Annotated in this window: 51 protein-coding genes and 1 tRNA gene (1 of these 52 running past the window's edge); 18 read left to right on the forward strand and 34 right to left on the reverse strand. The window is 60.5% G+C overall.

All coding sequences use genetic code 11. From position 1 onward, the window contains the following. Positions 1-1,215: RHS repeat-associated core domain-containing protein (locus AB1S50_RS10050; protein ID WP_367150498.1), on the forward strand; the 1,215-nt coding region annotated here is incomplete at its 5' end. A 14-nt stretch (positions 1,216-1,229) separates the two neighbouring features. After that, positions 1,230-1,541: a hypothetical protein gene (locus AB1S50_RS10055; RefSeq protein WP_367150499.1), complete on the forward strand. Its 312-nt coding sequence runs from the start codon at positions 1,230-1,232 to the stop codon at positions 1,539-1,541. Positions 1,542-1,861: 320 nt separating this feature from the next. On the opposite strand, the gene rmuC is transcribed toward AB1S50_RS10055, so the two are convergent. After that, on the reverse strand, positions 1,862-3,700 hold the full coding sequence (gene rmuC, locus AB1S50_RS10060) for a DNA recombination protein RmuC (protein ID WP_367150500.1): 1,839 nt from the start codon (positions 3,698-3,700) through the stop codon (positions 1,862-1,864). A gap of 1,113 nt (positions 3,701-4,813) precedes the next feature. Here rmuC and AB1S50_RS10065 point away from each other — a divergent pair. After that, positions 4,814-5,737, forward strand: coding sequence for a hypothetical protein (locus tag AB1S50_RS10065; RefSeq protein ID WP_367150501.1), 924 nt, complete (start codon positions 4,814-4,816; stop codon positions 5,735-5,737). 80 nt (positions 5,738-5,817) lie between these two features. Here the strand turns inward: AB1S50_RS10065 and AB1S50_RS10070 are convergent. The 7 genes from AB1S50_RS10070 to rlmE all read right to left on the reverse strand — a co-directional run bounded on the left by AB1S50_RS10070 (position 5,818) and on the right by rlmE (position 12,246). Beyond that, a tRNA-Leu gene (locus AB1S50_RS10070) sits at positions 5,818-5,903 on the reverse strand. 10 nt (positions 5,904-5,913) lie between these two features. Next, positions 5,914-6,360: a preprotein translocase subunit SecG gene (secG, locus tag AB1S50_RS10075; protein WP_367150502.1), complete on the reverse strand. Its 447-nt coding sequence runs from the start codon at positions 6,358-6,360 to the stop codon at positions 5,914-5,916. A 72-nt stretch (positions 6,361-6,432) separates the two neighbouring features. Next, positions 6,433-7,161: a triose-phosphate isomerase gene (tpiA, locus tag AB1S50_RS10080; protein WP_367150503.1), complete on the reverse strand. Its 729-nt coding sequence runs from the start codon at positions 7,159-7,161 to the stop codon at positions 6,433-6,435. Between the two features lie 78 nt (positions 7,162-7,239). Beyond that, positions 7,240-8,592, reverse strand: a complete 1,353-nt coding sequence (gene glmM / locus AB1S50_RS10085) for a phosphoglucosamine mutase (RefSeq protein ID WP_367150504.1) — start codon at positions 8,590-8,592, stop codon at positions 7,240-7,242. A gap of 23 nt (positions 8,593-8,615) precedes the next feature. After that, complete coding sequence (folP, locus tag AB1S50_RS10090) at positions 8,616-9,449, reverse strand: dihydropteroate synthase (RefSeq protein ID WP_455363746.1); 834 nt, start codon at positions 9,447-9,449, stop codon at positions 8,616-8,618. An 86-nt stretch (positions 9,450-9,535) separates the two neighbouring features. Further along, positions 9,536-11,461 (reverse strand): ATP-dependent zinc metalloprotease FtsH, encoded by a 1,926-nt coding sequence (gene ftsH / locus AB1S50_RS10095; protein WP_367150507.1) that lies wholly within the window; start codon positions 11,459-11,461, stop codon positions 9,536-9,538. A 161-nt stretch (positions 11,462-11,622) separates the two neighbouring features. Beyond that, positions 11,623-12,246 (reverse strand): 23S rRNA (uridine(2552)-2'-O)-methyltransferase RlmE, encoded by a 624-nt coding sequence (gene rlmE, locus AB1S50_RS10100; RefSeq protein ID WP_367150508.1) that lies wholly within the window; start codon positions 12,244-12,246, stop codon positions 11,623-11,625. Between the two features lie 36 nt (positions 12,247-12,282). On the opposite strand from rlmE, the gene yhbY reads away from it, so the two are divergent. Continuing rightward, a complete protein-coding gene (yhbY, locus tag AB1S50_RS10105) occupies positions 12,283-12,585 on the forward strand; it encodes a ribosome assembly RNA-binding protein YhbY (protein WP_367150509.1) in 303 nt (100 codons plus the stop codon). Between the two features lie 30 nt (positions 12,586-12,615). On the opposite strand, the gene AB1S50_RS10110 is transcribed toward yhbY, so the two are convergent. The 5 genes from AB1S50_RS10110 to AB1S50_RS10130 all read right to left on the reverse strand — a co-directional run bounded on the left by AB1S50_RS10110 (position 12,616) and on the right by AB1S50_RS10130 (position 20,352). After that, on the reverse strand, positions 12,616-13,026 hold the full coding sequence (locus tag AB1S50_RS10110; protein ID WP_367150510.1) for a hypothetical protein: 411 nt from the start codon (positions 13,024-13,026) through the stop codon (positions 12,616-12,618). Positions 13,027-13,030: 4 nt separating this feature from the next. Beyond that, a complete protein-coding gene (locus AB1S50_RS10115; RefSeq protein WP_367150511.1) occupies positions 13,031-14,593 on the reverse strand; it encodes a S41 family peptidase in 1,563 nt (520 codons plus the stop codon). 279 nt (positions 14,594-14,872) lie between these two features. Next, positions 14,873-16,258, reverse strand: a complete 1,386-nt coding sequence (gene pntB / locus AB1S50_RS10120) for a Re/Si-specific NAD(P)(+) transhydrogenase subunit beta (RefSeq protein ID WP_367150512.1) — start codon at positions 16,256-16,258, stop codon at positions 14,873-14,875. A 10-nt stretch (positions 16,259-16,268) separates the two neighbouring features. Next, positions 16,269-17,816 (reverse strand): Re/Si-specific NAD(P)(+) transhydrogenase subunit alpha, encoded by a 1,548-nt coding sequence (locus tag AB1S50_RS10125; protein ID WP_367150513.1) that lies wholly within the window; start codon positions 17,814-17,816, stop codon positions 16,269-16,271. Between the two features lie 328 nt (positions 17,817-18,144). After that, a complete protein-coding gene (locus tag AB1S50_RS10130; protein WP_367150514.1) occupies positions 18,145-20,352 on the reverse strand; it encodes a S9 family peptidase in 2,208 nt (735 codons plus the stop codon). 336 nt (positions 20,353-20,688) lie between these two features. Between AB1S50_RS10130 and AB1S50_RS10135 the strand changes: the two genes are divergently transcribed. Beyond that, positions 20,689-21,042 (forward strand): hypothetical protein, encoded by a 354-nt coding sequence (locus tag AB1S50_RS10135; protein ID WP_367150515.1) that lies wholly within the window; start codon positions 20,689-20,691, stop codon positions 21,040-21,042. Between the two features lie 27 nt (positions 21,043-21,069). On the opposite strand, the gene fghA is transcribed toward AB1S50_RS10135, so the two are convergent. The 4 genes from fghA to AB1S50_RS10155 all read right to left on the reverse strand — a co-directional run bounded on the left by fghA (position 21,070) and on the right by AB1S50_RS10155 (position 24,275). Then, positions 21,070-21,921, reverse strand: coding sequence for an S-formylglutathione hydrolase (gene fghA / locus AB1S50_RS10140; RefSeq protein ID WP_367150516.1), 852 nt, complete (start codon positions 21,919-21,921; stop codon positions 21,070-21,072). A 72-nt stretch (positions 21,922-21,993) separates the two neighbouring features. Next, the gene (locus AB1S50_RS10145; protein ID WP_367150517.1) at positions 21,994-23,115 is read right to left on the reverse strand and encodes an S-(hydroxymethyl)glutathione dehydrogenase/class III alcohol dehydrogenase; all 1,122 of its coding nucleotides are present in this window, start codon (positions 23,113-23,115) and stop codon (positions 21,994-21,996) included. 206 nt (positions 23,116-23,321) lie between these two features. Then, the gene (locus AB1S50_RS10150; RefSeq protein ID WP_367150518.1) at positions 23,322-23,744 is read right to left on the reverse strand and encodes a CBS domain-containing protein; all 423 of its coding nucleotides are present in this window, start codon (positions 23,742-23,744) and stop codon (positions 23,322-23,324) included. 99 nt (positions 23,745-23,843) lie between these two features. Then, positions 23,844-24,275, reverse strand: coding sequence for an Hsp20/alpha crystallin family protein (locus tag AB1S50_RS10155; protein ID WP_367150519.1), 432 nt, complete (start codon positions 24,273-24,275; stop codon positions 23,844-23,846). Positions 24,276-24,848: 573 nt separating this feature from the next. On the opposite strand from AB1S50_RS10155, the gene AB1S50_RS10160 reads away from it, so the two are divergent. The 3 genes from AB1S50_RS10160 (at position 24,849) to AB1S50_RS10170 (ending at position 27,170) form a co-directional block, all read left to right on the forward strand. Further along, positions 24,849-25,286 (forward strand): host attachment protein, encoded by a 438-nt coding sequence (locus AB1S50_RS10160; protein ID WP_367150520.1) that lies wholly within the window; start codon positions 24,849-24,851, stop codon positions 25,284-25,286. 136 nt (positions 25,287-25,422) lie between these two features. Continuing rightward, positions 25,423-26,376 (forward strand): magnesium/cobalt transporter CorA, encoded by a 954-nt coding sequence (gene corA, locus AB1S50_RS10165; RefSeq protein ID WP_367150521.1) that lies wholly within the window; start codon positions 25,423-25,425, stop codon positions 26,374-26,376. 128 nt (positions 26,377-26,504) lie between these two features. Beyond that, a complete protein-coding gene (locus AB1S50_RS10170; RefSeq protein WP_367150522.1) occupies positions 26,505-27,170 on the forward strand; it encodes a hypothetical protein in 666 nt (221 codons plus the stop codon). A 54-nt stretch (positions 27,171-27,224) separates the two neighbouring features. On the opposite strand, the gene AB1S50_RS10175 is transcribed toward AB1S50_RS10170, so the two are convergent. Beyond that, complete coding sequence (locus AB1S50_RS10175; RefSeq protein WP_367150523.1) at positions 27,225-27,398, reverse strand: hypothetical protein; 174 nt, start codon at positions 27,396-27,398, stop codon at positions 27,225-27,227. A 479-nt stretch (positions 27,399-27,877) separates the two neighbouring features. Between AB1S50_RS10175 and AB1S50_RS10180 the strand changes: the two genes are divergently transcribed. From AB1S50_RS10180 to AB1S50_RS10195, 4 genes are all read left to right on the forward strand, one after another. Continuing rightward, a complete protein-coding gene (locus AB1S50_RS10180) occupies positions 27,878-28,507 on the forward strand; it encodes a cytochrome b (protein WP_367150524.1) in 630 nt (209 codons plus the stop codon). Further along, the gene (locus tag AB1S50_RS10185) at positions 28,504-29,070 is read left to right on the forward strand and encodes a YceI family protein (RefSeq protein WP_367150525.1); all 567 of its coding nucleotides are present in this window, start codon (positions 28,504-28,506) and stop codon (positions 29,068-29,070) included. Before AB1S50_RS10180 ends, AB1S50_RS10185 begins: the two co-directional genes overlap by 4 nt. A 510-nt stretch (positions 29,071-29,580) precedes the next feature. After that, the gene (locus AB1S50_RS10190) at positions 29,581-30,552 is read left to right on the forward strand and encodes an FHA domain-containing protein (RefSeq protein ID WP_367150526.1); all 972 of its coding nucleotides are present in this window, start codon (positions 29,581-29,583) and stop codon (positions 30,550-30,552) included. Positions 30,553-30,715: 163 nt separating this feature from the next. Next, entirely contained in the window at positions 30,716-33,259 is a 2,544-nt protein-coding gene (locus tag AB1S50_RS10195) for a protein kinase domain-containing protein (RefSeq protein WP_367150527.1), read from the forward strand. Here the strand turns inward: AB1S50_RS10195 and AB1S50_RS10200 are convergent, their stop codons facing one another. Further along, positions 33,260-33,745, reverse strand: a complete 486-nt coding sequence (locus tag AB1S50_RS10200) for a hypothetical protein (RefSeq protein ID WP_367150528.1) — start codon at positions 33,743-33,745, stop codon at positions 33,260-33,262. Between the two features lie 419 nt (positions 33,746-34,164). Between AB1S50_RS10200 and AB1S50_RS10205 the strand changes: the two genes are divergently transcribed. From AB1S50_RS10205 to AB1S50_RS10220, 4 genes are all read left to right on the forward strand, one after another. Continuing rightward, positions 34,165-35,361, forward strand: a complete 1,197-nt coding sequence (locus tag AB1S50_RS10205; protein WP_367150529.1) for an HlyD family secretion protein — start codon at positions 34,165-34,167, stop codon at positions 35,359-35,361. After that, positions 35,358-38,096: an ATP-binding cassette domain-containing protein gene (locus AB1S50_RS10210; protein WP_367150530.1), complete on the forward strand. Its 2,739-nt coding sequence runs from the start codon at positions 35,358-35,360 to the stop codon at positions 38,094-38,096. Before AB1S50_RS10205 ends, AB1S50_RS10210 begins: the two co-directional genes overlap by 4 nt. Next, entirely contained in the window at positions 38,086-40,203 is a 2,118-nt protein-coding gene (locus AB1S50_RS10215) for an ATP-binding cassette domain-containing protein (RefSeq protein WP_367150532.1), read from the forward strand. Before AB1S50_RS10210 ends, AB1S50_RS10215 begins: the two co-directional genes overlap by 11 nt. A 1,222-nt stretch (positions 40,204-41,425) precedes the next feature. Next, on the forward strand, positions 41,426-41,983 hold the full coding sequence (locus AB1S50_RS10220; protein ID WP_367150533.1) for an SRPBCC family protein: 558 nt from the start codon (positions 41,426-41,428) through the stop codon (positions 41,981-41,983). A gap of 267 nt (positions 41,984-42,250) precedes the next feature. Here AB1S50_RS10220 and AB1S50_RS10225 read toward each other — a convergent pair whose 3' ends face one another. Beyond that, a complete protein-coding gene (locus AB1S50_RS10225) occupies positions 42,251-43,957 on the reverse strand; it encodes a hypothetical protein (protein WP_367150535.1) in 1,707 nt (568 codons plus the stop codon). A 629-nt stretch (positions 43,958-44,586) separates the two neighbouring features. Between AB1S50_RS10225 and AB1S50_RS10230 the strand changes: the two genes are divergently transcribed. Beyond that, positions 44,587-44,955, forward strand: a complete 369-nt coding sequence (locus tag AB1S50_RS10230; RefSeq protein WP_367150536.1) for a YbaN family protein — start codon at positions 44,587-44,589, stop codon at positions 44,953-44,955. Positions 44,956-45,012: 57 nt separating this feature from the next. On the opposite strand, the gene AB1S50_RS10235 is transcribed toward AB1S50_RS10230, so the two are convergent. From AB1S50_RS10235 to AB1S50_RS10265, 7 genes are read right to left on the reverse strand one after another with little or no spacing between them, the layout of a single operon-like run. After that, positions 45,013-46,179, reverse strand: coding sequence for a glutathionylspermidine synthase family protein (locus AB1S50_RS10235; protein WP_367150537.1), 1,167 nt, complete (start codon positions 46,177-46,179; stop codon positions 45,013-45,015). A gap of 3 nt (positions 46,180-46,182) precedes the next feature. Then, positions 46,183-46,791 carry a DUF1190 domain-containing protein gene (locus AB1S50_RS10240; protein WP_367150539.1) on the reverse strand — a complete coding sequence of 203 codons (609 nt, stop codon included), beginning with the start codon at positions 46,789-46,791 and terminating at the stop codon, positions 46,183-46,185. Between the two features lie 13 nt (positions 46,792-46,804). Next, positions 46,805-47,221 (reverse strand): DUF350 domain-containing protein, encoded by a 417-nt coding sequence (locus AB1S50_RS10245; RefSeq protein ID WP_367150541.1) that lies wholly within the window; start codon positions 47,219-47,221, stop codon positions 46,805-46,807. A gap of 15 nt (positions 47,222-47,236) precedes the next feature. Then, positions 47,237-47,890 (reverse strand): YjfK family protein, encoded by a 654-nt coding sequence (locus AB1S50_RS10250; protein ID WP_367150542.1) that lies wholly within the window; start codon positions 47,888-47,890, stop codon positions 47,237-47,239. Further along, on the reverse strand, positions 47,875-48,933 hold the full coding sequence (locus AB1S50_RS10255; RefSeq protein ID WP_367150543.1) for a potassium channel family protein: 1,059 nt from the start codon (positions 48,931-48,933) through the stop codon (positions 47,875-47,877). The genes AB1S50_RS10250 and AB1S50_RS10255 overlap by 16 nt, the downstream gene beginning before the upstream one ends. Positions 48,934-48,949: 16 nt before the next feature. Further along, positions 48,950-49,645 carry a PspA/IM30 family protein gene (locus AB1S50_RS10260; RefSeq protein ID WP_367150544.1) on the reverse strand — a complete coding sequence of 232 codons (696 nt, stop codon included), beginning with the start codon at positions 49,643-49,645 and terminating at the stop codon, positions 48,950-48,952. Further along, the gene (locus AB1S50_RS10265) at positions 49,642-50,046 is read right to left on the reverse strand and encodes a DUF2170 family protein (protein ID WP_367150545.1); all 405 of its coding nucleotides are present in this window, start codon (positions 50,044-50,046) and stop codon (positions 49,642-49,644) included. The genes AB1S50_RS10260 and AB1S50_RS10265 overlap by 4 nt, the downstream gene beginning before the upstream one ends. A 149-nt stretch (positions 50,047-50,195) precedes the next feature. Between AB1S50_RS10265 and AB1S50_RS10270 the strand changes: the two genes are divergently transcribed. Beyond that, positions 50,196-50,510, forward strand: a complete 315-nt coding sequence (locus tag AB1S50_RS10270; protein ID WP_367150546.1) for a DUF6471 domain-containing protein — start codon at positions 50,196-50,198, stop codon at positions 50,508-50,510. 53 nt (positions 50,511-50,563) lie between these two features. On the opposite strand, the gene AB1S50_RS10275 is transcribed toward AB1S50_RS10270, so the two are convergent. The 7 genes from AB1S50_RS10275 to AB1S50_RS10305 all read right to left on the reverse strand — a co-directional run. After that, entirely contained in the window at positions 50,564-51,478 is a 915-nt protein-coding gene (locus tag AB1S50_RS10275) for a hypothetical protein (protein WP_367150547.1), read from the reverse strand. 82 nt (positions 51,479-51,560) lie between these two features. Continuing rightward, positions 51,561-52,748 carry an esterase/lipase family protein gene (locus tag AB1S50_RS10280; protein ID WP_367150548.1) on the reverse strand — a complete coding sequence of 396 codons (1,188 nt, stop codon included), beginning with the start codon at positions 52,746-52,748 and terminating at the stop codon, positions 51,561-51,563. Then, positions 52,745-55,096, reverse strand: coding sequence for a S8 family serine peptidase (locus AB1S50_RS10285; protein ID WP_367150549.1), 2,352 nt, complete (start codon positions 55,094-55,096; stop codon positions 52,745-52,747). The genes AB1S50_RS10280 and AB1S50_RS10285 overlap by 4 nt, the downstream gene beginning before the upstream one ends. Next, entirely contained in the window at positions 55,097-55,750 is a 654-nt protein-coding gene (locus AB1S50_RS10290; protein ID WP_367150550.1) for a hypothetical protein, read from the reverse strand. 88 nt (positions 55,751-55,838) lie between these two features. Then, entirely contained in the window at positions 55,839-56,447 is a 609-nt protein-coding gene (locus tag AB1S50_RS10295; RefSeq protein ID WP_367150551.1) for a hypothetical protein, read from the reverse strand. 105 nt (positions 56,448-56,552) lie between these two features. Further along, on the reverse strand, positions 56,553-57,068 hold the full coding sequence (locus AB1S50_RS10300) for a hypothetical protein (protein WP_367150552.1): 516 nt from the start codon (positions 57,066-57,068) through the stop codon (positions 56,553-56,555). Between the two features lie 28 nt (positions 57,069-57,096). Further along, positions 57,097-57,671 carry the 3' portion of a hypothetical protein gene (locus tag AB1S50_RS10305; protein WP_367150553.1) on the reverse strand. 280 nt of this gene lie beyond the right edge of the window, so 575 of the gene's 855 nt are visible here — the last part of the coding sequence; its start codon lies off the right edge, out of view; the stop codon is at positions 57,097-57,099.

A 57,671-nucleotide genomic window follows, 5' to 3' on the forward strand; every position in this document is an offset into this window, starting at 1 on the left:
GCCGCTGGCAACACCATCAGCGTCGACGGAGGACAGCAGCAGTACAGCTACAACCACGCCAACCGCCTCAAAACCTATACCGAAGGCGGCACACTCAAAGGTACCTACTACTACAACGCCATCGGCCAGCGGGTACGCACCGACAAGGCCCAGGACGCGTTGCTGCACTATAACCTCAGCGGCGAATATCTCGGTGAAACCCAAATCGCCACCAACGGCACCGACATCCAGAGCCGGATTGACTATATCTACCTGGACACCATGCCGGTCGCACAGATCGAGGTCACTTACAACAATGGCCAGGTACAGGGCACCACTCTGACCTATCTGCACACTGATCACCTCAATACCCCGCGCATTGGTACCAACAGCAGCGAAGCCATTGTCTGGCGCTGGGACAGCGATGCCTTTGGGCGCACGGCACCGGATACCGACCCGGACAACGATACCAATCCGACCACGGTCAACCTGCGTTTTTCGGGGCAGATCCAGGGAGAGGAGGCACCGCACTACTATAACTACTTCAGGGATTACGACCCAAGTACCGGGCGCTACCTCCAGAGTGATCCGATTGGACTGGATGATGGGCCCAATACTTACGTTTACACCGGAAACAGTCCGGTGGTTTATTTCGATCCGGATGGGCTGAGTAAAAGGGCTGGCAATGGTTTTTCCAATGTTAGCTCAAATTTACAGTCCGCCCGCAATGCACAGGCAACGTCTCTGATTAACCAAATCAGACAAATTGACCCCGCGTTTCGATACCCTCTGGCATCCCCCTCCGGACAGGGACAGCCTACAAATTATTCCCGGCAAAACCTACTTGAGTTAGGACAGTTCCTGCATAACGCCCAGAGCGCGGGATTCTGTGGACCTGGAGCTGCAAACTTCACCTTTCCAAGAGGTCCGGGCGCAGCATTTGGTCCATTGCCACCCAGGTATATCAATGTAACCAGGTGGGCAAACTCATCAGAAATACCATTGTGGTTGCAAACCGGGGGGGCGAGTGTACCTTTGGGAGTTGGAGCAAATGGCAGGGTCTATGTGACCCGGCAAGGTGCTCCCAAACCCATCGGGACAGGAGGCAATCAGATTAGCTTTGCGGTACCACAGTCCGTCTTGCAACTGACAGGAAAGCCCGGCTGGTACCAGATAATACAGCCAGCCAGTAACGCGCCTATACACAACACCTTTATTATTTCGCCATCAAATTGATGCAGGAATCCCCTGTGGAAAAAATCAGTATTTCAAAAGAATACGGAATAATCATCAGGAAGTCTGCCTTAGAAAAATATGAAGTGACACCCACTATACTATTTGACGTTATGGAGACAGATGAATCACTGGGAGAAAATGAGGAACTGATTTCCTTTGGTCCTCACTTTGGTGCTGAGGCGTCTGACGAGCTATCCAGGCGGCTGGGCTCCCTTGGGCTGCGCTATATAGATGATTTCTTCGTTTTTTATGGCGATTTTCCAGACTGGGCCAAATTCTATATTTGCGAGGGGCCTCAGACTGCCAATAACGCTGTAATTGAATAAGTTGACGGGCAATGCGGCACAAGTTTGTGCCGCCCGCTCTGTAAAGGCCCGCGAAAGCGCTGAAATGCCAAACTATAATGCTTCAACAAGCACCAAATAGGCAGCTGTATTCCCCCATAGGCGCCGGCAGCGCTATTGGGGCCGCGGGTACCTCCCCACACCTTCCCGTTCAAATCGCTCAAGTTTGTCTTTTGCCTGGGGCAGCAGATCATAGACCGGTGGATTGTTGGAGATAAACCCAATCTTGAACTGAGGGGGATATACAACCAGCTTCCATACAAACAGGTTTTAAATTTTCGGGACAAGAAAACGGACTACTACTATTTTTCCACTTCATCCAGGTCGGCGCCTGCCAGAGAAGGCGCCAAACCAGTGCTTTCAGTCAATGCCCCTGCATTAGCGGCGCCTTCTCCGTCATCAGCGGCAATAAAGTCGATTTCCAGAGCCGCCTTTTCGGAAAAATAACGGGGAAATTCAGCCTTGATAGCCGGGGCCAGATTTTTGAACTCACCCACTTGTTTAACCAGGTTTCCCTTGCCACTGACCAGCTGGTTTTCTGCTTTGGTATAAGCCTCGGCGGCGGTATCCAGACCCTTCTTGATTTTCTCAAAGCTCCCCAGAAACGTATTCAGCTTTTTAAACACCGCCTCGGCTTTATTGGCCAGAGCGGCAGTATGTTTGTTCTGATCCTCGTAGCGCCACAGCTGGCGCACGATATTAAGGCTGGTAAGCAGGGTGGTTGGTGTCGCCACCAGTACATTGTTCTCAATGGCCTGCTGAAACAGGGTTTCATCGGCTTTCAACGCCTCGACAAAAGCGGACTCAATGGGAATGAACATAAAGACCATTTCCGGTGAGTTAAGGCCGGGCAGTTTGTAATAGTCCCTGTCTGCCAGTTCTTTGATGCGACTGCCGACCGCCTGCACATGCTCCTTCAAGGCCTGTGTCCGCTGCAATTCATCCTCGGCATTGACATAGCGGGTATAGGCATTCAGGGAGACTTTGGCATCGATGATCAGATGTTTATCCTGTGGCAGGTAGACCACAGCATCGGGGCGTTGGCGCCCCTCTTCGGTGGCGATGCTTACCTCCCGCTGATAGTCCTTGCCCTGCTGCAGGCCGGAGCGGTCGAGGACATTTTCCAGCACCAACTCCCCCCAATTGCCCTGCAGCTTTTTCTGGCCGCGAAGTGCAGTGGACAGTTGGTGGGCCTCCGCAGTGATTTTGTGGTTCAACTCCTTCAGCGATTCCAGCTCTTTCCTCAGTTCCCCCTGCTGTGTGGTTTCCCGATGATGGATCTCCTGCACTTCCTTTTTAAATCCGTCGATCGACTGCTGGAAGGGGTTCATCACCGAGGCGAGGCTGAGTTTGCTGCTCTCCTGCAGGGATTTTGATTTGGCCTCCAGGATCTCGTTGGAAAGTACCTTGAACTGCTCCGCCAGGCTTTCCTTTTGTCGCTCGAAATTGGCTACTTCCCGGGCGTGGCTGGCCTCCCTCTCGCCCTGTTCGGTTTGCAGCTGTGCATGGGCCTTGACCAGCTCCTGGTGCAGTCGCTGGAGATCCTCCTGTCGTTGCTTCTCGGCAGCCAGACGCTCTCCCTGTTCAGCGAACTGCTGCCGGGACTCCTCCAGCCGGCCCGCCAGCGATTCGGACTTTTTACCCTCCTGGGCAAGGCTCTCTTTCACGGCACTCACCAGGTTGCGCTCCCGCTTCAATTCCTCATCGGTGAGGGACATACGTTCACGAAGCTCCCGTACCTGTGCGGTCCGGGCCCGCAGCTCAGTGTGGGCGGATTCCAGCTGTTTTTCAGCGGAGTGGTGCTGCTGGCGCGCTTCGTCCAAGCTAGTACACAATGCAGCAAATTCATCCCTGTGCCGGCTCAGCTCGCTGTCCAGGCGTCGCTCTCCCGCCTGGGCGCTGGCCAGCTCTGCCTGTAGACGGCTCCCAATCACTTCTTTTTCGTGCAGTGCGGCGTTGAGTTGCTTGAATTCTGCCTGTGTTTGCTGGTCCCGGCTGTCCGCCTGCTCCAGACGCATATGGAGCCGGGCGGTTTTACGACTTTGTACCGCCATCGCCAGTACAAAGCCCAGGGCGACCAGAACCAGGCCAGCCGTTACAGCGATGGCGACAAATTCCGCTGTCCATTGGAAAGTTTGCATACTCACTCCTGTGACCGGGCTGGCCGGGGCTCAGCCGTTGAAAAATACTTCAGCCACACCTCAGTGTGGCGGCCCTGGGCCTGTCAGCGCGGCCGTCAGACGATCGCCAATTGGGCTTTCGACCCTAAAATCCCGTGCAAATATGCGGCGCCACAGCTATTTACAGAGCAAACACCGGATTTTGTCAGCTGGCGACATCCTGCCATGCCACCTCCAGTCGCCCGGGCTTTGCCTCAGAGTGTGACTATTTGGGTGTATCAAAGGCTAAATCACTGGGATGCAGGGTCGGAAGCTGAATAGGATTCTAACGGAAGGAGCGGTTGAAACAGAGTGTTGTCGCGGTGGTTTTTTCGGGACAGGCCAGCACAGGCACACGAGCCTGTACTCAGTGGCGCGAAAGATAGCATTATCCGAAGCGCCAAATGTAAAACACCCCCGAGGTTGCCCTTGGGGGTGTTTTAAAAGCGCCTCGGGAATCGCCTGTACGGCTTTCTCCCCGCGTGTTTTTCTTTTTGAAGATGGTGCCAGGGCGGGACCTGAAATAGACTCTAACTCGTTGATTTATGAGCATCCCTACCAAGCCCTGGAAACGATACCCTCAAAGATACCCCGCAGCAGACTTGCATAACTGGTTCAAATGACACACATCCCATTGCTCAATAAATAAACACTCAGTATTGATAATACTCTATTGTTGGTGCGACAAAATAAGCAACTCTCGAGCAACCGAGCAAAAAGCAACCCATCTCACCTTACCTAGCCTCACCGCAAATCCTTACAACCACCCAATATATTTACTTACAAGCGTGACACTCCGGTCGAACACACACCATTAAATAGCGACCAAGCCGCCCTACTGACTAAAATTCAACCAAAACAACTGCTCATGTGTTGATCAAGGCTGTCCCCCTGCGGTCCTGAGTTTTTTATCACCGGATGCTTGACAACATGTGGCTAGTACGAAAAAATCTTTCGCAGGCTAGCGCAGGCCTGGAAGCTCACATCCAAACCCTGTTGAGCGCAACCTAATTAACAAATTCTCAAAAGCATCTTTCCGGATGGCTTCGTATTTAAAGTGGGCTGCGGAGTTAACTATTCCCGAAGGACGCTATTATGAGCTCGACTTCCCCTTTTACCTGCGCATCTCCCTATTCGGTTTCTGAGGACCAACTCCTTTGGCACGCGCGTTATTTGTCGAAAATGTGTGGGCTTCAACTTCACGACGCGAGAGAGATGCTGGCATACCGCCACTTCTGCCGCAGCTGGCACCAATTGATTCGCCTCGCAAAAGAACAATTGCTCCCTATCGAAGCTTTCAACTCTCTACCTCACGCAGACGATGATCAAAGCGTAAGAATTAAAGAAAAGCTAAAGTGTTTACTGAGTGGGAACCATAGTGATCAGGTAAGTAACAGTTTGGGACCTCTAGAACCGGGCGCTATCGCACATACTATTTCGACCACGTCACTAGATAAGTTAACCCTCGAAGAGAGCTTCCTGCTTCTCAATTATTTCGAAACAAACCTTCCCGAAGTAAAGGTCGCCTCCACTGCGCAACTAATCGACTGCCTGACCTATCTCGACACAAGCATTACCAGCCAAATAAAATTTGACGGGTATAAAAACTTGCAGAGGGGGAATGTAGAAGACTGGCGCTTTCTCTTAGCCTATTACTACAACATTCGGACTTCTGGCAGCTGCATTGACTTGATAATTCGAGAGTGCGATTTATACCTTACACATCCTGCGGTTCCCTACTTACATGATCAAGCGCCGCTGTTTGAGTGCTCTTGGCTGCCCAAATATATCTGGGGATACATGCAAAAGATCATCAAACAACTAAAAGCACATAACTTCTCTGGGCGGATTCTACTCCAGCGAGTTAACACTACCGACCTATGCCCTCAAGGAGCCAAGGTGGCACCACTACGACTTGAGAGGTCAACCAATTTCACTAAACATTTTGTTGAGAATGGCGCCAAATTTGAACCACTGAAAGACCCAGACTACACATGGGGTCTCGCGATTCGCTTTTAATTACATCTTCAGCAACAAAACGAAAAAGCCCCGCAATGCGGGGCTTTCCGGGTTACTTCAGACTTTCGAAGACTTTTATGTGGTGCCCAGGGCGGGACTTGAACCCGCACGAGCATAGCTCACTACCCCCTCAAGATAGCGTGTCTACCAATTCCACCACCTGGGCAAAAATTTGTTTACTGCGGATCATCCTGTTCAGTGGCTGAATCCGGTGCCTGCTCGGCTTCACCGGCTTGCGGCTCCGGCTGGCTGTCGTCCAGGGTGGGCACATCGTCGGCTGACCCGGCCTCTTCCTCCAGTTGTGGCACATCGCTATCCACTGCAGGAGCTTCACCCGGCTGCTCAACCACGGCGGGAATCTGCGGCATATCGGCATCTATGTCCGCTTCCGCACCCTGTCGTGCCAGCAGCGCCAACCCCAGGCTGGTGACAAAAAACACAGTGGCCATAATCGCCGTGAGGTGGGAAAAGAAGTTGCCACTGCCCTGGCTGCCAAACACTGTCTGTGAAGCGCCGGCGCCGAAAGAGGCCCCCGCTTCAGCACCCTTGCCCTGCTGCAGCAGAATCAGGCCGATAATGCTGAGCGCCGTGAGCACATGTACTATTAAAACCAATTTTTCCATTCTCAGGAAACCTGCTGTTTGGGCTCGAGCGCCCGTTTTCAGTAATTTCTCTAAATGCCTTAAGCGATACCGCTAAGCAGCCCGGCAAATTTTCGCAAACTCTTCCGGGTCCAGTGAGGCTCCCCCCACCAGTGCCCCATCAATATCATCCTGGGCAAACAAAGCTTCCGCATTGTCGCTCTTGACACTGCCGCCGTACAGGACTTGCACATTCTGCCCGGCGGAACCCAGGCTATCGCGAATGAAGCTGTGCACTTCCTGGGCCTGCTGGGGCGTTGCGGTCACACCTGTACCTATGGCCCATACCGGTTCGTAAGCAACCACTGCTCGGTCCAAGGATGCATCCGTCAGTCCGGCCACCGCCTGCAGCTGTTGGCGAATCACATCGAAAGTGTTGCCGCTGTCCCGCTGCTCCAGTGTCTCGCCCACACACAGAATGGGAATCAGGTCGGCCCTCTGCGCGGCGATAAACTTCTGTGCCACCAGGTCGCTGGTCTCGCCAAACAGGCTGCGGCGCTCGGAGTGACCGACGATCACATAGTGGACGCCGATATCGCGGAGCATAGCGCCCGCGACTTCACCCGTAAACGCCCCCTGGTCCCGCTCGCTCAGGTTTTGCGCCCCGAGGGCGATGCCCCCTTGCTGCCCGCTCAGCCCAGCGGCTGCCGGCAGGTAGGGAAAGGGCGGACAGATGGCCACCTGGGCAGTCCCAGCCGCCAATTTGAAAGCGGCGAAAAACTGCTCCACAAACTCGCGGCTGCCGTTCATCTTCCAGTTGGCTACGACCAGCGGTGTACGCATGTGTGCTCCTTCAAGGGGCGCAAATCTTAGCGATATTGCCGCCAACATACAACCTAAAACTGACGCCAGCCGCGGCCTTTAGCTGTTGCCTACGCGCTCCACAACGGCCGCGATCCGCGCTGCCAGCTGCTGGACTTCGGCGGTCTCGACACCTTCGACCATCACCCGGATCAGGGGCTCGGTGCCCGAGGGGCGCAGCAACACGCGGCCCCGCTCTCCCAATTGCGCCTCTGCTGCGTCGACCTCGGTGCGGACATCCGCATGATCCAGCACCCCGTCCCGATGCGCCAGGCGCACGTTGATCATGTGCTGGGGCATCATGCTCACGCGTGCGGTGAGCTGCTGCAGAGACTCGCCAAAGTCGCTCAGGGCGCGCAGTACCTGCAGCGCCGACACTATGCCGTCGCCGGTGGTGGTGGCATCGGCACAGATGATGTGCCCGGAGGATTCGCCCCCCAGGGTCCAGCCTTTAGCCTGCATTTTCTCCAGTACATAGCGGTCGCCCACCCGGGCGCGCTCGAAGGGGATGCCGCGCTCCCGCAGGGCCAGCTCAAAGCCGTAATTGCTCATCAATGTACCGACAACGCCATCACAGCCGCTGAGATACTGCTGCCTGTGAAGCGCGACGATAAACAGCAACTGGTCGCCATCCACCAGTGCTCCACTGCCGTCCACGAACAGCACCCGGTCGCCGTCGCCGTCAAAAGCGATCCCCAGGTCCGCCCCCTGCTTGAGGACTTCCTCCCGCAAGCGGTCGGGCTTGGTGGAGCCGCACTCCAGGTTGATGTTGAGGCCGTCGGGGCTGGCACCGATGGCTGTCACCTCCGCGCCCAGTTCCCGGAAAACTTTAGGGGCGATATGGTAGGTGGCGCCGTTGGCACAATCCAAGACTATGCGCTTGCCGTCGAGGGAGAAGCCCCAAGGGGTGGAAGCCTTGCAGAATTCGATGTAGCGCGCGGCGGCATCGTCGATGCGCCAGGCCTTGCCCAGGTTCTTGGCGGTGGTCATTGGTATTTCCAGCGCGGCCTCAATGTCGCGCTCGATCTTGTCCGGCAACTTGCTGCCGTCGGCGCTGAAAAACTTGATGCCGTTGTCGCAGTAGGGGTTGTGCGAGGCACTGATGACGATCCCCGCCTGGGCATGGAAGGTGCGCGTGAGGTAGGCAATGGCGGGAGTCGGCATTGGGCCGAGCAGTCCCACATCGACACCGGCGTTAATCAGGCCAGCTTCCAGAGCTGCCTCGAACATATATCCGGATACCCGGGTATCCTTACCGATCAGAATACTGCGGCGACCGGCGCCGGCGCGCCCGGGCATACTCCCCAGAACCGTTCCGGCGGCGTAGCCCAGCCGCAACATGAAGTCCGGGGTTATGACGCCCTCACCAACGCGCCCGCGTATGCCATCGGTGCCAAAATATTTTCTCGCCATTTAAATACTTCTCATTGTTTCTATTAACCCTCCACCAGGGCCAAACACCTGAGCACATCCGCCGTCGCGGCCACGTCGTGCACGCGCAGAATGCGCGCACCGCGCTGGGCCGCCAGCAGTGCCAGCGCCAGGCTGCCGGGCAGCCTCTGATCGACCTCGCGCTGCAGCAGGCGGCCAATCATGGATTTGCGCGACAGCCCCGCCAACAGTGGCACACCGGCCGGCGCCAGGCTTTGTAATTCACGCAACAGGGCCAGGTTGTGCGCGTCGGTTTTGCCGAACCCGAAACCGGGATCCAGCAGTATCCGCTGCCGTGCTATACCCGCGGCCGCACAGGCCTGCATACGTTGGTGCAAGTAAGCGCGCACTTCTCCCACCACATCATCGTAGTGGGGTGCCCGCTGCATCGTCTGCGGCTGTCCCTGCATATGCATCAGGCAGACGGGCAGCCCCGTGGCTGCCGCCGCTGTTAGTGCTCCGGGGCGCTCCAGGGCACGAACATCGTTGATCATTCCGGCCCCCGCTGCCGCCGCTGCGGTTATCACCGCCGGGGTACTGGTATCCACCGACACCACCACGTCCAGTTGTGCAACGATGGCCTCCACCAGCGGCACCACCCGCTCCAACTCTTGCTGCTCCCCCACCGGAGCGGCGCCGGGCCGCGTGGATTCGCCGCCGATATCGATAATCGCCGCACCTTCACCAACCATCTGCTCGGCACGGGCCAAAGCCAGCCCCAAATTCAGCGCGCCTTCGCGATAGTAACTGCCACCATCGGAAAAAGAGTCCGGAGTGGTATTGAGCACCCCCATGACCTGTGCCTGGCTAAGATCCAGGGTGCGCTTGCCGCAGTTCAAAAACAATCCTATGGCCCTTCAGAAAAACCAGTCCAACAACAACGAAAAAACCAGGGCGAACCCTGGTTTTTCCCGCCCCCGGGCATTTAGTGGCCGCTCAGGGGTCCGCCTACCGGCTTGCTGTCATCTATATCAGTATCCGCCGAAGAGTGGTTTTTGTCGGCATCGTCGGCGGAACCGCTGCCGCCGGAACCGAAGTCACCATCGTGCCAGTCCCGCGGCGGACGCACCTTACGGCGCGCCATCAGGTCATCCACCTGATCCGCATCCAGGGTTTCGTATTCGATCAGCGCATCCTTCATGGCTTCGAGAATATCCCGGTTGTCCTCCAGCATTTTTTGCGCGCGCCCATAGCAGTCGTCGATGATCCGGCGCACCTCAGCATCTATCTCGTTGGAGGTCTTACCGGAAATAGGATTGCCGGCACCTGGCTGCCCGGCCTCATCTTCGCCGTAATGCAGGGGACCCAGCTTCTCCGACAGGCCCCACTTGGTCACCATGTTGCGCGCCAGTTCAGTGGCGCGTTCTATGTCGTTGGAGGCGCCGGTGGTCACCCCGTCGGCCCCCAGTGTCATTTCCTCGGCGATCCGGCCGCCGAACAGGGAGCAGAGCCGCGACTCTATGCCGCGCTTGGACATACTGTACTGATCCTCTTCCGGCAGGAACTGGGTGACGCCCAGGGCCCGACCACGGGGGATAATGGTGACCTTGTGCACCGGGTCGTGCTCTGGCACCAGCCGGCCAATAATAGCGTGCCCGGCCTCGTGATAGGCGGTGTTGGTTTTTTCCTTTTCGCTCATCACCATGGACTTGCGTTCCGCACCCATCATGATCTTGTCGCGGGCGCGCTCCAATTCTTCCATGGTCACCACGCGCCGGTTGGCACGGGCGGCGAAGAGCGCGGCCTCGTTGACCAGGTTGGCCAGGTCCGCACCGGAGAAGCCGGGGGTACCGCGGGCAATAGTCTGTGCGGAGACTTTCTCGTCCACCGGCACCTTGCGCATATGCACTTTGAGAATCTGTTCGCGGCCGCGAATATCCGGCAGGCCGACAAATACCTGGCGGTCGAAGCGGCCGGGACGCAGGAGCGCGTGATCCAGCACATCCGGGCGGTTGGTGGCGGCGATGACGATAACGCCTTCATTGCCCTCGAACCCGTCCATTTCCACCAGCAACTGGTTGAGTGTCTGCTCGCGTTCGTCGTGACCACCGCCGATGCCGGCACCGCGGTGGCGGCCCACTGCGTCGATCTCATCGATAAAAATGATGCACGGCGCCTGCTTTTTGGCCTGTTCAAACATGTCCCGGACACGCGAGGCACCCACGCCGACAAACATTTCCACGAAGTCGGAACCGGAAATCGAGAAGAAGGGTACCTTGGCCTCGCCGGCGATGGCCTTGGCCAGTAGTGTCTTGCCGGTACCGGGAGGGCCGCACATCAGCACGCCGCGGGGAATGTTGCCTCCCAGGCGCTGAAACTTGGACGGATCGCGCAAAAACTCCACCAGTTCCTGCACCTCTTCCTTGGCTTCATCCACACCCGCCACATCGGCGAAAGTGGTCTTGATCTGGTCTTCGCCCAGCAGCCGCGCCTTGCTCTTGCCAAACGCCATGGGGCCGGAACGCCCTCCGGCACCGCCCTGCATCTGGCGCATGAAAAACATGAACACGGCGATGATAATCAGGATGGGAAAGCTCGCCACCAGCAACTGCTGCCAGATGCTGGGGGACTCCGGCTCGCGGCCCACAAACTGCACCTTGCCGCGCACCAGTTCGTTGGTCAGTTCATCGTCGATGATCTGCGGCTGGATGGTCTTGAAGCGGCTGCCATCGGCCTTTTCCCCGGTGATGACCAGGCCGTCCACTACCACACTCTTCACCTGGCCGGACTGCACGTCCTGCACAAAGTCCGAGTAGCTGAGTGCCTCATCCCGTGACTGCGGCTTGAAGTTCTGAAACACCATCAGCAAAACAGCCGCGATGATCAGCCACAGTACAAGATTTTTTGCCATGTCATTCAAAGGGAATGTCCTCTCGCATTAGCGTTTAAATCAATTCGCCGCTCTGTCCAGTATAGGTCCGCGCCCTTTCAATCCCGCCCGCCGGGATAGGCAACGCTTATACCACACCGGGGCCACCGAGCGGAAATGACCATTGCAGTAGAAATGGTCGATCACTGTTCCTTGAAGCCCCGCGCTACAACGTAGACTTCCCGTGAGCGGGGCCTGGACGCACCCGGCTTGCGGGTCACCACGCTGCTGAACCCCCCGCGCAGTTCGCGGATCAGTTCGTCGAAGCCCTCGCCCTGAAACACCTTGGCCACAAAGCCGCCGCCGGGCTTCAGCACCTGTCGCGCCAGGTCCAGGGCCAGTTCGACCAGATACATGGAGGCGGGCTGATCCACTTGGCGCACCCCACTCATATTGGGGGCCATATCGGAAATCACAAGGTCTGCCCTGTCCTCTCCCAACCGTTCGAGCAGGGCATCGAGCACAGAGGCCTCGGTAAAATCCCCCTGTACAAATTCCACCCCCGCCAGCGGGTCCATGGACAGGATATCCGAAGCCAGCACACGCCCCTTGTGACCCACCAGTTCCATTGCAACCTGGGACCAGCCCCCGGGGGCAGCGCCCAGATCCACAACAGTCATACCCGGCCGGATGAGGCGGTCTTTCTGCTGCAGCTCCTGCAGCTTATAGCTGGCACGGGAGCGATAGCCCTGCTGTTGCGACCGTTTGACATAGGGGTCATTGAAATGTTCGCGCAGCCAGCGATGGCTGCTTTTGGATCGGCCCATTACAATACAACGCCATCACAAAGGACGGAGTATTGTATGCCTTTAACCGCCGACCGCAAAAAGTCCCTGCGCGCCCGGGGTCACAACCTGAAACCCGTGGTGACCGTGGCGGGCAAGGGGTTGTCAGAGGGGGTGCTGGAAGAGCTGGACCGGGCCCTGGAGGACCACGAGCTGATCAAGGTAAAGCTGGTGGTCGCCGACCGCGCACTGCGCCATCAGGTGGTGGAAGAACTGTGCCACAAAAGCGATGCGGAACTGGTACAGGAGATTGGCAAGATTGCCCTGGTCTACCGCCCAGCGCGCAAGCCCAACGCACGTCTGTCCAATCTGTTGCGCTGATCCCGGCCCCTAAGCCTGCCAGCGGCGCCCTCAGGGGGCGTCCCGCTGTGGCTCGGGTACACAGTCGACGCCTTCCAGCTTCCAGCGGCTGCCGTCCGCCAGCCGCTTCAGCCAACAACCCCCGTCGTCCATCATCAGGCGGAAACGCTCCGGGTGCCCCATATCCCGCCCCTGCAGCGGTCCCTGAGGGAATTCCTGGGGCGGTGAACGCTGTATCACCAGGATGCTCTCACGGGTAAACGCATCCTCCGCTACGAGCACCGGCGCACCGTTGAGCGCACTGCTCAGCACCCGCTGCAACTCGGTACGGTTCTCCGCGGTACTCTGCGCCAGCAGGGCTGGCGACTCGCCGCTGCGGGCCGACTGGGAACCGCAGCCCACCAATACTGCCAACAGTGCCAGCAGTACCCCCGCCGGCGAAGGGGTTTGTATCAGTCGCATAGCTTCACCTGCCGATAATCCGATTTTCCAGCCAGGCGGATTTGAACACCTGTCCCTCGGCCGACGACAGGCCGGCACCTTCCGGTGCCTCGAACAGCGCCGTGGCCGCGCCCCCCTGGACTTCGCAAGCCCCGGACGCCATATAGTTCAGAGCGGTCGCGAAACGGGATTCCAGCGGGTCCCCCAGGGCCCGCGTAAAGTCATCGGCCACCTCGCAGCCAGGCACCCCCGCCGAGCCGGCACCGGCCGGTACAAAACCGTCAGAATAGTCGCCAAAGCCCTTGGCGTTCACCCCCTGAAACTGGATCGTAAAGTAGGTGATGCCGCAATTGTCGGTGGGATAGAAACCATAGGGCTTGCCGCAGGTCTGGCCGCCGATCTGCACCACCTCGACATCCACGCCGCGCAGGCCATTGATGATGGATTCGCTGGCGGAGCAGGTGGTGGCACCGGTCAGCACAAATACCCGGGACAGGTTCAGCACCGGCAGTTGCGCCCCCTCGGTGAGGCTGCTCAGGCCCAGGGTGGTATCAAAAAACGGCATGGGCTCCAGTGCTCTTCCGGTAACCGGGTTGACGCCCTCGTACTTGTCGTTGAAGCGCATCTGCTCGAAAGTCTGGCCGGCGGTGGGCACACTGCCGGCGATCATATAGGCCAACTGGCTGGCGATGGCCAGGAAACCGCCGCCGTTGTAGCGCAGGTCCAGTACCAGTTCGTCGATGTTCTGTGCCGCCAGCACCTCCACGGCCTCTTTCAGTTCCCGCTCGGCGGGCGCGATATGGTCGTTGAACAGCATATAGCCCACCCGGCGCCCCATATCACCCTCCACCACCTTGACGCTCTGCACCGGGTCAGCGGCAATAGCGGAGGCAGTCAACACAACCGTCTCTACGCTGTTGTCCAGGTACTGCAGGGTAAATTCATGCTGTTCGCCCTCGGTGGATGGGAATAGGCCCTGGTTCAGAGTATCGATACTAACCTCGTCATCGGCGGACTCCACATCGATCCCGTCCACCGCCAATAACCTGGCCCCCCTGGGCGGCAAACCGGTAGCGCCCTCCGTATCCGCGTAGGCCACGACCACCTCGCGTGGCGGCCGGCTTTCGATGACCGACCACTGCACGCCATAGCCCACCGAGACCCCGGACTGGGATTGCGAAACCCAGTCCTCGGTGGCGATGTAGAAGTGGAAATTGTCCTTGCGCGCACCGCTATCTGTGCGCTCATTGGTCACCAGCAGATCGAAGTATTCCAGCAGTTCATAATTTTCCGGATCGCGATCCTGAATCTCGTCGTACCAGAGGTAGAGTTCGTTACTCCAGGAGCGCAGCCAGTTTTTCTCATCCAGTTCAGTGCCGGCGACGTCTTCATAGGCCCGGCCGGTGGCCGGATCTACGCCACTGCGGGGAAACTCACAGCGGTCCACAAAAGTTTCAGACGGCAGGAATACATTTGCCCCTTCCTCCAGTGCGTCATCACTACCGCCACCGCCACCACACGCACTGACAAGGACAGCCATGGACGAAAGCTGAATAAATTTCAACCAGGAAGAAATATCTGTATGCACTGGAGGTTCCTTTTTTATTATTCGCGGCGCCAAGGGTAGCAAAACCGTCAGCGCATCCCACAACGGCTAAAAAGTCACCGGTTTAACAACGCACCGCGGCAAGGCGGCGCAAATGATATTAACGGCTCCCCGCCCATAAGGTATGTACCCGAGCAGGCAAAACAACGCCTGCCCGAATGGGCTGATGATCAGCTGGCTGTCGCCATTGCAATCCGTTGTGAAAATACGGCAGTGCCTGTATGTCAGTGGCACCACTGAATCAATCAGAGGTTCCCCAGGCTAAAGTTTAGCCAGCACAGACTGCAAACTGTCTTTGGCGTCGCCGAACAACATGCGTGCATTTTCCTTGTAGAACAAAGGGTTTGCAACTCCGGCATAACCGGACGCCATGGAGCGCTTGAGAATCACCACCTTCCCCGCCTTCCAGCATTCCAGCACCGGCATACCGGCGATGGGCGATCCCGGCTTTTCCACCGCATCGGGATTGACCGTGTCGTTGGCGCCGATTACCAGCACCAGATCCGTATTGGGAAAATCATCGTTGATCTCATCCATTTCCAGCACTATGTCGTAGGGCACATTGGCCTCCGCCAGCAGCACGTTCATATGGCCCGGCAGGCGGCCTGCCACAGGATGTATCCCAAAGCGCACTGTCTTGCCCTTGCTGCGCAATTTCTCCGTCAGATCGCTTACCGCCTGCTGGGCGTGGGCCACCGCCATGCCGAACCCCGGGACTATGATGATGGTGTCCGCCGCATCCAGGTCCGCCGCCAGTTCGTCGAAGCCGGTCTCCACCACTTCCCCCTCAATCTCGCCCCCCACAACCTCGCCGCCATCGGAGCCGAAACCACCGAGGATCACGCTGACAAAGGAGCGGTTCATTCCCCGGCACATGATGTAACTGAGGATGGCACCGGACGAGCCCACCAGGGCGCCGACCACGATCAGCAGGTCATTGCCCAGCATAAAGCCGGTGGCGGCGGCGGCCCAGCCCGAGTAGCTGTTGAGCATGGAGATCACCACCGGCATATCCGCACCGCCGATAGCGGCGATCAAATGCACCCCCAGCAACAGTGCTATCGCCGTCATGATCAGCAGGTTCAGCACGCTGGCAGCACCGAGATCTGCGGGCACAAACAACCATCCAAGCAGAATACAGGCCAGAACTGCCACCAGGTTGAGCCAGTGGCGGGCCGGCAGCAACAGCGGCTTACCGGAAATGAGTCCCTGTAGTTTGCCAAAGGCCACCAGCGAGCCGGTGAGGGTGATGGCGCCGATAAAGATACCGAGATAAATCTCCGTGTTGTGCACTATGTGCTCTGCACCGGACAGATTTATCCGCGGATCCAGAAAACCGCCCCAGCCGATGAGTACCGCCGCCAAGCCGACAAAACTGTGCAACAGCGCCACCATTTGCGGCATCTGGGTCATGGCGACCCGCCGCGCCAGTGACAGGCCGATCACCGCACCGGCGGCCATGGCCGTGGCGACCATCCAGTAGGCACCTGCGGTGATACCGGCAATGGTTGCGGCGATCGCCACCCCCATGCCCACCATGCCGTAAACATTGCCCCTGCGCGCCGTCTCGTGGCTGGACAGGCCGCCGAGGCTGAGGATAAACATCACCGCCGCAAAGAGATAAGCCATTGAAATTACGCCGTTCATCCCTTCCCCCTCAGCGCCGGAACATTTTGAGCATACGGTGGGTGACGAAGAAACCACCGAAGACATTGATACTGGCCACCAGTACCCCTATGAACGCCAGCAGGGTCACCAGACCGGAGCCGGTCGCCCCCACCTGCAACAGGGCCCCCACCACCACTATGCCGGATATGGCATTGGTGACACTCATCAGCGGCGTGTGCAGTGCGTGGGTCACATTCCAGATCACCTGCCAGCCGACAAAGATCGCCAGCACGAACACAGTGAGGTGGGACACAAAGTCCGCCGGCGCCACCCGCCCGAGCCACAGCAGCAGGGCACCGCTCACCAGCCAGAACAACAGAATCGATAGAGGCGATTTGCCCCTCTGCGTTTTTTTCACCGGCGCGGCTGGGGCCGCCGCTTCCCCCGCCGCGGGTGCCGGCTGTGCAGAAATCTTTGGCGGCGGAGGCGGCCAGGTGACCTGCCCCTCCTTCACCACCGTGGCTCCGCGTATCACCTCGTCATCAAAATCCAGGTGTACCTGCCCGTCTTTTTCCGGCGTCAGGTCGCTCACCAGATGCGCCAGGTTGGTGGCGTACAGGGTGGACGACTGGGTTGCCGCGCGGCTGGGCAGATCCGTGTAACCGATGATGGTGACACCGCTATGCACCACTTTTTTGTCCACCTGGGTGTAATCGCAGTTGCCGCCGCTCTCCGCGGCCAGATCGACCACCACCGAGCCCTGGGCCATGGCATCCACCATGTCCGCCAGCCACAGTTTGGGTGCCGGCTTGCCGGGAATCAGCGCTGTTGTGATCACAATATCCACGTCTTTGGCCTGCTCGCGAAACAGCGCCATCTCCGCATCGATAAAGGCCTGGGACATTTCCTTGGCGTAGCCGCCCTGCCCGGCGCCCTCCTCCTCGATTTCCACCGTGAGAAATTCCGCCCCCATGGACTCCACCTGTTCGCGCACTTCCGCGCGGGTATCAAATGCCCGCACCACCGCACCCAGGCTTTTTGCGGTGCCTATTGCCGACAGGCCCGCCACACCGGCGCCGATTACCAGCACCCTGGCGGGCGGGATCTTGCCGGCGGCGGTGATCTGGCCGGTGAAAAAGCGGCCAAAATTATGCGCTGCCTCGATGACGGCGCGATAACCGGCGATGTTCGCCATGGAACTCAGCGCATCCATTTTTTGCGCCCGGGACACCCGCGGAATGGATTCCACTGCCAGCGCATCGATATTTTTCGCCGCGAGTTTTTGCAGGTAGTCGGCACTCTGGGCCGGTTTGAGGAAAGCGATCAACGTCGCCCCGGAGGGAATAAGGTCCAGTTCCTCAGCGCTGGGGGCACGCACTTTGAGAACCAGATCCGCCCCCTCCAGGCACAGGGCGGCGGTGGCCCTGATGTCTGCACCGGCCTGGATGTAGGCTTCGTCGGTAAAGCTGGCTTTGGCGCCCGCGCCCTGTTCAACCGCGACCGTGTAACCCAGATCGTGCAGACGGCGCACACTGTCCGGTGTGGCTGCGACCCGGGCCTCTTCCGCAGCGGTTTCTTTTGGTATGGCAATGATCACCGCTTTGCTCCCTCGCTGAGATTGTTATTGAGAAAATTATTTATCCAAACAATACATCCACTATGCAGGTAAAGCGCATCCCTGTGTCCGGGGTTCCTCACGGACGCAGGGATACTGAACATCCATTCGATGGTAAACACTAGCATGACAGATGAAAAGCAATATAAAGCGGAAAACCTATAAGCGGGATCAATAGTCGCATTCTCCCGCAAAAATAATGCATCGCCGCCCGCGCCCCGGCAGCGCTGCCATTATTGGATTGCCGACCTAATGCGCAAAAAAAAGCCGGACAATGTCCGGCTTCTCTCCTGTTTTATGTCACCCCCTGTCAGCGGGCGCCCCGCAGGTGGCGGTCAAAAAAGTCCTTGATCATATTGTACTGGTGCATCCGGGTCTCCTTGCCGCGCAGGCTGTGTTTTTTGCCCGGATAGGTCATCAATTCAAACTGCTTGCCCTTGTCCTGTAACAGCTTGACCAGCCTGGTGGTATTGGTAAACAGCACATTGTCATCTGCCATACCGTGATAGATAAGCAGATCCCCCTTTAGTCCGTCCACATAGGGGAATACCGAGGAGGCCCGATAGGCCTGCGGCACCAGGTCCGGGTGCCCCATATAGCGCTCGGTGTAATGGGTATCATACAGCGCCCAGTCGGTCACCGGCGCGCCGGCTACACCGGCCTTGAAGTAGTCGCCGGCCTTAAACATGTCCATCAGCGCCATATAGCCGCCGTAGCTGTGGCCAAATACACCGATGCGTTCGGGGTCCACATAGGGCAGACTGCGCAAAAATTTCACCCCGGTCACCTGGTCCTCCACTTCCACTTTTCCCATCGCCTCGTGGATCGGGTTTTCGAAACCGGTGCCGCGATTCGCGGAGCCGCGGTTGTCCAGGGTGAACACCACATAGCCCTGTTGGGCCATAAACTGATTGAACGGGCGGTCCCAACTGTTGGTGACCAGTTGCGCATGGGGACCACTATACTGGAACACCATCACCGGATATTTTTTCTCGCGGTCAAAATTGGCCGGCTTGTACAGGCGGTAGTAGAGGCTGTGCCCTTCCGGCGCGGTGATGGTGCCGAATTCCGGTTGAATCCAGTCGTTTGCGAAGGGGTACAGCGGGTGGCCCTTTTTCACTGCATTCTCCGCCAGCCACGTCAGGCGCTGTCCATCCGCAGAGTGCAGGCTCACCTGGGGAGGCGTGCCGGTGCTGGAAAAGGAATCGATGTAACCGGATGCATCCTTGGCAAAGGTGATACTGTGCATTCCGGCGCGGCTGGAAATGCGCTGCGGCGGTGCCTGCTGTTCCAGTGAGATGGCGTACAGATGGCGCTCCAGCGGCGTGTTCACCCGGCCGCTGAAATACACCTTGCCGGCCTTTTCATCCACTGAATGCAAAGCGTCCACCGCCCAGTTGCCTCGGGTCAGCTGGCGCTGCAGATCGCCGTTCAGGTCGTACAGATACAGGTGGCGGTAGCCGTCGCGCTCCGACGACCACAGGAAGCGATCGCTGTCCTCGAGAAATTTCAGGTCGTCGTGCAGGTTGACCCAGGTCTCGCTGGACTCGGTGACCAGCGTGCGCGCCCGACCGCTGTCGATATCCACCAGCCGCAACTCCAGCTGCCGCTGGCTGCGATCCTGCCACTGGTAGCTGAGGAGGTTATCCCGCGCCCAGGCCACCCGCGGGATATAGATATCCCGGTTTTCCCCCAGGTCTATCCACTGCACATCGCCGCTGGCCAAATCCAACACACCGAGTTTTACCAGTGCATTGGCGCGGCCCGCCGCCGGGTAGCGCTGTTGAATAACGTCGATCCGGTCCGCGTAAATCTCGCTGCGGGTCACCTGGTCCACGGGCGATTCATCCACCTGCAGGAAGGCGATATGGCGGTCATCCGGCGACCACCAATAGCCGGTCATACGGTCCATTTCCTCCTGCGCAACGAATTCCGCCATGCCGTTTTTGATCGGTCCCTGCCCGTCTTCGGTCAGCTGGCGCTCGCGGCCATTGGTCAGGTCGACGACAAAGATATCCTGATCGCGAATAAAGGACACATAGCGCCCTTTCGGCGACACGCGCACATCGGTTTCGAAGGCTTGGGTGTCGGTCAAGCGGCGCACAGTCTTGCGGCCTAGGTCGTAGTAGAAGACATCTCCGGCCAGGGGGAACAACAGTGCGTCGCCATTCTTGGACCAGGTGTATTCCATGATGCCGCTGCCGTAGATGCGCTGGCGCTCGCGGCGCGCCTTTTCCTCATCGGACAACACTTCCTCGCCGGTATGCAGCGAGTCGGAATCCACCAGCAGGCGCGTCTCGTCGTCGGCCAGGTTGTACTCCCACAGGTCGTAGCGGTTGTAGTCGTCTTCGCGACCCCGGATAAAAGTCACCCGCCGGCCGTCCGGCGAATACTGCATTTCCCGCGGCGACGTGCCGGCGAGGGCGGGGTCGGAGAAGATGCGTTCGATGGTAAGCTGTTCCGCAGTGGCAAAGCTGGCCGAGAGACAACCGAGCAGGAAGAGTAATTTTATTTTCATGGGGTCCCCGTTGTTATCGCGCTGACAGTTCGATGGGCATCCGGGGATTCTAAACGGCGACCACTTCGCAGGCCAGTGGGGTTCTCAGTGTACTGCTGTTCAAGCAACCGGATAGCCCGCTGTTTCGAGCAGGGATATGCGGGCCGCAAATCAAGCGTGTAACGGCTTGATTTGTCGCAAAAGGCTTGCGGACATGCGCCGCGAACCCGGGTTGAGAAAACCCGGGGAAGGCTCTTTTAGCTACCTGCTAGATCGGCACAAGCCCCTGGAAAACAAAGGCTACAATCCAAGGGGTGAGGGATCACCGGCTGGATAGTCGTGTGAATGGAGGTGGCGATGGGCTCTTATATCAAAAATCTGATGATTGCTTTCGACCGGCTGGGAAACGCCCTGGCGGACGGGGATCCGGATGCGACAGTGTCCGGGCGCACGGGACACTTTGCAGAAACCGCGACGGGACCTCGGGGCAGCTTCTGGCGGGCCCTCGCGGCCATGATCGATTGGGGGTTTCTGCCCTGGGACGGACCGGACCACTGCGCGCGGGTTGCGCGGGCCGAACGCGCCCTGCCGCACATTCAACACCGGCCCGGGAGCGATCCGGCCCGGGTTTTACTATTATTGCTGGCTATGCCGGTGGGTGTCCTGGCGGGGGTGTCCGGGCGCTTGCTGCGGCTAGCCAATTCAGCGTGAGCCGGCCCGCTCAGGCAAACCGCACCGTCACGGTTTCAGCAGAAAGTCGGCGTGAAAGCGCAGATGCTGCTCGATAAACGTGGCGATAAAATAGTAGCTGTGGTCGTAACCGGCGTGGTGTTCGATTTTTACCGGATAATCCGCCGCCTCCGCCGCGGCCTGCAACACCTGGGGTTTTAATTCCCGTTGCAGAAACTCGTCATCGTCGCCCTGGGAAATCAGAATCGGCAGATGTTCAGTGGCTCCCTCAATTAGTCGACTGGCATCGTAGGCTTCCCACTCCTCCCGTTTTGTGCCCAGGTAGGAGCTGAAGGCCTTTTCCCCCCAGGGGCAGTCGCTGGGATTGCAAATGGGACTGAAGGCCGAGATGGAGCTAAACCTGTCGGGATTTCGCAGCCCCAATACCAGGGCGCCGTGACCGCCCATGGAGTGACCGGCGATGGCGCGGCGGCCATTGAGGGGAAACTGCTGTTCCACCAGGGCCGGCAGCTCCTCCAGCACATAGTCGTACATCCGGTAGTGGTGTTGCCAGGGGTCGCGGGTGGCATTGAGGTAGAAGCCGGCCCCCTGGCCCAAATCGTAATTTTCGTCGTCCGCCACCTGTTCCCCGCGCGGGCTGGTATCGGGAATCACCAGTGCAATCCCCAATTCCGCAGCCATGCGCTGGGCACCGGCCTTTTGGCTGAAATTCTCATCGGTACAGGTCAGGCCGGACAGCCAGTAGAGCGCCGGCAATTGTGGCTCCCTGTCCATCCGCTCCGCCATTGGCGGCAGGAAGATGGCGAAATGCATAGTGCAGTCGAGCGTTTCCGAAAAGTGCCGATAGCGCTGCTGTACGCCATCGAAGGCCTTGGTGCTGCTCACCAGTTCTAACGTCATGGGGCGGGACTCTCCATTGTCAGCCGCCGGGGCAGTTGCGCCCCGGCGTTTATTTTTAATTTCGGCAGGCGGTCACTGGTAGTAAATCACACTGCGAATACTCTTGCCTTCGCGCATCAGCTCGAACGCATGGTTAATTTCCTCCAGGGGCATAGTGTGGGTAATAAAATCGTCCAGTTTAAATTCACCGGCCAGGTACCGTTCCACATAGTCCGGCAACTGCGAACGCCCTTTGACACCGCCGAAAGCAGTCCCGCGCCAGACACGGCCGGTCACCAGTTGGAAGGGACGGGTGCGGATCTCCTGTCCGGCACCGGCCACGCCGATGATCACCGACTCACCCCAGCCCTTGTGGCAGCATTCCAGCGCCGAGCGCATCACCTCCACATTGCCGATGCATTCGAAGGAATAGTCCACCCCGCCGTCGGTGCGTTGCACTATCAGCTCCTGGATCGGCTCGTCGTACAGGCTGGGATTGATGCATTCGCTGGCACCGAGCTTTTGCGCCAGGGGGAACTTGGACTCATTGACGTCGATGCCGATAATCCGGCTGGCCCCCGCCATACGCGCCCCTATGACCGCCGCCAGGCCTATGCCGCCGAGGCCGAAAATCGCCACCGTAGCCCCTTTCTCCACTTTGGCCGTATTCATCACCGCACCCATGCCAGTGGTGACGCCACAGCCCAGCAGGCAGACCTCTTCCAGCGGCGCTTCGGGATTGACCCTGGCCAACGCTATCTCCGGCAATACCGTGTACTCGGAAAACGTGGAGGTACCCATGTAGTGATAAATGGGTTCGCCGCGCACGGAAAAGCGCGTGGTCCCGTCCGGCATCAGACCCGCGCCCTGAGTCGCGCGGATTTTCTGGCACAGATTGGTCTTGCCGGAGCGGCAGAACTTGCATTCGCCACACTCCGGGGTATAGAGGGGGATCACGTGATCGCCAACCGCTACACTGGTAACCCCCTCCCCCACTGACTCCACAACACCGCCACCCTCGTGGCCGAGAATCGCCGGGAAAACCCCTTCCGGATCCTCCCCGGACAGGGTGAAGGCATCGGTGTGACAGACGCCGGTGGCGACCAGTTTGACACGAACCTCGCCCGCCTTTGGCGGCGCCACCTCTACCTCCTCAATGGACAGCGGCGCACCCGCCTTCCAGGCAACAGCAGCCCGGCATCTAATCGGGGTCATTGAACCTCCCAGCCTGTTTTGGTTATTGATCGACGCTCACAGGCGCTGCTTGTATTTATTCGCACCATCCCGTAAACACCATTAACCCGGCAACTTAGTTACCGGGTTCTAAACGGACCCCATGATAAACGGATAAGCGCCAGGGAAAAGTGCTATCCCATGCCAATTGCGGGCCGCCGTCCCCAAGGGCCCGGCGGATAGCCGGGCTACTGATGGTGATGTGCGGAAACCGCAGCGGCGAATTCCCCGCTCTGCCGGTGTGCCACCGAGTGGGCGATATCACCCATACTCAGGATTCCCACCATGCGCCTTTCCCGGTTGATCACCGGCATGCGGCGCAGCTGCTGTTTTTCCATATGCCGCAACACCGCGCTCATATCCTCGTCCTCCCAGCACCACTCGATCCCCTCGGACATCACGTCCCGCGCCGTCAGTGCCGACAGGTCGCCACCGGCGGTAACCCCGCGGCAGACGATGTCGCGGTCGGTCACCATTCCGATCAGGCGGTCATTGTCCCCGATGGGTACCGACCCGATGTCCTCATCGCGGAGAATTTTTGCAATTTCATCCAGGGGCGTATCCGGAGAGCACCAGGTACAGCCCTCGTGCATAGCTTGTTTGACTTTCATTTCTCATCTCCCGTGGCCCGGCAGTAGCGCGCCAACTTTGGGCGTCAACTTACACTGCGGCTTGCCGCAGACCCCGCGTTGCCGCCGCTTCTGCCACCGTCAGTGAATTTCTATGCGATGGCTCAGCGGCTGCTGTGGCTCGCGCTTGGGAGCCCGCAGTGTCAGCACACCATCCTTGAAGTTGGCATCTATATCCGATTCGCTCACGTCGCTGCCCAGATTGAAACTGCGCATGTATTTGCCGTAGCGGCGCTCCTGACGAATAACCCGGCCTTTGTGCTCCTCTTTTTTCTCCTCCTGATGCACTTCGGCTTCCAGTGTCAGGATGCCATTCTCCAGCGTCACGCTGATGTCATCCTTGTTCACGCCGGGTATTTCCGCGCTGATTTCATAGGCATCGTCGGTTTCACGCACATCGATGCGGGGTGAGAAAAGCCCCTCGGCGCCCTCGCCAATCATCCGGGACGGCGACAGCATCTGTTCCAGCATATTGTCGAGATCCAACAGGGATCCCCGTGGTATCAGGCTCATAATCAGATCTCCTCGGTAAATTCGCGGCAACCACCGCGGCGTCCGGTGCCCGCCGCCCCGGAAGGCGACTGGCCCGGCGGTCATAAAAACCTTTGCAACCCGCTGTCCCGAACAGGGGCTCGAGGCCGAAAATCAAGCGTGCAACTGCTTGGTTTGTCGTGGAGAGTTCTCGGAAATACGCCCCACACCTGGGCCGGGAAAAGCCTGGAAAGGTCTTTTCAGCAACCTGCCAGGGACGGTTTTGCAACGAAATCCAGCCGCACCGCAGCCGGAATCGGGTTTACCCGGGGTTGCACAGCCCCCTGCGCAGCCGCGGTCCGGCCGGCTACTGAGGCATTGTAATGAGTGGTGCGACAATCAGTAGCCAAAGGGTCGCCTTCCACTTACAGAAGCCCTGATTGCCGACCGTAACCGCAGGCCTCCAATCGGTCAGCAACCGCAGATTCTGTGGTGACGCCGGCAAAATTCCAGTCATCAAAACCCCCATACGGACGCCGATTGACGACAGAATCCCGACGGTCATGACTACTATTCCTGTAGCAAAGCAAAAAAGTAGAAAAGAGGAGAAACACCATGGCAAAAGCCTGGGTAGTCGTCGCCAACCATTCCCACGCCCGCATGTTTGAAGCAAAGCATCGCGCCAGCGATCTGCGGGAACTGAGCGTGCTAAATTATCCCGAAGGGCGTCTCAAATCCGGTGAACTCGTCAGTGACGCGCCCGGCCGCGCTTTTGCGCGCATGGGTTACGCCAACCGTTCCATGGGCAATCCCAGCGACGTGCGCCAGTCCGGTGGGGAGAAGTTTGCCCGGGAAATCGCCCATGCGCTGGAGCGCGGCCGACAGCAGGGCAAGTATGAAAAGCTGTATATCGTTGCGGAGCCCTCCATGGTGGGCAACCTGCGCGAAGCCATGACACCGCCCACCCTGGCCCGGGTGGCCGGCGAATCCGGCAAGAACCTGGTGCATTGCGACAGCGACGAGATTCGCGCGCAGCTCCCCATCTGGCTCTGATTAATTCGGTGCAACCTCAGGCTATGCGGCAGGCGCCCACATATATTGAACGGCAAAGCGGGCGGCTGCCTCCTTGATTTGTGCCCCCGGTCATTGCTGTTCGGGACCTTCCAGCTGCGCCAGAGGGATAGAGGCCATGCTCAGACTTTTTGACATATCGCGGGGACGCGTCAGTGAGCGAACCGGCGCCCGGCCGGCCGTCAGCGGAGATCTGGCCGAGGCGGCCTGGATCGACCTGCAGGAGCCAGAGCCGCAGGAGCGCGAACTGCTGGAGCAACTGCTGCGCACCGAACTGCCGGAATCCGAGGATGTGCAGGAGATCGAGGCTACCGCGCGCTACTTTATCGATAACGTCGGTGTACACATCCACTCCCTGTTCCTTTACCAGAGCGAGGGCCGCCACAACACCACCACTGTAGCGTTTATCCTGCAACCCCAGCGGCTGATCACAGTGCGCGAAGGCGAACTGGCGGATTTTCGCCTGCTGCGTATGCGCGCGCGGCGCGGGCAGGTGGAGGCGCGCAGCGCCCAGGAACTCACCGTCGGGGTATTCGAGCAGAAACTGGAAAACCTCGCCGACGCCCTGGAGGATATCCACCTCAAGCTGGGCGACGTCAGCCACCTGGTGCTGGAAGACAATGACGCCGAACTGCAGGAGGCCATCGACCTGCTGGCCAAACTGGAGGACAGCAACGGCAAGGTGCAGTTGTGCCTGCTGGATACCCGCCGCTCCATCCTCTTTCTGCAGCGGCATATTCATATCGACACCGAGCTGCAGCAGAACTTCGTCGACATCACCCGGGATATCGACACCCTCATGTCCCACACCGGTTTCCTGTTCAACAAAATCAATTTCCTTATGGACTCCACCCAGGGGTTTATCAGTATTCAACAGAACCAGATCATCAAGATTTTCTCCATCGCCGCGGTGGTCTTTCTGCCCCCCACCATGGTGGCCAGCATCTACGGCATGAACTTCGAGCATATGCCCGAGCTGGGATGGCCGGGCGGCTACCCCCTGGGGCTGACGCTGATGCTGCTGGCGGGTATCGCCCCCTACGCCTATTTCAAGAAAAAGGGCTGGCTCTAATAGCGCCGCTGTGCGGGAGACCGCCGGTGGATTGCTATGATTAAACAGGCCGCGGCGATCGACACAAGGGGACCACCGCAGGAAGGCGGGAAAACGGCACACAGAGCCGCGCAGTGCCGGAGGCAGCCATGGAAATTTCGAACACCAAACCCCTCCACCGCAGGCAGTGGCTGAGTGTGCAGCAGGCGGTGGACCACCTGAGTGCCGTAGCCGAGGAGGAGGTGACCAGCGCCGATCTGGCCGACCTGGCCGAGCAGCACCGGCTGGAGCTCTACTGGTACCGCCCCGGGCAAACCCTCGCCTACCTGGACCGGCCGCAAACCCTGGAATTCTCCCGGCCCATGCGCCTTTGTTCGGAAAATGCCAGCGACTGGCAAGCCATCGTCGGTATCCTGCGCCAGCGCCCGGCGCTGCCGGCCTACGAGCAGGACACGCCGCTACTGGAGGATGTCGACGGCAATCGCCTGCGCATCACTTTTGAGCCCCACCGGCGACCGGAGCCCTACAGTGCCCGCTGGTATCCCGGATTTGCCGAACTGCTGCTGAGACGCAGTGACCTGGAGCAACTGGAACCGGGCCTTTTCTGCAATCGCGAACCAGGTGGTGAATTGACCCCGGGAACCCTGCTGCGGGTCATCTGGCAACTGGAAAAGCTCGCCCTCGACGGCGAGCGCCACTCCACCCGCTGGCTGGCGGACCAGATAGCCAGGCGCGCCCCATCCCTGGACCGGGAAACCCTGGAGCGGGTACTGGTTGCCGCCGAGCGCGAGGGCCAGCGGGGCCACCCGCACTAAGGCCTGTTGACACTAACTGAGCAAGCCTGTGGCAACGCCTTTTGTCGCAGCCCGCTAGCGGGTGCTGCGCAAACAGCCTGGATCGCGGAAGTTGCCCACCGCCATCAAGGCGAGCAGAGGGAGGAGGACCAACGTCAGCAACTGGGGTGCGCCCAGTATTGCCGAGGCGATAATGGCCGCCCCCCATAAAATCCCGTTGCTAATCTGGTGGATTTTGATTCTCTTCATCTCGAGTTCCTATGTCAGCTAACGAACAGTAACCGCTACCACAAAACCACTGAAGAATCTTTATAAATTATGACTTTTTGGCGGTCAATTACAGCCCATTACAGATTAAGTTCCGTCTCCATAGAGCTCTGCACCCACCGATTGAGTCGGCACCTAATGCCATTAAGGAACCCAGGGGGTTAATGGGCTCCAGAAATGCCCCACCGCTGCAGTGGCGGATCAGCCTGGAGGGATAACTGAGGATTGCCGCGTCAAGCATAGTAATCCTGCTAATTTTTCGATAGTTTCGTCCGGGTTATTTCACTGGTGCACAGGGAGCCACTTTTATAATCTGCACCCTGCCCGATCCACCGCCGACCGGGCCAGATTGAAAATTATTAGGGCCGCACAAGAATATGCCGCCGCCGGACGAAGGCCGGCGCAGGCACTAATTAAACTACAAAAAGCAGGAAGCGGAGCCGACTCCGCGAGAACAATAAGTGAACGTCAAAAACACACAGGATCATTACGGCTGGGTGGCCATCGCCCTGCACTGGTTGATGGCGCCAGTGGTCATCGGACTCTTCGCCCTCGGCTGGTGGATGCGCCAGCTGTCATATTACGACCCCTGGTATCGCCAGGGCCCCGAGCTGCACAAAAGCATCGGCGTACTGCTATTGGTCCTGCTGGTGCTGCGGCTGGTGTGGAAACTCTACAACCGCAGCCCCGCCCCCGAGCCGGGCACACCCCGCTGGCAACAGCTGGGCGCGCGGCTGGCCCACGGGGTCATCTACCTGCTGCTGTTCGCCATCGGCATCTCCGGCTATCTGATTTCCACCGCCGACGGCCGCCCCATCGAAGTCTTTGACCTGTTTAGCCTGCCCGCCACCATCGGGGGCATCCCCAACCAGGAGGACATCGCCGGCGAGATTCACGAATTGCTCGCCTGGACCCTGATTACGCTGGTGGCCCTGCACGCGCTAGCCGCGCTCAAACACCACTTTATCGACCGCGACGGCACACTGCGCAAAATACTGCTGCCCCGTCGCAGGCCACAGCCCCTGGAGACGAACGATACAGATTCCCAACCAAAGCTGTCACAACCACTCAATAAAAGGAGCATTCCATGAACAAGTTCGCCCTTCTCCTGTGCGCGGCACTGCTGGGCAGCGCCGCCCAGGCCGCGGAATACACAATCGATACCAAAGGCGCCCACGCCTTTATCCAGTTCCGTATCAAGCACCTGGGCTACAGCTGGCTGTACGGCCGCTTCGACGACTTCAGCGGCAACTTTTTCTTTGATGAAAAGGCACCGGAAAAATCCAGTATCGACGTTGACATTGACGTGAGAAGTCTCAACAGCAATCACGCCGAGCGCGACAAACACCTGCGCGGAGAGGACTTTTTGTTTGTGGAGAAGTTTCCCACCGCCTCTTTCAAAAGCACCAGCTATAAAGACCTGGGGGACGGCAAGGGCGAGCTGACCGGCGACCTCACCCTGCGCGGCATCACCAAACCAGTCACCATCGCAGTGACCCACTTGGGCGGTGGCTCAGATCCCTGGGGCGGTTACCGCCAGGGTTTCACCGGCACCACCGAATTTCCCCTGAAAGACTTTGGTATCGACTACAACCTGGGCCCCGCCTCCCAGACAGTGGAGATGATCCTGGACCTGGAAGGCGTCAGAATCTGATCCATTCCGGAAACACAAAGATGCCCGCCAAGCGCGGGCATTTTTGTTTGCCTTGCGCACAAACTCTTAGCGCACAAATCTGACTATTCATTATTTTTTCCTTTCAATTAAATCGCTGGCCAGACGCCCAACCCGGCACAAGAGTGCACCTCTAACGGGCAATTGCCGACTTTGGCACAGCCGTCCAACACCGTTGACAGTAGTTAACGCGGTGAAAGGTCCGTGGAGATTGCAATCCGTCTCAGGATACGTATAAATGAACCCCCTAGGTGGGACGCGCGGACAACACCCCCTTGCCGCGCTCCGGACAGGGGGAACGCCGACGCACAAAGCAAGACTGAAAACCGCACTAAAGAACGGCCAGGGGCTCAACTGGTGACTGTTTACATACCGAGTTGGCGCAGCGGAACCCGCCAGGGAATTCCCACGGCTTTGTGCACTGCCCCGTTGCCCGCCACCTGTAGACCCCAGCACTAAGAGCGATGCAGAAAACGAAGGAACAATAAAAAGATGGCTTGCCTGCAGCCCCCGCACCCGGGTCACCCCGAGTACCTGATGGCGCACCACACCATCGGCCGCCGCGCCGGCGCTGTGGACACCCATATTGCCGATGCCGAAATATCCGGCATCCACGCTGCCATACAGTGGACCGGCACCCACTGGAACCTGCGCGACCTCAGCCGCAACGGCACCTGGCTCAACGACCAGCAACTGGTACCCGCAAAAAACTACCCCCTCAAGCCGGCGGACACCATCCGCTTCGGTCGCGGCGACAATCCCGCCTGGCGCGTGGCCGGGCTGGATGCACCGCGCAACTTGCTGATCGATCTGCAAACCGGCCGGGCGCTGCCCCTGGAGCAGTATCACCTGCTGCCGGAACAGCAGGAGCCGCTGGCCAGCCTGCACCAGAATCCGGTCACCGGCCAGTGGCTCTACGAACTGGTCGCCGACGCCGACAGCACCCAGGTGGTCAGCCACGGCCAGGATATCCGCTGCGGCGGCCACGGTTGGCGGCTGTTTATGGGCGACAGCCAGGGCGCCACCGCGGAATTGTCCCTGCACCGGCTGTCCGTCGCAGACTTCTCCCTGCGCTTTTCCGTCAGCCACCACGAGGAACATGTACAGCTGCAGTTGCACCGGGAGGACATCAAACTGTCCCTGCCGGCGCGCACCCACACTTATCTGCTGCTGTACCTGGCCCGCGCGCGGATGCGGGACCTGCGCCGGGGCGCCGACCCGGACGCCCTGGGGTGGGTTTCCATCCAGCTGGCCACCCGGGAGCTCGGCATCAATGTCAATCACCTCAACACGCAGATTTTCCGCGCGCGCAAGCAGATAGCGGAATCCCTACCGGATGCCATAGACACTTCCAACCTGGTGGAGCGGCGCTCCTGGGAGATCCGTCTGGGCTGCGCGGGGTTTGAAATTTTTAAAGGCACAACGCTGGAATTCGATTCCGCTGAGGCCGCAATGCGGGAATGACTGAAGCCGGCGGGCAGGAGCGGTTTTGTGCGCCAGTACCTGGCGTAAAAATAGTCGCACCTGCCATCCAGTGATACACTGCTGCGTTTGTGCCGGCGGCATCCCAATCGCCGGCACCGCTTCGGGTAGTAATGGGCTCTTACCACCACAAGAACAACAAACGATGACAATCGCCGAACCGGAACAGCAGCAACTGGATCGCTACCGCATAGAGCGCAAGCTCGGCGCCGGTGGTATGGGCCTTGTCTACCTGGCGCGTGACACCAAGTTGCAGCGGCCGGTGGCCATCAAAAAACTGCGCAAGGATACCACCAGCGCCACCGCCGCCCGGCGCATCCAGTCGGAGGCGCAGCTGCTGGCGCGGCTCAACCATCCCAATATCGTGCAGCTCTACGATGTACTGGAAGAGGGTGACGGCGTCGCCCTGGTGATGGAATATGTGGAGGGCTGCACCCTGCGGCAGTGGATGCGGGAGCACAACCCGGGCCTGGCGCAAAAGTTGCAGCTGCTGATCCAGATCTGCCGCGGCCTGGCCCAGGCCCATTCCCTGGGCATAGTCCACCGGGACCTCAAGGCGGACAATGTACTGATCACCAATTTTGGCGTCGCCAAGATCACCGACTTCGGCATCGCCAAATCCCTGCAGGGAGACTCCGACACCCTCACCCGCGAAGACCAGGTGGCCGGCACCCTGGAGGCCATGTCACCGGAGCAGCTGCAGGGCCAGCCACTGGACGCCCGCAGCGACCTGTTCAGCCTCGGCGCCCTGGCCTACCAGTTGCTGTGCGACGCCAAACCCTTTGCCCGGGGCGAAGGGGGCGCCGTGGCCCAGGCACACATAATGGTGAACCAGCCCCATACCCCGCCCCGGGTTGCCTGCCCGGAGCTGCCGGAAGCCCTGGCGGCACTGCTGGACCGGCTGCTGAGCAAGCTGCCCCAGCGGCGGCCGCAATCCGCCACCCAGGTGGCCGAGGCGCTGGCGCTGCTGCAGGCCCAGGGCGCCGATGCCGGCGGCCCGGAATTCTCCGCCACCGTTACCCGGCTGCTGCGCAAACCCCCCAGCCGCCGCCGGCGCCTATTCTTTGGCCTGGGGGTCGCAACTCTGCTGGCCGGCGCCAGTGCCTGGGGCTGGAAGCAGATGAACCAGTTGCAACCCCAGTATATCGCCGTGCTGCCGGTGCAGATCCGGGGCCAGGTCGAGGGCGGCGATAGAACCGAAGCGCTTACCGCTGCTATGGTGCGCCAGGCACTACTGAGTTCCGCCACACAACTGAAAGCCAGTGCCCTGGTCAGCTTTACCCCCAGGGAGGGTCAGGATTTCGATGCCCAGCTGCGCAAGATGCGCGACAAGGGCGTCACCGATGCACTGCTGGCACAGTTACAGTGCGCGCGGCTACACTGCGAAATCGAACTGCAGCGCATAAATCCGACGGACAGTCAGATCAAACAGCAGACCGGGTTTGCCTTTCTGGCGGACAAGCGCCAGGAGGCCCAGTACCGTATCAGCCATAGTGCTACGGCACTGTTTCCCAGCGGCTACCGGCAGGCTCCAGGCGAACGTATGCTGATGTCGGATACGGACTATAAGGACTATTTGAATATTATCGGCCGACTGGAAAGCAAGGAACTGGATGAAACAGATCTAAATACCCTGATTCAGCTCAGCGATAGCTATCCTAAAAACCGCGCCATCTACCGGGGTATTACCGACACGGCCGCACGGCTGTTTGTTTTATCCGGCAACCCCGGCTATCTGGATACTGCTGCCCGGGAACTGGACAATGCCATTGCATTTGGTATTTCCGCAACGGCTATGACAGAACTCAAACTGTTGCTGTATGGCCTGGGAGAGCGGGAGGATCAGTTTGAACTCCTTCTCAAAAAGCTGGAACAGGATAATTTCCCCCTCGCAGCATTGAAAAACAGCCGGGCCAGATTTTTTTTCCGCAAAGGGGATTACGCTTCGGGGCTGGACTATGCACAACAGGCTGCCGCCCTTCATGCCTCGGCGGATAACTTCTATCTGGTAGCCCTAAACCAGATTTCCAGCCGCGATTATGACAGTGCCCGCGCCACACTCAGTCAGTTGACCCAGACCTATCCCGACCACTGGTCCTCCTACTCGGCATTGGGAGTAATAGAGTTGGAAAATGGTAACCTGGATGCAGCTGAGGCGGCTATTACTGCTATTCCCCATCCACTGCGCAGCTGGCGCGCCCGTAAAAACCTGGGGGTCAGCTATTTTCTCGGCGGCCGCTACCAACAGGCATTGGAGGAATTTATCGATGTACTGTCACAGGTGCCCGAAGATGTCTCCACCAGGGTCCATATTGCCGAGTCTTTTTTGATGCTGGGACAAGAGGAAGAGGCCCGACAGGGTTTTGCCGAAGCATTAGCATTAACAGAAGCCGCGCCCGGGCTACGGGAAAGGCGCTACCGGGCCCTGGCCCTGGCCCATCTGGGCCACGAGGCAGAGGCCATCGCCATGGTACATCAACTGGTACAGGAAGCCCCGGAAGATACGGATATCAAATACTTCTCTGCCCAGGTCTATGCTCTCAGTGGCCAGTGGCCTTCGGCCGACTACTATATCCGCCAACTCATTGAACAGGGGATGGGCGCAGCCTGGTTTAACCTGCCAATCTTTAAACCCCTCTGCGCCCGGCCCCAGACGGCCGAAAAAGTTTTGGCCGCCCTCTGTCATTAATTACAAGGGATCAAGTTCCGCGTCCGGGTCCGCCGAGAGCACCAGCTGACCACAGGGGTCCTGGGCCGCCCATTTAAAGGAAAAGCCGCAAGTCTCCTGTGATGGAGCCTTGATACGGATTTTTAGCGTCTGTGGCCTGCCACATACCTTTTCCACTCTTTTGATGCCGGTACTGCCCCCATGGCACTCGCCGCAGATTTCCATCCCGTCGTATTTGTCGTCTTCGGTCATTTGCTTGTCGGCAAATACCAGGTCGGTATCCACCAGCTGTACCACCAGCACCGCCTTGCCGGAGGCCTGGGGACCGCCTTCCTTAACTCCCAGAAACTTCAGCCGCAGTATATCGGCGTCATTGCCGTGGGCGTCCCGCAGCAGCCATTTCTCGCCGTCTCCGCGGGGCTTGAGGGTATAGTTGACCCGCACCTTGCCCTCTTTGGGCACCTCCACCGGTGCCGCCATATCCATTTCCATTACTGTTTCTGTCATGGTCCACTCCCGAAACTCTATCGCCTGTTGTAGCCCCGCCAAGCGCGCGGGGTGCTTTTTATGGTGATTGCACCGACACTGCTTGTAGCTCAAAGCGAGCGGCCTCGCCGCCGGCCATCTGACTGGCAAATCAACAGCGCGATGCAAGGCGGGAAATTTACCACCATCCGGTCACCAGTACGAGTAAATGCCATTACACGGCCTTACAGGTGTCGCCTTGCCAACAGGTGTCGCCTTGCCAGGGGTGGCGGCGGTAAAATATACTTTTTACCCGATGTCACTTGGTTCGACGATACTCCTGACTGGCTCCTGGATAAAAAACTATTTTTACGTCGATCACCAAGCAGAAAAATAGAAAAAAATAGAAAAAAACAGGTGGACCGCCGCGCCGGTTCACCACCAGGAAGCAGGTTGAACGGTTGCCCACACCATTTCCCCATACAATGCGGGCCCTCGCCGCCGACAGGTCGCGGCCACTGCTCGCCGCCACCTCCACGGGGCTGTTACTGCTGGCCATCTGGTCTCTGTGGCTGTTGCGCGCCGATATCACCCTGTATAAAACCAGCGCCAGCGCGCGGCTGGAACAAGACGACAACAGTGTGCAACTGAGCGCCCAGCGGGGGGGCAAAATCCTGGCAGTTGCGGCCCGGCTGGGCGATACACTGGCGGCAGGGGATATAGTGGTGCAACTGGACGCCAGCCCAGCGCAACTGCAGCAGGCCGGGGAAATCCGGATTTCCGCCAGCCTCGACACGGAACTGGAGGCCATACAAAGGGAGCGGCAACTGCTGGACGCTCAGTACCAAAAAGACCATGAGGCCCGGGCAGCGGAGTTGGAACGGCTGCGCCAGCTGCACCGGTTGCAGGAGAGCAACCTGGCCATCCAGACCGACGTCGCCAACCGCTTCCAGAAACTGGCGCAAAAACAGCAGGCGGCGCAGCTGGATTACCTGCGCGCCAAGCGCGACAGGCAGCAGGCGCTGATGACAACCCTGGAGGCCTGGAGCGCAGTGGAGGCGGCCGAAACCCGGCAGCGGCGCGGCGAGCAGGAATACCAGCGCGCCCTGGCCGCCCTGGCCCAGCGCAACAGCCAGATACGGCGGCAGATACAGGAGGCGGATACCCGCCTGCAGCAACACAGTCTGGCGGTGGAGGAACAGCACCTGCGCACGCCCATCGCCGGTACCCTGTCGTCTCTGGCGGAGCTGCGCCCGGGCCAGGTACTGGCGGCGGGCCAGGTGGTGGGCGCCATCCGCGCCGACGGCGGTCTGCGGGTCAGCGCCCTCTATAACCCCGCCGACGCCCTCGGCCATATCCGCCCGGGTCAGTCGGCACGGGTGGAGCTGCAGGGGTTTTCCCGGGCCAGATACGGCCAGATAAGGGCGCGGGTAACCCGCGTCGCCAGCGCTGTGCAGGACGGCCGGATTGCGGTGGAATTGCGCATCGACGATCCGCCGCCGGCGGGGCTGCCGCTGCTGCACGATCTGCCCGCCCGGGTGGAAGTGGCCACCGCCAACATCAGCCCCTGGCAACTGCTATTGCAGCGGGCCGGCCGGCTGCTGGCCCCCCAAGGGGTTGCCGCAGAGGTGGAAACAACCCTGGGGTCGGGCCAGTGAACCCCCAACGTCGCTGGCTGGTACCGGAGGTGGTGCAGACCTCCAATATGGACTGTGGCCCGGCGGCGTTGAAGTGCCTGTTGCAGGGATTTGGTATCAATGCCCACTACGGGCATCTGCGTGACGCCTGCCACACGGACGTAGACGGCACCTCCATCAATACCCTCGAACAGGTGGCGGGGGCACTGGGACTGGACGCGGCGCAGATGGTGGTGCCGGTGGACCATGTGCTGCTGCGGGAGCCCGGTTATCTGCCAGCCCTGGCGGTGACCCGCCTGCCCAACGGCAACACCCATTTTGTGGTGGCCTGGCGCCGCTGGGGCCCCTGGGTGCAGGTGATGGACCCGGCCAGCGGCCGGCGCTGGCCCCGGGCACAGGGGTTTCTGCGCGACCTGCACCGCCACACCCTCAAAGTGTCCCCGGCGGATTGGCGCGCCTGGGCCGGCGGCACCGATTTCACCCACCCTCTGTGCCAGCGTATAAAACACCTGGGCCTCACCAGTGACGACGCCAACGCCCTCTGCCAGCAGTCTCTGGCCCCGGGCGACTGGCTGCCGCTGGCGTTTCTGGATGCCGCCGTGCGTATGCTAGCGGCGCTCCGCCAAGCCGGCGCCATCGCCCGCGGCCGCGAGGCCCAGGGGCTGCTGCTCAGCCTCTCCGACCGCTGCCGCACTGCGCCGGAGCAGGCCATGCAGCTGGTGCCGGAAAGTTTCTGGTGCGCCCGCCCCCACAGTTCCCCTCACCCCTCTTCTCGGGAAGTCCACGAGAGCGAAGGTTTAGCCACAAATCCGGCGTTGCTGGAATTTACCGGCGCTGTACTGCTGCGGGTAAACGGCGTAAAGAAGGCGCCAAAACCGCAATCCGAAACCCTGGCCCGGACCCTGAATACACCGCCGCCGCAACCGCTGCGGGAACTCTGGGGCCTGCTGCGCCAAGACGGTCTGCTGGCGCCAACAGTACTGGTGTTAGCCATGTTCGGCTCGGTGTTCGGTCTTATGGCCGAGGTGCTGCTGTTCCGCGGCCTTATCGATATCCATGGAGAACTGACCGGCGGTGCCCAGCGGCTGGGGGCGGTGGCGCTGACCCTGGGCTTTATGCTGACCCTGCTGCTGGTGCAATACCCGGCCGCCAAGGTGCAACTGGTGTTGGGGCGTCAGTTGGAAAACCGGTTGCGGATGCGTTTTCAGGCCGCGCTGCCGCGTATCCCGCCGCACTTCTTCCACAGCCGCCCGGCCTCGGACACCGGCGAGCGGGGTCACCGCCTGGCGGGCCTGCGGGAAATCCCGGTGCTGGGGGGCAGTATCCTGTTCAAGGCCCTGTCCCTGATGGCCACCGCCGCCGGCATTATCTGGCTGGCCCCCTTCACCGCCCCCCTGGTACTGCTGATGGCCGCCCTGCAGCTGGCCATACCCCTGGCGTTCCAGCCGCTGCTGGGGGACCACCAGATGCGGGTACAGACCCACTCCGGCGCCCTGGCGCGCTTTTATATGGATGCCCTGTTGGGGGTCATTCCCATCCGCACCCACGGCGCCGGCGAGTCGGTGCGCCGCGCCCACGAGCAACTGCTGGCCCAGTGGGCCGGGGCCGGACGCACCAGCCTGGGCCTGCAGATCGGCAGCCAGGCCATACAGCTGATGGTCAACACCACCCTGGCCAGCGCACTGGTGCTGTGGGTGCTGGCGGCCAAGGGAGCGGGCCCGGACCTGTTGCTGCTGGTCTACTGGGTACTGGCGCTGCCGCCTCTGGGGGAGGACATCACCACCCTGTTGCGGGACTACCCGCGCCAGCGCAACACCCTGCTGCGGGCGCTGGAGCCGCTGCAGGCGGCAGAACCTGCGGAGGAAAAAGACGGTCCGGGGCCATCGGCGGCGCCCGATGGAGAAGATGCAATCAATTCTGTGCTGGAGGGCCCGGCGGCACTGCGCTTCGAGCGTGTCTGCGTCAACGCCAGTGGCCGCACCCTACTGCGCGATATCGACCTCGCCATAGGCCCCGGGGAACACCTGGCCATCGTCGGAGAATCCGGCGCCGGCAAGTCCAGCCTCGCCGGGCTGCTGCTGGGCTGGCACAGGCCCGCCAGCGGTCAGTTGCTGCTGCACGGCGAGCCGCTGGAAAAAACCCTGCTGGCGCGCTTTCGCCGCCGCTGCGCCTGGGTGGACCCGGCGGTGCAGCTATGGAACGGGAGCCTGCTGGACAACCTCCACTACGGCAATGACCCCCAGACACCCCTGTATCCACTGCTGCAACAGGCGGAGCTGCTGCAACTGGTGGCGGACCTGCCCGACGGCCTGCAGAACCAACTGGGCGAGGGCGGCGCCCTGGTCAGCGGCGGCGAGGGCCAGCGGGTGCGCCTGGGCCGCGCTCTGGGCAGGGACACGCCCGCCTGCGCCATTCTGGACGAGCCCTTCCGCGGCCTGGATCGCCAGCAGCGCCGCCAACTGCTGGGCCGGGTGCGCCAGCTGTGGCGGCACAGCACCCTGATCTGCATCAGCCACGATATCGCCGAAACCCAGCATTTCGGCCGCGTACTGGTGGTGGCCGACGGTTGTATCGTCGAGGACGGCGCACCGGCTGCCCTGGCCGCGGACCCCGAGTCCCACTATGGGCAATTGCTGAGTGCCGAGCGGCAACTGTGGGCCGACTGCTGGGACAGCCCCGACTGGCGGCACCTGCGTATGGAAAAGGGGCACCTCAGCGAAGTAACCCTGGCGGGGGAGCCAGCCCGTGAACACTGACTGGCTGCGCAGCCTCTGCTGGCCCCGCGACCAGCTGCACCTGGCTCTGGTATCGCTGGGACACCACAGCGGACTGGGGCCCGCCGGGGCCGGTGCAACCCAGGGGCCAGGCGCCCGGGCCGACCTGGATTCCTGGCTGGCAGACACTGCCGCCACCCTGGACCTGCAGGCACAGTGTGTCAGCAGCCGCCTGGACGAACTGGAGCCACTGCTGGCAGGCGCAGCGCCGGCGCTGGTCCGGCTGCGCTTTGGCAGCGAAGAACGCTTTTTGGCCCTATGCCGCGGCGGCCACCGCCGGCTGCAGGTGCTGCGTCCGGATCTCACCATCGGCCGCCTGGCCACCGCGAAGCTGGCGGCGCAACTGGCGGAACCCCTGGTGGCGCCCCAGCGAAAGTCGGTGGAACAGTTGCTGGACGATGCCGGCGTGAGGGGGCGGCGCCGCTGGCGGGCGGCGCGAACACTGTTGCAACAGCGCCTGGGAGGCGAGGCCCTGGATGGCTGTTGGCTGCTGCGTGCTCCCGCCCATCGCCCCTTTCGGCAGCAGCTGAGACGGCACGGCCTCTACCGGCGCGGCGCCGCGCTGCTGGGCTGTCACACATTGCAGGTGAGCCTGTTCCTGGCCAGCTGGTGGGTGATTGGCCGCGCTTTGCTGAGCGGCCATGGGGACAGCGGCTGGCTGGCGGCCTGGGTGCTGCTGCTGGTCTCCCAGGTTCCCCTGGCGCTGCTGGCGACACGCCTGCAGGGCGACATCGCCATCGACCTGGGCGCGCTGCTCAAGACCAGGCTCCTGGCCAGTGCCCTGCGCATGGCCCCCGGCAAGGTCCGTCACCTGGGCTCGGGACAGGTGCTGAGCCGCGTCTTCGACGCCGAACATATAGAGGCGGACACACTGCACGGCGGTTTCCTGCTGCTGCTGGGCACGGTGGAGCTGGCGCTGGCAGTGCCGGTATTGCTGCTGGGTGCGGGCGGTACCCTGCAGTTGCTGGCGCTGCCGCTGTTTTTGCTGCTGGCCTTTGTGCTGGGCCGCCGCCAATATCGCCGGCGGCGCCAGTGGACCGCCCGGCGCCTGGCGCTGACCCACGGCCTGATCGAAAAAATGACCGGCCACCGCACCCGCCTGGCGCAGCAGGCACCAACCCAGTGGCACAGGGGCGAGGACCGGGAACTGGGCGACTATCTGCGCGATTCGGCGGCTATGGACACAGCCACAGCGCAACTGGTGGCGCTGTTGCCCCGGGCCTGGCTGTTGCTGGGTATCGCCGGGCTGGCACCGGCGTTTGTGGCCGGCGGCGGCGGTGCCTCCACCGCCATTGCCCTGGGCGGGGTACTGCTGGGCTACCGCGCCGCGGTCAAAGCCGTGTACGGCTATACCAGCGCCGTCAATGCCCTGGTGGCCTGGGAGAAAGTGCGCCAGGTTTTCGCTTTAGCGCCGCCACCCGCCACAGTCGCCCAGTTACCTGCCGCCCGCCGCAGGGACCGCAAGGAAAGTCCACAGCAGCCGCTCTGCTATTTGCGCGACCTGCGCCTGTGCTACCCCGGCAAGCAGCACCCGGCGCTGGCAGGCTGTTCCCTGGTGATAAGGCGCGGCGAGCACCTGCTGCTGCGCGGCGCCTCCGGCTCCGGTAAGTCCACCCTCGCCAACGCCCTTACCGGTACCCAGCCGCCGGACGACGGCCTGCTGCTGGTGCAGGGCTATGACCGCGCCAGCCTGGGCGCAGATGGCTGGCACCGGCTGGTGGCCTCGGCGCCCCAGTTTCACGAGAACCATGTGCTGGCGGAAACGTTTCTGTTCAACCTGTTGCTGGGGGACCAGTGGCCCGCCAGCCGCGACGGCCTGCGGCGCGCCCACACCATCTGCCACCAGTTGGGGCTGACCCCGCTGCTGGAAAAGATGCCGGCGGGCATGTTGCAGACGGTGGGGGAAATGGGCTGGCAGCTGTCCCACGGCGAGCGCAGCCGTTTGTTTATTGCCCGCGCCCTACTGCAGAACGCCGAGCTGCTGGTACTGGATGAAAGCTTTGGGGCATTGGACCCCCGGACGCTGCGCCGGTCGCTGGACTGTGTCAAACAACACGCGAAAACATTGCTGGTAATCGCCCACCCCTGATGGACTTAAGCCGCTAAAAGGAGCCTTCGCAACTGAACAGAGGTAAAGTAAGACAGGGAACCGAATTCGGCACTGCCCCGGCAGCGCCGAACTGTGCGGGCACTGGCCCGCGGAGCCGCCGTCCGGCCCAGGCCGGATATTAACGACAACCAAGAGCAGAGAGGAGAGTCACTATGCTGACCCAGACCGACATCAAAGCCGGGCCGGATGCAGAACTCGATCCGGAATAACCCCGTTCGGCTGACACAAAGCGGCGGCGCAGTTTGTCCGCCGCAATTTCAACCAACCATAAAAAGGAGAAGCGCAAGTGCTGACCCAGACAGACATAAAAGCCGGGCCCGACGCCGAACTCGATCCGCCGGAAGCCTGAAAAACACCAGGGCGACGCAATTTGTCCGCCGCGATTTTAACCAACGATAAAAAGGAGAAGTGCAAATGCTGACCCAGACAGATATCAAAGCCGGACCGGAAGCCGAAATTGATCCAGAATAGATGGATGCAATACCGCGGCGGCGCAGCTTAGCCGTCGTTTTTACTGGCCTGCAGTACATTGATCAAAGGGGTAAACATGAATAAAAAAAGCGGCGGTCAGCTATCCTGACCGCCGCCCGTAAATGATGGTCCCAACCATCGACGGTTACAACAACACTATCAAGAGCGAAAAGGAGCATCCCTGCCCCCACCAGACCTTTCCAAGAAACACGACAAGCGTAGGCTCTGTGGCTGTCGCGTCAGTCCGGTGATCCGGCTTGCGCCGAATGGGGTCCGTACCGCGCCGCTTCACTGGGAATACGGCGGTAGGTCCGTCGGATCCTGCTGGAGAGCACACACCGCGTCTCTCACTGGGGACCAATTTACCGGGACAGGGATTACAGGTCGATCACACGTCATTACACGCTATTACAGCCAATGCTCAGGCCACGGGCCGGGCCGTCCTTGGCCGGTGCCGGGGAAAGAGACACACAGCTATCAGTCGCCGTGGGATGCGATGCAACCCCCCTGTTCATTACGGTTGGTACCACAAAGACAGCACAAAAGTACCAGTTATCCACATCACTCATTGGGGATTCGGCCTATCCTTTGCCAGCGTATCTTTACTTTGTCTCCATTAGTGTCAATATGGTTTAACCTTGCAATCCGTTCGATAATCCCCCCTCGATTGAATTGCCGGGTTTATCAATAAATTGTCGGAATCATAAGAGAAAAAAATTGGGTAGTTAAAATGCTTAAAATAAAATTACCGAGAATAATCTCCGCAATCGCTTTTTCCCTGGTTTCGGCTTCCGCCGCGGCACAGATTTACGACCTGGAAACAGACCTGGGCGATTCCTATTACTATACGGACCATTTTGAAATCACTATCGACAAGCCCGCTGACCGTGTCTGGCCACAGCTGCTGCACATGGGCCAGTGGATGCCCTGGATGGCCGTGGAGGGCGGAGACAGCAAGCCGGTGACCGAAGGTGACCGGGTGAACCTCTATGGCGATGTCACTATTGAAGTGGTGAAGGTAATTCCCCGCAAAATGATTCTGCTGGCCAATCTGCCCCATACCGACAGGGGGGAACAGTCACAGGGCATCGCTATGATTTCCATTGCGGAATCCGACGGCAAGACCCTGGTTTCCCTGTTTATGAACCGGATTTACCACTGGTTTGACGAGGCGGAAAACCCCCAGCGGGCAACGCGGGTATCCGCTGACTTCGCCAGCCAGCGCCAGGCGACGTTTAGGGACAGGTTTCTGGCTAAACTGAAACAGCTGGCGGAAAGCCAGCCGTAAAAGCTGCAGCCCCGGAGCTGGACAGGCCAGGGCTGCGCAGACGGGCTTGCCCAGCCCTTGTGGCCGCCGATTGAACGACCACAGGGCTAAGCCCTAACAGGCTGTTGAAATTCGAAGAATTTCGACGCCTGGTACCGGAATATGGATGTTCCGGCAAAATCGACGACGCCTAAGTCGTTGATTTTGGAAGAAAAGTGAAAATCACATTTTTCGCTTTTCGTGTTTTGAAACAGGCAGGATGCCTTTTTCAACAACCTGCTAAGAGATTTATAGGCCTTCGACGATCCACTGGGAGTGGGACAGATTGGGATCTCCTGTACCCGTCAGATAGGGGCTGCGGTTACCGGAATAAAACCACAAATAGTCGTTCCAGTAAGTATTTTTGATGGTCCACAAGTTACCCGCCGGATTCAACTCGTAGCCGGCCTGACTGGAGGAATTATACAATTTCCCGCGGCCGGAAAAGGTATCGTAACTTAAAAACAAGTCCGCATTCTTCTTTGTGCGAAAGAAAGTTTTATCACTGGCTTCTACCGCGATGAATTCAATCGCCATGCCACTCTCTGAGTAGAGGGTTTCATTGTTAGACAGGCTGCCACGGACAACCAATGGCTCCATATCGATAGAATTTCTGATCACAACGGTATTGCCGGAATCCGCCGGCAGCTGAGGAATACTCCAATTCGCGGGAGTGTTTAACCAGCTCAGAGACTTCCACTGCCAATTGAATGGCATTTGCATATAGGGGTCGTTTAAGTCGCTGTAGCCATCCACAGGCTCGATATTATACAGGCACTGGCGGCGCTGTTGTTCCAGTTCCGCCACTCGTGCCGGTTGGCTGCCAGACTCCACCCCGAGCCCAAGCATACATTCATACTGGGTCATACCAGGACCCGTCTGCTCCGGGGCAAGGACATAGGTCTCGTCCCGATGGGATTCATCCTCATACCAACCCAGCATTTCCGCTTCATCGAAGGACAGCCAGTTGTCCACCAGTGTCTGAGCCTCCTGGGTTGCCACATTCTCCCGCTGCGCATAGGGGGTTGCCATGGTGCGGACAAAAGCCGCCCATAAGTCCTTGCTCGCCTCCATGGCAACCAGGGCTACTGGTTTCATGGAGCTGACTTTGTAGGCACCCCAACCGGCCTCGAGCCGGGTATCCGGATACCAGATAACATCACCACTGGTAAAGTTCACCGCCTTTGTCGCGTCGTGGGTATGCTGCTCTGTGCCTTCAGAGCACAGGTACGCCTTGACCTGGCGGATTTTCTCATAATTGTCATCAGGCAGGCGCACCGTGTGCTCCGGGCTGAAAGAATCCTGGAAAACATGCACCGCACGGCCAAACAAAAAATAGTTGAGATCGACATTGGCATGTGCGGAATAGGCGCCGCCGTCCCATACTTTTGCATCTTTTTGCTCGGCCATCGCCGCGTTGACGAAGTGTGCGACAAACCGCTGCTGGGAGCGAATCGCCGCATCGACACCGCCTTCCCCCCCCACATCGTCGTAACGGCGCATAAAGTGATCCCGCTGAAGCTCAGCCGGTTCTTGCGCAACAGCATTGAAGCAGTCGATTCCACCAACCGTCGCCTTGGCAACATTGAAGCCCCCGGTATCCACCCAGCGTTCACCAACAATGGCCGCATAGATGTAATCGTAGCGAGGCTCAAACTGCGTATTGCTGTTCAGGAAGCCTGTCAGCCGGGTTACCTCATTCTGAGCCAGCTGCAAGTCCGTGTTTTTGGCCAGCCCCTGACTCCAGCCGGAGCGTGGATCATTGGGGTCGGCCGCAATAATGTGTTCCGCGTTCAGGAGTTCCAGCGCGGAGGTTCGCGTCAGCCACTCATGGCCCATTGGAATAGTGCCACCGCCGCCTATTTGCGTGAAGGCTGCCGCACTGTTGGCAACAAGTAGAACTGTTACAAAACTGATCAATCGACTGGTCAACCGAATGGTTGCTGTTCTATGCATTGAAAACCTCAAAAAAACAAAAAAATCCCAAATTTCTATCTGTAGCTTCTATTTATCGCTTCCTGCCGGACGATTATTCACCAGCCAGCTTATTTAATTGCCGGGCAAATAGATTGAAAAGCACTGAATACCTGTGCCTTTACGACCAATGATCGTTGCAGGTTTATATAAAAGGGAATTTAAAACAGACTTTAAATCCAAAATTTCCAGCTATGGAAAATCCGCTGGAACACGACTGCGGGAGTATCACAGCTTTAGTGAGCCCTTTCAGCTAATCAATTCAAGCAATTGCGGTGACCCCTGTCACAATCTTACGCCTGAACTTGATACGCTACCCTGGGGGAAGGAGCAACCTTAACTATGGCTGGGGGTTGGACATCCCGGGTGCGGCCAATCATATAGCGTGTTAGCATGGTCCGATGCGCTGAATTCCCATAACGCCAATCAGGCTGCCTGGCGTAAATCGGGGCGGTCTAACACCGGGGGGTGGTTGGATTTACCCGAAAACACACTCATTGGCGACAGTGGTCTTTAATATCTGACACCCCGGGGCCTGTTTACACCACCCCGGCGATACCGACCCGGATCGCCGCGGCGGTTCAAAGGACTCCACCCACTGGAATGCCGAGATGCGCCGTTTCCTGGCACTGATCCTAGCCTACCTTTTCCTGGCCCTGGCGCTGGTGGGGATTCTGGTTCCCGGCCTGCCGACAGTGCCCTTTCTGCTGTTAACCGCCTGGTTTGCCGCCAAGGGCTCGGAGCGACTGCATCGCTGGCTCTATGCGCACCCCCATCTGGGCAAACTGCTGATCGACTGGGAACAGCAGGGTGCCATCTCCAGAGGTGCCAAACTGCTGGCGGTCATCATGCTGGTGGTCAGCTGGACAATCCTTTATCACCGCCTGGAAAACGCCTGGGTGCTGGCGGGCATAGCCCTGCTGTTTGTGGCGGTGGCCGGCTACCTGGTCAGCAGGCCGGAGCCCGACTCTGACAAGTAAAGGAACCTTTGATTAAAGGGCGACAGCCTGTTGCAAAAACACCTTTGCAACAAACTGCTAAAGAATAATATGCGGGAGATAGCGGCTCATATCCTGGGTCACCAGAGCGCGGTCCTCGCGGATGGAGATACCAGCGGCCCTGTCATCCACCAGCCAGCTGCCCACCAGGGTGTAGTTGTCGCCGAACTTCGGCAGCGGGTGCATACCCTGATACACATAGCCCTCCTGACCGTAGGGCCCGTCGGACAGCGGTTGTACTTCGCCCCCGCGCACTATGGAAATATTGGCTCCCTCCCGGGAGAAAACCGGCTTTTTCACCAGCTCGGAAAAATCGCCGGCCAAGTGCAGCTCGTCCTCGAAAAACGACGGCAGCAGGTTGGGGTGGCCGGGAAACCGCTTCCAAAGCATGGGCAGCAGCGCCTTGTTGGACAGAATCGCTTTCCACGGCGGCTCCAGCCAGCGCACCTGGCTGTTAGGCAACAGGGCGCCGAACTCCTCGCGAAACATAAATTCCCAGGGGTACAGCTTGAACATCCAGGTGATCACCTGATCGCGCAAGTCGCTGAACCGGCCCTGGGCATCCCGGCCTATGTCCTCGATAAAAACAAAATGGTTGGCGATACCCGCCTGGTCGGCACAGTCCTGCAGATACTGGACAGTCCCGCGATCCTCCTCCGTGTCCCTGCAGCAGGCGAAGTGCAACTCCCGGCCGGGGGTCAGGAACTGCAGATCCCGCAGGCGGTTGACCAGCTTTTCCTGCAGGCTGTTGAACTGGTCCGCCTGCAGCGGCAGTGCGCGCCGATCCACATTGTCCTGCAGCCACAGCCACTGCCAGAAACCCGTTTCGTACAGGCTGGTGGGGGTGTCGGCGTTATTTTCATACAGCTTTGCGGGGCCCTGCCCCGAATAGGCGAAGTCGAGGCGGGAATAGAGGCTGGGGTCGCCGTTGTGCCAGGAATCGCGCACAAAATCCCAGTACTGTGCGGGAATACAGAAGCGCTGCAGCAGTGCCTCGTCCTCCAGCACCTGTGTCACCACCTCCAGGCACATCTGGTGAATTTCCTCGGTAGGGTCCTCGATGTCCCGCTCTATCTGCTCCAGGGAAAACTGGTAATAGGCGCTTTCATCCCAGTAGGGCTGGCCGTACATGGTATGGAAATGGAAACCGAACTCCCGCGCCCGCTCCTGCCAGCGCGGGCGCTCCCCAATCGGCAAGCGCAGCACTATTCAGCCGCCCCAACCACCGGAACGGCCACCGGAGCGACCACCGCCCCAGTTGGACTTGGCGGAGGCCACGGCGCCAAAGCCGCCGCGGGAAACGGTCCTGGTGACCTTGGGTTTGGGCTGGGTTGCGCTCTTGTCGACGGTATAGCTGGTTTTGCCATAGCGGCCGATCACCTGACCGTCGGCGGTCATCAGCCGGTCCCGGTAGCGGGAGCCGGAGTAGCGATAAACTGGGTTGTAATAGCCGGAATAGTGGCGTCTGTCGCTGTCCAGCAGCGAGGCCACCATAAAGCCGGTCATCAGGGGCATCCAGACACCGCTGCCGGTTTCCCTGCAGTTGCCAAACTCGGATTCACACTGGGACAAATTGGCGTACTTGGGCCCGGTGCGCTCCGCCTCCGCCAGGGCGCGCTGGTAGGCGGCCTCACACTTGGCCTGATCCAGGCTGGTGTTGTCCACACAGTCCTGCACCGAGGAGACCACCTTTACCTCTTCGTCCGCAGAACAGCCCATCAGTGCGGCGGCCACGCCGATCACCAGGGGGCGCAACACAAAATTTGCCCCCCTGTCCTTGCGCATCCTGGCCAGGTCGATATATCCGGTACGTTTCATGGCCACTCTCCGGTTAGTAACTCATACAGGCGGCGTTGAGCACACCGACGGAAATGGTAGTGGCGGCCAGCATGACACCCGCGCTCAGCTCGCCGTCCTCGATTCGCTCGACGATGCGCGGCATAAAGACGAAGCGGATAATGGCAAAGGCGAGCAGCTGCGCCACCAGTGCCACCAGCGCCCAGGTGGCGAAGTCGACCAGGGAAACCGAATTGCTGGCGGCGCCGGCGACGGCGATGGCAAAACCCAGCACGGCCCCGCCAAACCCGATGGCGGCCGCCACATTCCTGTCCTCGCGGATCAGTTTCCACTCGTCGTGGGGCGTCACCAGTGCGTAGAGAAATTTAAACGCGATCAAAAATACCAGTGACAGGCCAAAATAAGCACCAAAATGCAGGATACCAGTCAGTAAATCATAGGGCTGGTCCATTGGGTTTTCTCCTTGTTATCCGTGAATAGTCAGCTGTGAAGGGGTCAGGGTGATGCCGGTGCTGATCACCAGGCTGCGGCTCAGATATCCGGCCTGCTCCCGCTTCTCTTCGGCGGAGAGAAACAGGGATTCGGTGCGCTGGTCGGACAGGGGCCTTTCGAACAGCATGGTGAACTGGTCCGTAAGCGAATGCTCCCCTTCCCCGTCATAGGTTTTCTCCGCCATGTGCACCGGGTTGTGATAATCGCCGGCGGAAGTCCAGACCCGGCCGTAGGTCCTCTCCCGCAGGCTATAGCTGGCGGCGCCTATCTCGCGCTGCAACAGCCGGTCCCAGGCCTGCTGGCCGGCGACGTCCAGGGTGTCGTAGAAGTGAAACAGTTTTACGTCCACCACATGCTCGTCAGTTTGGCCACCTTCCGCCACCACCTGCAGCCAGGCATCGTCGTCGGTATAGAAGCGGTAAACCCAGGTTCCGTCCAGCTCCACCAGGCCGGCGGCGCGGATGATCTGTGTGGGGGAACAGGACTCGATGGTGAGTTCGTCCAGTATCAGGCGAATGGCGAGGGGGTCCAGTTCGAAGCTGGCCCCCAGGCGCAACCCCATGATTTCCGGCGTTTTCACCGCTGCCGTCCGCTTTCCCTTCAGCTTGTCGATCAGTCCGGTAAACATTGACCAACACCTTCCTCTACCTGGGTTTTTATGTCAAAACACTGTTTTTCATCCAGCCTCTGGGCGGCAATGTAATACAGCATGTCCCCTTTGCCCACCCTCGCAGTCAGCGCAGGGTTTACGTCGATCTTCACTTGGTCCGGACGGCGCACGGCGATCAGCGTGGCGGACAGATCCCGTTTGAAACGATCGAACAGGGCGGCAATCGGCAGCGGCTCCTCGCCGCGGTACTCCACACTGTACTGGGTCATGCCGTAAGTGCTGTCCAGCAGCTGCCGGTGCAAACGGGCGGAGCCCGGGTCCAGGGAGGATTTGGCCAGCAGCTCCACCGCTACCGAGGGAATACACTCGATATTGGGACAGTGGGCGCGCAGTAATTCGCCCACATTTTCATCCTGGAAATAGGCGGTCTTGTGGCTGCGGGGACTCAGTTTGTCGCAGAACAGGGCGGTGGTCAGGGTGACGTCGTCGAGGGGGTTGTCGATGATAATGCGCGCCGCATCGGCCAGCCCGGCGCGCTGCATCCCCTCTATGTGGGAAAAGGATTCCACCCGCACAAAGTCGATTTTGCCGGGCATGGGGTTTTCGATATCGGCTTCCACGCACAGCACTATCTCCGCTGCGGCGCCGTTGGTTTTGGACCGCAACAGCTCGATCAGGCGCAGGGTTCGCGTGCCATTCCAGCCGATAATAACCGTGTGATTCTTGTGATCTGTCATACGCAAACCTCTCTTTCCCCGCTGCGCAAACTCCGACACCGCGAAGCCCACCTGGGTAATTACCATGGCAAAGAGACTCAGGCCGAGGGGTATCACCCAGGCCACCACCACCAGCTTGCCCGCCGGCGTCACCGGTGAGAGATCGCCGTAACCTACTGTGGAGGCGGTGACCACCAGCCAGTAGATAAAATTGCCGGGAGCGGTCAGGTCGCTTTCCCCCACGGCACTCAGCAACAGGTAACAGCTCGCCACATAGCCGGCCACCGCGAAGATCACGGTACTGGCACTGGCCTTAATAAAAAGCGACGCCAGAAGGCGTCGCACTCGATATAACAGCATCCTAAGCTTTTTCGCGACTTGCCAGCAGCTGCGCCAGTTTGTCGCTACCGCTTACCTGGCCACCGGGCTGGATACCCGCGGCCTTGAGCCTGGCATCCAGGCTGGAGCCACTCTCTTCCGAGGCCAGCTCCTCCGCCGCCTCCAGTTCTGCGGCGCGCTGCTGCTGCCGGTCCTTGATGCGGTCGAGACTGTCCAGGGCGGTCTTGACCCTGCTGTTGGCCCCCATATGGCGGGAGGACACCGCCACCTGCGCCTTCTGCACCGATTCCGTAGCCTTGATCTGGTCGATCTGCTGCTCCATGCGGCGCACATTGGTCTTGGCCTTGGCAATATTGGCTTTCAGTGAGCGCTCGGAGTTGAGGAAACCCTCCAACAGGCTTTTTTCCGTTTCCAGCTGGGTCTCCAGTTCGGTGACCCGCTCGGCACACTCCAGGGCCAGGTTGTTGTCGCCCTTCTCGCTGGCGCTGATGGCGTGCGCACTGTAGGTATCGATGTCCGTCTGCAGCGACTTCACTTTGTTCTCGACCAGCTTGCGCTTGGCCATAATCTTGGTCAGATTCTCGTCACAGGCTTTCAATTCGCTTTTCGCCTCGCGCAGTTCCTGGTCCAGGATACGAATGGACTGGCTGTCCGCCACTGCTTCCGCCCCTTCGTTGACGGCACCCTTCAGAGCGGTCCAGATTTTACTCAGGCTCATGCCACACCCTCCATTTCAAAATGATCCGCGTACAAGTCGAGAAAATCCCCCACATTGGAAAACAGGGTCTCTATCTCCTCGATCACCACCTGGTCCCGGCTGGAAACGGACAGAGCACCGAAGGCAACGTAATACTTCTCGCCGCCGATATTCCTGATGGCGATGGCCGTCAGGGGCACCAGCTGGTGCGTCTGCAAGACCATCTCATTGAGTGCCGCCACATCCTCCACCTGATCGACGGCAAACAGGATGCTCTCCACCACTATCTGCTGTTCGCCCACATAGATGAAGGCATCGATGCCCTCATCGTTGGAGATGCTGAGGCAGTCCCCCTCGGGCTCCACCACCCAGCCAGGATGGTTTTCCGCCAACTGGCGCAGATTGTCATTGTTCCAGGTCATTTAAACTCCCTCACTGTGGAATATTGGTCACAATATATCGCATCGAAAAAATGCCGGTCAATAACTTATTTCAAATTTATGTTGCAAATAATACACATAAAGATAGTATTTTCCCCATTTGCAGCATCAGTCGTAATGGAGTAGCGCCTATGGACCACAAGCAAAGCCTCGACAACCGACAGGCACTGGCTCCATACAAACAGGCCATAGCGCGCTATGTGCGTGCCTCTATGGCCCTGCGGGGTATGCGCTATGGGGATCTGGCCCTGGCCCTGGCCGGGAAAGGCATCGCAATCACGACGGAAAACCTGCGCAGCAAAGTGAGCAAGTGCATGTTTTCGGCGGATCTGCTGGCGGCCATCATCGATACCCTATCGGTGGAGGACAGTGCCATGGCGGAAATCCTCAAACAGGCGCGGGAACTACAGGACCGGGAGCGCAGCCCCGGATCAACGGGAAGTTAGCGCCTGCTCACGCAAGATGCAATGACCACAGTGAACCCCCTCACCGACTGGCCTCAGAGCCCCGGGTGACGGCGCAGCACCCGGGCGAACCAGCCGCCCCGCAGGGCGCGGGGATTACTGCTTTGGGACTCGCGGTGGCAGACACCGCGGTGGTGGCGGTAACCCGCCGGCAGATAGGCGTCCAGGTGCCCGCCCACCGAGTGGACATAGTTGCGCAGCAGATTGGTCCAGATCTCCAGGATCTTGCTGCGCATTCCCGCCGGCCCCTCCATAGCCATAAATGCCTGGTGGGAATAGCGTTCAAAGGCGGCTGTTTCCACGAAGTACAGGCCGTTGGGCAGGCGCCCCAGTGTCCAGGAGCGCCGGCCGGCGAGGAAGTGGCGGCGATTGATATCCACCGCTATGCGGCCGAACAGGGTGCCGATACCCGGCGCGCCGACCACACTGCCGCTGTGTGCCGCGGCTTCCAGCAGCTCGTACCACTGCCGCTCCAGGGTGGTGGCGACGAAGTTGTAGCGTTTTTTGTCCATCGCCACCCAGTCGTCGCGCAGGTTGCCGACGAATTCATTCAGGGTGAACTTCACCGTCCGCTTGCCGTTAAAGCGACAGTTGGAAAATTCAGCCCGCGCCAGGTTGCCCGGGGAAAAAACTGCGGGAAACCGCCTGAAGAGACGGTCGCAGGCGGTGTTGAGATCGAACCCGGCCGGCGGGCGGAAAAATGCGATGTGGGTGTTGATATGATAGGGCCCGACCCCGTCCCGGCCCGGCTGCTGTTCGCGGAAACTACAGCGGTTGATGCCCGGAATCGGCCACAGCACCGTCTCAGCGTCATCCACCTCCTCCAGGATTTCTTCCCCCTGCGGCCACAGCAGGTCTTCGGTTTCCAGGGCGGCGGGCGGAAAGCCCGCGTGGGCCTGCGCCGGCCCTGTGTGGGCTGCGCAATTGGCACAAATACTGGACTCGGACATGGTTGTTTCCTCAATCTGATCGACCCGACCGGCCGGGGCCGGCGGACACCCTATTTGGTGGTCGCGCCGCATCCCCGACAGGTCAAAACCCGATGGCCCGGCTGACCTCGGGGGCAGCCGCCGGCCGGCAAAGTGCGGCCAGGTAGTGTTGAATACGGGCGATGGCAGCGGGGCTATTGGCCAGGCCGCCGTGATCCACACTGCGCAGATCCTCGCGCACCAGGGACGAAGTGCGGCTGGCGGCGGCACTGCCGGAAAACACCGGCACTGTGCCGTCACCGCGGTTGGCGACCGCCGAACCGTGACGGCGCAAATTGCCGCTGCGATCGATGCGAAAATGGGTTTCGGTGGGCAGCTGGCTGGAGTACAAAACCACGGACTGGGCCGGCACATAGCTGCCCAGCCCCCGGTCCAGACCGTCGCGCATACGCAGCAGGGCCGGGTCCCCGTCGATACCCGTGACACGATTGCGATACACCCGCGCCGGATCTGCCGCGTTGGTGAGACCGGCCCTGCGGTGGTCGAACTGCAGCCAGCCGGGGTTGGCACTGCAAAATGCCCGCGTCGGCAGCAGCTCGTAGGCCGAGGGAATACGGCGCGCCAGGCTCGCCAGGGCGCGGCCGGCGAAGGCCCCCACCGCACCCTCGGTGGTTTCGTCCAGCTGGATATCCGACAGCAGTTCACTGCTGTCGGCCTCCACCAGTGACTGGCGCAGTACCCGATAGGCCTTGGAAGCACCGTGCACAGGGCTGCCCAGCAGGATCAGGCGGGCGACCACATCGCTGCCGGGCCGCCCGCCGATGCGGGAGAAACGGCAGAAGAGCCTCGACACCAGTCCCCCCATGCTGTGCGCCACCAGCACCACCCGCCGCGCCCCTGTCTCGCGCAAAGCCCGCTCCACCACCAGGCGCAGCCGGCGGGCCGAGTCGATATTGGACTGGCGCCAGTCATAGCCGGCGCAATAGAGTTTTACCCTGCCGCCACAGGTGGCGGCGAACCGGGGGCCCGACAGTGCGGTCACCAGGTTGCCGTAACCCCGGTCCCATACCAGGTTGCCGCCATTGACCACCCCGCGGTGACGCAGCAGCCGCTCCACCGCCGGTTTCGCCCTGGGGTTAGGCCTGGCCGCATTGCGCATATCCCGCAGTTGCAGCAGGCCGCGGCCATTGTCGAAGGTCCACCCTTCATCCGGATCCCAAATAGAGCGACCGGTGCTGTTCACCAGCCTTGTGCCGAGTATCCCCGGCACTATGATCACAGGCGTGGTCATCCCTGTATCTCCTCATGGTTAACCCATCCGTCGGCCGCGGATAGGTGGAATATTGCGTCACCCTTGACTCTGGCTCCGGTGGAATAACGCCGCTGCGCCCGGCGCACCCCCGCGCCGGGATAGGGCACCTCCACCAGGTCCAGCAACAGTTCGCCCCTGTCCCCGGCGCTGTGCAGGGATGTGATCAGGCCCGCGTAGTGGATGCCCTCGGCAGGGCGCCGGCGCAACAGCACATCGCCGGCCCGCGGCAGGCCGCTGCGCGGCAGCAGCCGCGGGCGCTGCGCATCCGCGTGGGCTTCACTCTGATCGTCGCTGCGCCGCAGTTGTCGCAGAATCAGTTCGGCTACATCCAGCAGCAGACTCTCTGAATCGATCTGGGGGTGGCGTTCGGGTATCTGTTGCCAGGCGCTGAGCAGCTGCCCATGGCTCCCCGACCCCTGGCCCGACCCGGGTGCCGCTTCCAGCAGGTCACTGACTTCCCTCTGCCAGCCCGGGTCCACCGAGGCCTCGGGCGAAGCCTGTTCAGAGCCGTCCGCGCGGCGCCGCTGCTCCGCGGCAGCCACCGCCGCCGCCACATCGAGCCGGCCAAAACCGAGGCGGTGGATTTCCGCCGGGCCAGTCAGCTGATCGCCCTCCGGCCGCGCCAGAGAGGCAAACAACAGGGCCCGGGTCTCGGTGATCGGGAGGGGTCGCGCGGCGGCCTCGAACATCAGGGCAATAGTGCCGGCCACATGGGGCGCTGCCATACTGGTGCCGCTCTTGCGGGTGTTGCGCAGGCCGGGCGCCTCCCCCGGCGGAGTCGATTGCGCAGCCAGAATACCCACGCCGGGAGCGGTGACCTCCGGCTTGGGGCGTCCGTCGCGGGTGGGCCCGGCGCTTGAAAAATGGCCCATGGGGCGGGATTCCCGGTGGGCATCGAAGGCCCCCACGGTAATGGAGTAGAGCCCGTTGCAGAGTGTGCCGGTGGTGTGGGTGCCGGTGCGGTCGTCGGCGAGAAAACGCGGTCGCGGGCCCTTTTCCCGCTCTATCCAGGCGTGGAAGCGCCCGTCGGTCACAGCGTCACCCACCAGCCGGATCTTCCAGTGGCCCCCGGGGGCGAAGCGGTGGATAAACAAATCGATATGCCGGTCGCCGTTGGCCCGGGACCGCGCCCGGTGGTAGACGCGCCCGACACGGCTGCCCTCCAGCTCCAGGGAGGCCTCCCGGCCCGGCAGCACCCGCGCCAGCAACCTGTCCCCGGGGGCATAGATTTCGGCGCTGAAACTGTCACCCGCAGCGTAGTAAATCTCCACCTCGCTGCTGGAGTGGTCGTGGTGCGGCACCTGAAAGTCCAGCCAGTGTTCTCCGTCCTGGCTCAGGCGCGCGGAGGCGTGTGCCCGCGCGGCGAAGTAGTTGCCCGCACTGTTGACGATGGCCCGGCCATCCCTCATCCACACGGCCCGGTCGATACCCCGCTCCACCAGGGTGCTGCCGTCGTGGGGTCCACCGTGGGCACCGACACTCATGTTAATCACAAAGGGGCGATCCCCGGCCAGGGTCTGAACGAAGTCGATGGCCTCCAGCAGCGAGGCGGAATCACCCAGGTTTTGTGTGCCCAGTACGTCCGCTGTGCGCGATAAATGCACGAATACCAGCTCCGCCTCCGGCGCCACCCCGCCGGGTCCGCCGCCGCGGCCGTTGCCGGCGGCGATATCGAGCACATGGGTACCGTGGCTGCCGCGCCAGCGCCCGCCGCGACCGCGGGAGTCGGCATCGCCGGGGTGATAGTCCAGCTGTGCGAAGGGGTCTTCGCCGTTCAGGGCCTCGTCGATGGCCTGGCGGGAGAAAATACGCCCATAGCCCCAGCGGTTTGCCGGCGCCCCGGGGCTGGCTGAAGCACTGGCGGCGGGGCGGTGACGCTGATCCCACAGGGCGAGCAGGCGCGTTTGCCCCGACTCGTCGCGAAACGCCGGGGAAGTAAAATCCACCCCCCAGTCCAGTACACCGACAACCACCCCCCGGCCGCCGTAAGTCAGTCCTTCGGGGCGGCGCAGATCGCCGCCGCCGGCTGGCTCCTGCGTGTCCTCTTGCGGCCAGTCCGGGGGCCGCTGCTCGATCACCGGGCGGGATATCTCGGCCCAGCTCACCTCCGGCAGGGCCAGCAGGGCTTCGAGCCCTTCCCGCTTCACCCGCAGAGTGGCGATGTCGCCAAAGCGGCTGACGATACGGGCGCGACCGAGAAACCCGGCCGGCAGCTCCCAGTTCTCCGCCAGTTGCGCCACCAACGCCAACTCGCCTTCACCGCTGTCGGCGATGGCTTCGGCAAGCGCTGGGTCCCGGTCGGCGGCCCCTGTCATGGGTTCGCTCACTTACTTTGCCTTGGCCTTTTCAGACCTGGCACATTCCTCCCGCAGCTTCTGTAGCGCCGTTTCCAGTTGTTCGACGCGGCTCTCGAGCTCGGCGTCGCTGTCCGGGGCCTCCGGCACCAGATTGATCAGGCGCTCCCGCACTCCTTCCCGCGGTGCCTTGCGCAACAACTGAAAGTCGATGGCCGCCACCCAGTTGAGGGCCGCGGAGTACATCTGGCTGTCCAGCTTGTCCTTACCCTCGCCGCGAATCCGCGCCATGGCCACGCCCACCAGCCGCGCGTCTGCGTCCACCGCCCGCGCCGCGACCCTCACCACTTCGCCCGGCACCGGCAGGTCGGCGAGTTCAGTCTCCGCCGTTGCGATGGCGCTGGAAAGTTGTTTCAGTTTTTCCAGTGCCGCGCCCTCCAGGGTGGCGCCGACAACATCTTCCGGACTCTCCTCCGCCTGCTGGGAAATCTCCAGCGCCTTGGCCGGATTCAATACGCTGACGGCGGCCGCTATAGCGCGCAAAGTCCGCGACTGCAGGCGGCTCGGCTCGACGAGCCCCAGTTTCGATCGGGACAACCCCAGTGGCAGACGCAACCTGGCCCCGCGGTGGGCGGCCTCGCACCCATTTGTGTCCGAATCCACATTCAGTGGAATATTGATTTTCATAACCGAATTTCCCTGTTGAAAAGTGCACGGCCATTCACCCGGCCAGCAACAACCGGGTGCGCCGTTCCCGCGCTGTTAAGCCGGGCTTTTAGCTGCCTTTTACCAGCCCACCGAGCAATTGCCGGTTGTTCAGCAACAGCGCTATGCCACCCATCAGCGCCGGATTGCCAAGGGCGCCGCTCAAGTCGCCGAACATGCCGGACTTGACCGCACCCTGGAACAGCTGCACCAGATCGATATCCAGGCCGTTGTCGGCGGCGGAGATACTGCGGGCAATTTCCAGTGCTCCGTCGAGCTTTTGCTGCCGGTGCAACTGCCCCAACCGCTTGTTTTGAACCCGGTTGACTCTGGCATTGGCAAGGGAGCGCTTGCGGTTTTGCAGCGAGCGTCTCCGGTTCTGATAGATCAGTTTGTCCTGGTGGCGGTTCTTGCGCTTGAGGGCGACAAGGTCCCGCTTGACGCGCGGATCCGTGCGGTAGCCTTTCTTGCGCGAGCGACGGCGGCGGCGGCGACGGCGACGCTCGGAAAAATCGTCGTCTTCATCGTCGTCGAAATCCTCGTCATCATCTTCCATCAATGCCTCGAAGATATCGTCCAGCTCTTCCTCCTCATCCATCTCGTAGTCGAATGATTCCGGATACAGATCCGATACTTCGGCGTCCGCCTCCAGCGCGCTGTCAAGCAGTTCCTGATTCATAATGTTTCCTCTAAAAAATTGGGGAGCCATGACGCAGCAAGCTCCGGATTCCAAGTGCAAAAGCCTGTTGCCAACCAGGGCCAGTTCGCATTAACTGAGTTGGCCCTAGCGCCCGGCGTGAGCGAGGCGCAGCTGCCTCGCCTTGTTGGCACCCACCCGCTTTACAGCCGGCGCCACCAATTCCCGAAACAACCGCCGGTCCGGCTGGTAACAACCCGCCTCGCCGTGGCCGTCGCAAAATTCACAGTCTGGATCGGCACCCCAACAGTCCGCACAGGCACCCAGGGCGGCGGCGAGGTTGTCGTTGACGTTGCGCAAATCCGCCAGTTCCCGCTGCAGGTCCTCGTCGTCGGGCGGGGACTCGATCAAATAGCCGGGCTCCTCGTCTTCCTCTGCGTTCGCCAGAATCTCCAGCCAGCTGTCCGCCAACCGCCGGTTGCCCGGAGACAGGTTGAGCAGGCCGAGCAGTTTGTCGATCACACCCCTGCCCTGGGGCGTAGCGACTATGTCCGACAGTGCCTGGCGGCGGTTCTGATCCAGCAGTCCGATCAGGGCGGCCATGTCTATTGGGGCCGGCTGCGGGTCCGCGGCAGTGGGGTCTGGTGCGGTTGAATACTGCATAGTGTCTGTTGCTCCTGTCATTGCGCGGTTAATGGCCGGTCTCGGCCGCCTGCCTCTGTGCCGCCTGGTAGACTTCCCGAATCAACAATTGCGTCCTCTGTGCCGGATCGGCGAGATCGCAGCGCGGTTCTCCAGTGTCATCCAGGAAAAAGGACTGGTCGGCGGCGGGCAGATCGCCAGCCGCCACCTCGCCCGCCAGCTCGGCAATGGCGCTGGCGAACGCAATCGCGGGTACCCGGCTGGCGCCCAGCGAGACGTGATTGCGCCCCATCAACAAGCCCAGCAGGGACAGCTGGGTTTCCGGGCGCGACAGCAGAAGCAGCAGTTGTTGCAGCGCTTGCTGCGCTCCCGCTGGCTGGGCAGCTGCGGTGGGCGGCGCGGGCGCGGCACCAAAAGGGCCGGGACCGCCCAGCAGCTGTGGGGACATCTGCCCCGGGGGCGGACTGTGGGGTGTCCGGGTCTGCGGCGCCGGCGCATGCCGGGGTACTTGTTGTAACGGCGGCGCTGGTGTCCGGGGTACCTGTGTCGGGGGCGCCTGTGTCGGGGCCTGGCGAGCCGCCCCACCCCTGGGGGTGGTCAGGGCGCCGGCCGCTCCACCGAGAA

This window comes from Microbulbifer discodermiae (assembly GCF_040742695.1).
Taxonomy (GTDB): domain Bacteria; phylum Pseudomonadota; class Gammaproteobacteria; order Pseudomonadales; family Cellvibrionaceae; genus Microbulbifer.

Excerpts from the sequence above, each read along its gene's own strand:
- AB1S50_RS10290 (WP_367150550.1), bottom strand. The coding sequence starts at position 55,750 with ATGAAAATCAATATTCCACTGAATGTGGATTCGGACACAAATGGGTGC.
- tpiA (WP_367150503.1), bottom strand. The coding sequence starts at position 7,161 with ATGCGTACACCGCTGGTCGTAGCCAACTGGAAGATGAACGGCAGCCGC.
- AB1S50_RS10135 (WP_367150515.1), top strand. The coding sequence starts at position 20,689 with ATGGGCTCTTATATCAAAAATCTGATGATTGCTTTCGACCGGCTGGGA.
- AB1S50_RS10245 (WP_367150541.1), bottom strand. The coding sequence starts at position 47,221 with ATGGACCAGCCCTATGATTTACTGACTGGTATCCTGCATTTTGGTGCT.
- fghA (WP_367150516.1), bottom strand. The coding sequence starts at position 21,921 with ATGACGTTAGAACTGGTGAGCAGCACCAAGGCCTTCGATGGCGTACAG.
- AB1S50_RS10150 (WP_367150518.1), bottom strand. The coding sequence starts at position 23,744 with ATGAAAGTCAAACAAGCTATGCACGAGGGCTGTACCTGGTGCTCTCCG.
- AB1S50_RS10265 (WP_367150545.1), bottom strand. The coding sequence starts at position 50,046 with ATGACCTGGAACAATGACAATCTGCGCCAGTTGGCGGAAAACCATCCT.
- AB1S50_RS10190 (WP_367150526.1), top strand. The coding sequence starts at position 29,581 with ATGGCTTGCCTGCAGCCCCCGCACCCGGGTCACCCCGAGTACCTGATG.
- AB1S50_RS10145 (WP_367150517.1), bottom strand. The coding sequence starts at position 23,115 with ATGACCCCGATTAGATGCCGGGCTGCTGTTGCCTGGAAGGCGGGTGCG.
- AB1S50_RS10250 (WP_367150542.1), bottom strand. The coding sequence starts at position 47,890 with ATGTTTACCGGACTGATCGACAAGCTGAAGGGAAAGCGGACGGCAGCG.
- AB1S50_RS10230 (WP_367150536.1), top strand. The coding sequence starts at position 44,587 with ATGCGCCGTTTCCTGGCACTGATCCTAGCCTACCTTTTCCTGGCCCTG.
- AB1S50_RS10175 (WP_367150523.1), bottom strand. The coding sequence starts at position 27,398 with ATGAAGAGAATCAAAATCCACCAGATTAGCAACGGGATTTTATGGGGG.
- ftsH (WP_367150507.1), bottom strand. The coding sequence starts at position 11,461 with ATGGCAAAAAATCTTGTACTGTGGCTGATCATCGCGGCTGTTTTGCTG.
- corA (WP_367150521.1), top strand. The coding sequence starts at position 25,423 with ATGCTCAGACTTTTTGACATATCGCGGGGACGCGTCAGTGAGCGAACC.
- AB1S50_RS10155 (WP_367150519.1), bottom strand. The coding sequence starts at position 24,275 with ATGAGCCTGATACCACGGGGATCCCTGTTGGATCTCGACAATATGCTG.
- AB1S50_RS10110 (WP_367150510.1), bottom strand. The coding sequence starts at position 13,026 with ATGCGACTGATACAAACCCCTTCGCCGGCGGGGGTACTGCTGGCACTG.
- AB1S50_RS10195 (WP_367150527.1), top strand. The coding sequence starts at position 30,716 with ATGACAATCGCCGAACCGGAACAGCAGCAACTGGATCGCTACCGCATA.
- AB1S50_RS10200 (WP_367150528.1), bottom strand. The coding sequence starts at position 33,745 with ATGACAGAAACAGTAATGGAAATGGATATGGCGGCACCGGTGGAGGTG.
- AB1S50_RS10280 (WP_367150548.1), bottom strand. The coding sequence starts at position 52,748 with ATGACCACGCCTGTGATCATAGTGCCGGGGATACTCGGCACAAGGCTG.
- yhbY (WP_367150509.1), top strand. The coding sequence starts at position 12,283 with ATGCCTTTAACCGCCGACCGCAAAAAGTCCCTGCGCGCCCGGGGTCAC.
- AB1S50_RS10170 (WP_367150522.1), top strand. The coding sequence starts at position 26,505 with ATGGAAATTTCGAACACCAAACCCCTCCACCGCAGGCAGTGGCTGAGT.
- rlmE (WP_367150508.1), bottom strand. The coding sequence starts at position 12,246 with ATGGGCCGATCCAAAAGCAGCCATCGCTGGCTGCGCGAACATTTCAAT.
- AB1S50_RS10295 (WP_367150551.1), bottom strand. The coding sequence starts at position 56,447 with ATGAATCAGGAACTGCTTGACAGCGCGCTGGAGGCGGACGCCGAAGTA.
- AB1S50_RS10260 (WP_367150544.1), bottom strand. The coding sequence starts at position 49,645 with ATGAGCCTGAGTAAAATCTGGACCGCTCTGAAGGGTGCCGTCAACGAA.
- AB1S50_RS10160 (WP_367150520.1), top strand. The coding sequence starts at position 24,849 with ATGGCAAAAGCCTGGGTAGTCGTCGCCAACCATTCCCACGCCCGCATG.
- AB1S50_RS10240 (WP_367150539.1), bottom strand. The coding sequence starts at position 46,791 with ATGAAACGTACCGGATATATCGACCTGGCCAGGATGCGCAAGGACAGG.
- AB1S50_RS10270 (WP_367150546.1), top strand. The coding sequence starts at position 50,196 with ATGGACCACAAGCAAAGCCTCGACAACCGACAGGCACTGGCTCCATAC.
- AB1S50_RS10220 (WP_367150533.1), top strand. The coding sequence starts at position 41,426 with ATGCTTAAAATAAAATTACCGAGAATAATCTCCGCAATCGCTTTTTCC.
- AB1S50_RS10275 (WP_367150547.1), bottom strand. The coding sequence starts at position 51,478 with ATGTCCGAGTCCAGTATTTGTGCCAATTGCGCAGCCCACACAGGGCCG.
- AB1S50_RS10300 (WP_367150552.1), bottom strand. The coding sequence starts at position 57,068 with ATGCAGTATTCAACCGCACCAGACCCCACTGCCGCGGACCCGCAGCCG.
- glmM (WP_367150504.1), bottom strand. The coding sequence starts at position 8,592 with ATGGCGAGAAAATATTTTGGCACCGATGGCATACGCGGGCGCGTTGGT.
- AB1S50_RS10185 (WP_367150525.1), top strand. The coding sequence starts at position 28,504 with ATGAACAAGTTCGCCCTTCTCCTGTGCGCGGCACTGCTGGGCAGCGCC.
- AB1S50_RS10225 (WP_367150535.1), bottom strand. The coding sequence starts at position 43,957 with ATGCATAGAACAGCAACCATTCGGTTGACCAGTCGATTGATCAGTTTT.
- rmuC (WP_367150500.1), bottom strand. The coding sequence starts at position 3,700 with ATGCAAACTTTCCAATGGACAGCGGAATTTGTCGCCATCGCTGTAACG.
- AB1S50_RS10065 (WP_367150501.1), top strand. The coding sequence starts at position 4,814 with ATGAGCTCGACTTCCCCTTTTACCTGCGCATCTCCCTATTCGGTTTCT.
- pntB (WP_367150512.1), bottom strand. The coding sequence starts at position 16,258 with ATGAACGGCGTAATTTCAATGGCTTATCTCTTTGCGGCGGTGATGTTT.
- AB1S50_RS10130 (WP_367150514.1), bottom strand. The coding sequence starts at position 20,352 with ATGAAAATAAAATTACTCTTCCTGCTCGGTTGTCTCTCGGCCAGCTTT.
- secG (WP_367150502.1), bottom strand. The coding sequence starts at position 6,360 with ATGGAAAAATTGGTTTTAATAGTACATGTGCTCACGGCGCTCAGCATT.